The organism is Streptomyces sp. NPDC024687 (genome assembly GCF_055559055.1).
On the sequence record NZ_JBVHLJ010000005.1, the window covers coordinates 581196 to 637975 of the forward strand.

48 protein-coding genes, 1 tRNA gene and 1 pseudogene (2 of these 50 cut by a window edge) are annotated in these 56780 nt (G+C 71.0%); 34 read left to right on the forward strand and 16 right to left on the reverse strand.

The genetic code is table 11. The features are described from left to right. Together ACZ39I_RS22835 and ACZ39I_RS22840 are read right to left on the reverse strand one after the other, a co-directional pair. Nucleotides 1–73: the 5' portion of a Pr6Pr family membrane protein gene (locus tag ACZ39I_RS22835; RefSeq protein WP_467246157.1), read on the reverse strand. Its footprint begins 713 nt before the window's first position; only the first 73 of its 786 coding nucleotides appear in the window; its start codon is at nt 71–73; its stop codon lies off the left edge, out of view. A gap of 89 nt (nt 74–162) precedes the next feature. Beyond that, nucleotides 163–1089, reverse strand: a complete 927-nt coding sequence (locus tag ACZ39I_RS22840; protein ID WP_467246158.1) for a metallophosphoesterase — start codon at nt 1087–1089, stop codon at nt 163–165. A gap of 367 nt (nt 1090–1456) precedes the next feature. Between ACZ39I_RS22840 and ACZ39I_RS22845 the strand changes: the two genes are divergently transcribed. Beyond that, the gene (locus ACZ39I_RS22845; RefSeq protein WP_352387780.1) at nt 1457–1921 is read left to right on the forward strand and encodes a GatB/YqeY domain-containing protein; all 465 of its coding nucleotides are present in this window, start codon (nt 1457–1459) and stop codon (nt 1919–1921) included. 96 nt (nt 1922–2017) lie between these two features. Here the strand turns inward: ACZ39I_RS22845 and ACZ39I_RS22850 are convergent, their stop codons facing one another. After that, nucleotides 2018–4303, reverse strand: a complete 2286-nt coding sequence (locus tag ACZ39I_RS22850; RefSeq protein ID WP_467246159.1) for a transglycosylase domain-containing protein — start codon at nt 4301–4303, stop codon at nt 2018–2020. 519 nt (nt 4304–4822) lie between these two features. Here ACZ39I_RS22850 and wblA point away from each other — a divergent pair. Next, entirely contained in the window at nt 4823–5161 is a 339-nt protein-coding gene (gene wblA, locus ACZ39I_RS22855; RefSeq protein ID WP_451473088.1) for a transcriptional regulator WblA, read from the forward strand. Between the two features lie 62 nt (nt 5162–5223). On the opposite strand, the gene bagB is transcribed toward wblA, so the two are convergent. Together bagB and bagA are read right to left on the reverse strand one after the other, a co-directional pair. Continuing rightward, nucleotides 5224–6645 (reverse strand): ATPase BagB, encoded by a 1422-nt coding sequence (bagB, locus tag ACZ39I_RS22860; protein ID WP_467246160.1) that lies wholly within the window; start codon nt 6643–6645, stop codon nt 5224–5226. Next, nucleotides 6642–7619, reverse strand: a complete 978-nt coding sequence (bagA, locus tag ACZ39I_RS22865) for an ATPase BagA (RefSeq protein ID WP_352387787.1) — start codon at nt 7617–7619, stop codon at nt 6642–6644. Before bagA ends, bagB begins: the two co-directional genes overlap by 4 nt. A 118-nt stretch (nt 7620–7737) precedes the next feature. Here bagA and ACZ39I_RS22870 point away from each other — a divergent pair, with 118 nt between their 5' ends. The 4 genes from ACZ39I_RS22870 to ACZ39I_RS22885 all read left to right on the forward strand — a co-directional run bounded on the left by ACZ39I_RS22870 (nt 7738) and on the right by ACZ39I_RS22885 (nt 10647). Beyond that, nucleotides 7738–7902 carry a DUF4177 domain-containing protein gene (locus tag ACZ39I_RS22870; RefSeq protein ID WP_086724107.1) on the forward strand — a complete coding sequence of 55 codons (165 nt, stop codon included), beginning with the start codon at nt 7738–7740 and terminating at the stop codon, nt 7900–7902. 2 nt (nt 7903–7904) lie between these two features. Then, nucleotides 7905–8381 (forward strand): RidA family protein, encoded by a 477-nt coding sequence (locus ACZ39I_RS22875; protein ID WP_352388064.1) that lies wholly within the window; start codon nt 7905–7907, stop codon nt 8379–8381. 569 nt (nt 8382–8950) lie between these two features. Beyond that, nucleotides 8951–9820 carry an NUDIX hydrolase gene (locus ACZ39I_RS22880; protein WP_467246161.1) on the forward strand — a complete coding sequence of 290 codons (870 nt, stop codon included), beginning with the start codon at nt 8951–8953 and terminating at the stop codon, nt 9818–9820. Continuing rightward, nucleotides 9817–10647, forward strand: a complete 831-nt coding sequence (locus tag ACZ39I_RS22885) for an MBL fold metallo-hydrolase (RefSeq protein ID WP_467246162.1) — start codon at nt 9817–9819, stop codon at nt 10645–10647. Before ACZ39I_RS22880 ends, ACZ39I_RS22885 begins: the two co-directional genes overlap by 4 nt. Here the strand turns inward: ACZ39I_RS22885 and ACZ39I_RS22890 are convergent. Together ACZ39I_RS22890 and ACZ39I_RS22895 are read right to left on the reverse strand one after the other, a co-directional pair. Next, a complete protein-coding gene (locus ACZ39I_RS22890) occupies nt 10640–11464 on the reverse strand; it encodes a nucleotidyltransferase domain-containing protein (protein WP_467246163.1) in 825 nt (274 codons plus the stop codon). The genes ACZ39I_RS22885 and ACZ39I_RS22890 overlap by 8 nt on opposite strands. A gap of 211 nt (nt 11465–11675) precedes the next feature. Beyond that, nucleotides 11676–12350 (reverse strand): Crp/Fnr family transcriptional regulator, encoded by a 675-nt coding sequence (locus ACZ39I_RS22895; protein WP_007383667.1) that lies wholly within the window; start codon nt 12348–12350, stop codon nt 11676–11678. A gap of 336 nt (nt 12351–12686) precedes the next feature. Between ACZ39I_RS22895 and nth the strand changes: the two genes are divergently transcribed. From nth to ACZ39I_RS22910, 3 genes are all read left to right on the forward strand, one after another. Continuing rightward, nucleotides 12687–13661 carry an endonuclease III gene (nth, locus tag ACZ39I_RS22900; protein ID WP_467246164.1) on the forward strand — a complete coding sequence of 325 codons (975 nt, stop codon included), beginning with the start codon at nt 12687–12689 and terminating at the stop codon, nt 13659–13661. Between the two features lie 172 nt (nt 13662–13833). Further along, nucleotides 13834–14523, forward strand: a complete 690-nt coding sequence (locus ACZ39I_RS22905) for an NUDIX hydrolase (RefSeq protein ID WP_467246267.1) — start codon at nt 13834–13836, stop codon at nt 14521–14523. Nucleotides 14524–14614: 91 nt separating this feature from the next. Beyond that, the gene (locus tag ACZ39I_RS22910) at nt 14615–15814 is read left to right on the forward strand and encodes a MarP family serine protease (RefSeq protein ID WP_467246165.1); all 1200 of its coding nucleotides are present in this window, start codon (nt 14615–14617) and stop codon (nt 15812–15814) included. Between the two features lie 21 nt (nt 15815–15835). Here the strand turns inward: ACZ39I_RS22910 and ACZ39I_RS22915 are convergent, their stop codons facing one another. The 5 genes from ACZ39I_RS22915 to acs all read right to left on the reverse strand — a co-directional run bounded on the left by ACZ39I_RS22915 (nt 15836) and on the right by acs (nt 21215). After that, on the reverse strand, nt 15836–16021 hold the full coding sequence (locus tag ACZ39I_RS22915) for a hypothetical protein (protein WP_078936341.1): 186 nt from the start codon (nt 16019–16021) through the stop codon (nt 15836–15838). A 127-nt stretch (nt 16022–16148) separates the two neighbouring features. Next, entirely contained in the window at nt 16149–17090 is a 942-nt protein-coding gene (locus tag ACZ39I_RS22920; protein ID WP_352387799.1) for an alpha/beta fold hydrolase, read from the reverse strand. Further along, nucleotides 17087–17593, reverse strand: a complete 507-nt coding sequence (locus ACZ39I_RS22925) for a phage holin family protein (protein WP_007383673.1) — start codon at nt 17591–17593, stop codon at nt 17087–17089. Before ACZ39I_RS22925 ends, ACZ39I_RS22920 begins: the two co-directional genes overlap by 4 nt. Nucleotides 17594–17686: 93 nt before the next feature. Further along, the gene (nhaA, locus tag ACZ39I_RS22930) at nt 17687–19105 is read right to left on the reverse strand and encodes a Na+/H+ antiporter NhaA (protein WP_467246268.1); all 1419 of its coding nucleotides are present in this window, start codon (nt 19103–19105) and stop codon (nt 17687–17689) included. 151 nt (nt 19106–19256) lie between these two features. Further along, the gene (gene acs, locus ACZ39I_RS22935) at nt 19257–21215 is read right to left on the reverse strand and encodes an acetate--CoA ligase (protein ID WP_467246166.1); all 1959 of its coding nucleotides are present in this window, start codon (nt 21213–21215) and stop codon (nt 19257–19259) included. Nucleotides 21216–21428: 213 nt separating this feature from the next. On the opposite strand from acs, the gene ACZ39I_RS22940 reads away from it, so the two are divergent. Then, nucleotides 21429–22073: an RNA polymerase sigma factor gene (locus ACZ39I_RS22940; RefSeq protein WP_467246167.1), complete on the forward strand. Its 645-nt coding sequence runs from the start codon at nt 21429–21431 to the stop codon at nt 22071–22073. Next, a complete protein-coding gene (locus tag ACZ39I_RS22945; RefSeq protein ID WP_467246168.1) occupies nt 22070–22633 on the forward strand; it encodes a hypothetical protein in 564 nt (187 codons plus the stop codon). Before ACZ39I_RS22940 ends, ACZ39I_RS22945 begins: the two co-directional genes overlap by 4 nt. Nucleotides 22634–22680: 47 nt before the next feature. Here the strand turns inward: ACZ39I_RS22945 and ACZ39I_RS22950 are convergent, their stop codons facing one another. Continuing rightward, nucleotides 22681–25092 carry a SulP family inorganic anion transporter gene (locus tag ACZ39I_RS22950; protein ID WP_467246169.1) on the reverse strand — a complete coding sequence of 804 codons (2412 nt, stop codon included), beginning with the start codon at nt 25090–25092 and terminating at the stop codon, nt 22681–22683. 297 nt (nt 25093–25389) lie between these two features. Between ACZ39I_RS22950 and ACZ39I_RS22955 the strand changes: the two genes are divergently transcribed. Next, nucleotides 25390–26667 carry a hypothetical protein gene (locus tag ACZ39I_RS22955; RefSeq protein ID WP_467246170.1) on the forward strand — a complete coding sequence of 426 codons (1278 nt, stop codon included), beginning with the start codon at nt 25390–25392 and terminating at the stop codon, nt 26665–26667. Between the two features lie 41 nt (nt 26668–26708). Here the strand turns inward: ACZ39I_RS22955 and ACZ39I_RS22960 are convergent, their stop codons facing one another. After that, complete coding sequence (locus ACZ39I_RS22960) at nt 26709–27695, reverse strand: ATP-binding protein (RefSeq protein ID WP_467246171.1); 987 nt, start codon at nt 27693–27695, stop codon at nt 26709–26711. A gap of 101 nt (nt 27696–27796) precedes the next feature. Here ACZ39I_RS22960 and ACZ39I_RS22965 point away from each other — a divergent pair, with 101 nt between their 5' ends. Next, nucleotides 27797–28621, forward strand: coding sequence for a Fic family protein (locus ACZ39I_RS22965; protein WP_451472938.1), 825 nt, complete (start codon nt 27797–27799; stop codon nt 28619–28621). Between the two features lie 348 nt (nt 28622–28969). Here the strand turns inward: ACZ39I_RS22965 and ACZ39I_RS22970 are convergent, their stop codons facing one another. Beyond that, complete coding sequence (locus ACZ39I_RS22970) at nt 28970–29803, reverse strand: HAD family hydrolase (protein ID WP_352387815.1); 834 nt, start codon at nt 29801–29803, stop codon at nt 28970–28972. Nucleotides 29804–30414: 611 nt separating this feature from the next. Here ACZ39I_RS22970 and ssd point away from each other — a divergent pair. From ssd to ACZ39I_RS23005, 7 genes and pseudogenes are all read left to right on the forward strand, one after another. Continuing rightward, nucleotides 30415–31545 carry a septum site-determining protein Ssd gene (gene ssd / locus ACZ39I_RS22975; protein WP_467246172.1) on the forward strand — a complete coding sequence of 377 codons (1131 nt, stop codon included), beginning with the start codon at nt 30415–30417 and terminating at the stop codon, nt 31543–31545. Between the two features lie 197 nt (nt 31546–31742). Beyond that, nucleotides 31743–32939 carry a TadA family conjugal transfer-associated ATPase gene (locus ACZ39I_RS22980; RefSeq protein WP_467246173.1) on the forward strand — a complete coding sequence of 399 codons (1197 nt, stop codon included), beginning with the start codon at nt 31743–31745 and terminating at the stop codon, nt 32937–32939. A 95-nt stretch (nt 32940–33034) separates the two neighbouring features. Next, nucleotides 33035–34048: a type II secretion system F family protein gene (locus tag ACZ39I_RS22985; protein WP_467246174.1), complete on the forward strand. Its 1014-nt coding sequence runs from the start codon at nt 33035–33037 to the stop codon at nt 34046–34048. Continuing rightward, nucleotides 34045–34833, forward strand: a complete 789-nt coding sequence (locus tag ACZ39I_RS22990) for a type II secretion system F family protein (RefSeq protein WP_467246175.1) — start codon at nt 34045–34047, stop codon at nt 34831–34833. Before ACZ39I_RS22985 ends, ACZ39I_RS22990 begins: the two co-directional genes overlap by 4 nt. An 86-nt stretch (nt 34834–34919) precedes the next feature. Continuing rightward, complete coding sequence (locus ACZ39I_RS22995) at nt 34920–35141, forward strand: DUF4244 domain-containing protein (RefSeq protein WP_451472925.1); 222 nt, start codon at nt 34920–34922, stop codon at nt 35139–35141. Next, nucleotides 35128–35493, forward strand: coding sequence for a TadE family type IV pilus minor pilin (locus ACZ39I_RS23000; RefSeq protein ID WP_467246176.1), 366 nt, complete (start codon nt 35128–35130; stop codon nt 35491–35493). Before ACZ39I_RS22995 ends, ACZ39I_RS23000 begins: the two co-directional genes overlap by 14 nt. Before the next feature lie 581 nt (nt 35494–36074). Beyond that, nucleotides 36075–36443, forward strand: a pseudogene (locus ACZ39I_RS23005) (Rv3654c family TadE-like protein); the annotation flags it as partial. Here the strand turns inward: ACZ39I_RS23005 and ACZ39I_RS23010 are convergent. Next, nucleotides 36385–38979, reverse strand: a complete 2595-nt coding sequence (locus tag ACZ39I_RS23010; RefSeq protein WP_467246177.1) for a DEAD/DEAH box helicase — start codon at nt 38977–38979, stop codon at nt 36385–36387. The pseudogene ACZ39I_RS23005 and the gene ACZ39I_RS23010 sit on opposite strands and share 59 nt — an antisense overlap. Before the next feature lie 80 nt (nt 38980–39059). Between ACZ39I_RS23010 and bldG the strand changes: the two genes are divergently transcribed. From bldG to ACZ39I_RS23080, 14 genes are all read left to right on the forward strand, one after another. Then, nucleotides 39060–39401 (forward strand): anti-sigma factor antagonist BldG, encoded by a 342-nt coding sequence (bldG, locus tag ACZ39I_RS23015; RefSeq protein ID WP_024885807.1) that lies wholly within the window; start codon nt 39060–39062, stop codon nt 39399–39401. Between the two features lie 119 nt (nt 39402–39520). After that, nucleotides 39521–39958: an ATP-binding protein gene (locus ACZ39I_RS23020; RefSeq protein WP_467246178.1), complete on the forward strand. Its 438-nt coding sequence runs from the start codon at nt 39521–39523 to the stop codon at nt 39956–39958. 288 nt (nt 39959–40246) lie between these two features. Next, a complete protein-coding gene (locus ACZ39I_RS23025; protein WP_467246179.1) occupies nt 40247–42652 on the forward strand; it encodes a sodium-translocating pyrophosphatase in 2406 nt (801 codons plus the stop codon). Nucleotides 42653–42867: 215 nt separating this feature from the next. Beyond that, nucleotides 42868–43470 carry a small secreted protein gene (locus ACZ39I_RS23030; protein ID WP_467246180.1) on the forward strand — a complete coding sequence of 201 codons (603 nt, stop codon included), beginning with the start codon at nt 42868–42870 and terminating at the stop codon, nt 43468–43470. Nucleotides 43471–43573: 103 nt separating this feature from the next. Beyond that, nucleotides 43574–45115 (forward strand): DUF7059 domain-containing protein, encoded by a 1542-nt coding sequence (locus ACZ39I_RS23035; RefSeq protein WP_467246181.1) that lies wholly within the window; start codon nt 43574–43576, stop codon nt 45113–45115. 252 nt (nt 45116–45367) lie between these two features. Next, nucleotides 45368–45565 carry a hypothetical protein gene (locus ACZ39I_RS23040; RefSeq protein WP_467246182.1) on the forward strand — a complete coding sequence of 66 codons (198 nt, stop codon included), beginning with the start codon at nt 45368–45370 and terminating at the stop codon, nt 45563–45565. Nucleotides 45566–45824: 259 nt separating this feature from the next. Next, nucleotides 45825–48662 (forward strand): type I DNA topoisomerase, encoded by a 2838-nt coding sequence (gene topA / locus ACZ39I_RS23045; protein WP_467246183.1) that lies wholly within the window; start codon nt 45825–45827, stop codon nt 48660–48662. A 124-nt stretch (nt 48663–48786) separates the two neighbouring features. Continuing rightward, the gene (tmk, locus tag ACZ39I_RS23050; protein WP_467246184.1) at nt 48787–51969 is read left to right on the forward strand and encodes a dTMP kinase; all 3183 of its coding nucleotides are present in this window, start codon (nt 48787–48789) and stop codon (nt 51967–51969) included. A 93-nt stretch (nt 51970–52062) separates the two neighbouring features. Beyond that, nucleotides 52063–53268, forward strand: a complete 1206-nt coding sequence (locus ACZ39I_RS23055) for a DNA polymerase III subunit delta' (protein ID WP_467246185.1) — start codon at nt 52063–52065, stop codon at nt 53266–53268. A gap of 92 nt (nt 53269–53360) precedes the next feature. Next, nucleotides 53361–54944 (forward strand): alpha/beta hydrolase, encoded by a 1584-nt coding sequence (locus tag ACZ39I_RS23060; protein WP_467246186.1) that lies wholly within the window; start codon nt 53361–53363, stop codon nt 54942–54944. Nucleotides 54945–55062: 118 nt separating this feature from the next. Continuing rightward, nucleotides 55063–55136 (forward strand) — tRNA-Thr (locus tag ACZ39I_RS23065). A 118-nt stretch (nt 55137–55254) separates the two neighbouring features. Then, nucleotides 55255–55581 (forward strand): enoyl-CoA hydratase-related protein, encoded by a 327-nt coding sequence (locus ACZ39I_RS23070; RefSeq protein WP_467246187.1) that lies wholly within the window; start codon nt 55255–55257, stop codon nt 55579–55581. Nucleotides 55582–55734: 153 nt separating this feature from the next. Then, a complete protein-coding gene (locus tag ACZ39I_RS23075; RefSeq protein ID WP_467246188.1) occupies nt 55735–56157 on the forward strand; it encodes a DUF3052 domain-containing protein in 423 nt (140 codons plus the stop codon). A 26-nt stretch (nt 56158–56183) separates the two neighbouring features. Beyond that, nucleotides 56184–56780, forward strand: partial view of a glycosyltransferase family 2 protein gene (locus ACZ39I_RS23080; RefSeq protein WP_467246269.1) — the 5' portion only. 300 nt of this gene lie beyond the right edge of the window; 597 of the gene's 897 nt are visible here — the first part of the coding sequence; it begins with the start codon at nt 56184–56186; its stop codon lies off the right edge, out of view.

Genomic DNA, 56780 nt, shown 5'->3' on the forward strand with positions numbered 1-56780 from the left:
GCGAGGGCAGGAACGTGGGCATGCCCGGAAGGGCGGGGAGGTCCGGGATGTCCCGCGGTATGGGCGTGGTCATGCCCTCACGCTAGACAGACACGACAAAAGGGGCGATACGGGCGGGCCGTGCGGGTTAATGCCACACTCCCCGGACACCTTCCCGTACGACTACTCCCGGCCCACCAGCGTCAGCAACGTCACCTCCGGCGGGCACGCGAACCGCACCGGTGTGTAGCGGTTCGTGCCGCAGCCCGCCGACACGTGCAGGTACGACCTGTGGCCCTCCACCGCGTGCGTGGACAGACCCTTCACGCGGTCCGTGTCCAGATCGCAGTTGGTGACGAAGGCGCCGTAGAAGGGGAGGCAGAGCTGGCCGCCGTGGGTGTGGCCGGCGAGGATCAGCGGGTAGGCGTCGGCGGTGAAGGCGTCCAGGACGCGGAGGTATGGGGCGTGCACCACGCCCATCGAGAAGTCGGCCGCACCCGACGGGCCGCCGGCCACCTCGGCGTAACGGTCCCGCTTGATGTGTGGGTCGTCCAGGCCGGTCAGCTCCACCGACACGCCCTCGATTTTCAGCATGCCCCGCGTGTTCGTGAGGTTCTGCCAGCCCGCCGCGTCGAAGCCGTCCCGCAGGTTCTCCCACGGGTTGTGGACGACCCCTACGGCGGGCGCGTTGCCGTTCAGGCCGTGGCGGCCCTGGGCCTTTTCGTACAGGTAGCGGGCGGGGTTACGGAATTTGGGGCCGTAGTAGTCGTTGGAGCCGAAGACGTACGCGCCCGGGAACTCCATCAGCGGGCCCAGTGCGTCCAGAACCTCAGGCACGCCCTCCGGGTCCGACAGGTTGTCGCCCGTGTTGATCACGAAGTCGGGGTGCAGGCCCGCGAGCGAGCGCAGCCATCGCTGCTTCTTGCGCTGGCCGCCGACCATGTGGATGTCGGAGATCTGGAGCACCCGCAGTGGGCGCATGCCGGACGGCAGGACGGGGACCGTCACTCGCCGCAGCCGGAAGGAACGGGCTTCGAACCCCGCCGAATAGACGAGGCCGGCGGCGCCAACCGCCGCGATTCCCAAGGGGACTCCGTATCGCGCGCGCATGTCTCCATCGTGTCAGATCACGAGGACATCCTTGACCGGGCGTCCAGCGTCCCGTAATGCCGGAAGCCCACTGTCCCGTAATGCCGGCGTCCGCAGTCCCACAAGGCCGGCCCCCACCCTCCCGTAATCCCGGCGTCCGCAGTCCCACAAGGCCGGCCCCCCACCAGCCCACAACGCGAGGCACGCCCCACCCCCACCCCCACCCGGCAAGTCCGGCCACCCCCACCCCCACCCGGCAAGTCCGGCCACCCCCACCCCCACCCGGCAAGTCCGGCCACCCCCACCCCCACCCCGCAAGTCCGGCCACCCCCACCCCCGCCCAAAAAACCGACCGCCCCCTCCCCCCGCACCTGCGACAATCAAACCCATGACCACGCTCAAGTCGAAGCTGCAGGAAGACCTCAACGTCGCGATCAAGGGGCGTGACGAGCTGCGCTCCTCGACGCTCCGGATGACGCTCGCCGCGATCACCAACGAGGAGGTCGCGGGCAAGGAGAAGCGCGAGCTGTCCGACGCCGAGGTCCTGAAGGTGATCGCCAAGGAGGCGAAGAAGCGCCGTGAGGCCGCGGACGCCTTCGCCCAGGGTGGTCGCGCCGAGTCCGCAGAGCGGGAGAAGGCGGAGGGCGGCGTCCTCGCCGAGTACCTGCCCAAGCAGCTCAGCGACGAGGAGCTGAACGACATCGTCGCCCAGGCCGTCGAGGAGGCGAAGGCGGCCGGGGCCGAGGGGCCGCGGGCCATGGGTGCCGTCATGAAGATCGTGAACCCGAAGGTCGCGGGCCTCGCCGAGGGCGGCCGGGTCGCCGCCGCGGTGAAGAAGCTCCTGGCCGGCTGAGCGCCCCTCCGCCCCGCCAGGCGTACCCACAGACGAGAGCCCGGTCCCGCATGATCAGCGGGACCGGGCTCTCATCTGTGGGTACGCCTGCGGGCGTCAGCCGCGCCCGCCCCCGTTCCCGTTCCCGTTGCTGTTTCCGTTGGTCGTGCCCTGGATGAAGTTCTCCGGGATCGAGAAGGTCGGCGTCGGGAAGGTGGTGTTGCCGTCGTCTCCGCCGTCGTTCCCACCGTTGTCGTTGCCGCCGTTGTCGTTCCCGCGGTTGTCACCGTTGTCCCCGTCGTCGCCCTTGCCGGGGTCTTCCTTCTTCGGCATGTCCGGGATGTAGACGGTATTGAACTGCGGGGCGTCCTTGCCCTCCAGCGCGCCGGTCATCATGTCGCGCCAGATCGGGCCGGGGACCTTGCCACCGAAGACCTTTCCGTACCCGATGCCGCCGATGGTGATGTTCTGCATCTTGCGCTTGTGCGCCGGGTCACCGACCCAGACCGCGCCGGCCATGTTCGGCGTGTAGCCCACGAACCAGGCCGCGTAGCGCTCGTCGGTCGTACCCGTCTTGCCCGCGCTGTCACGGCTGGGGCCGAGGCCCGCCTCGGAGCCCGTGCCGTCCTCGACGACGCCCTTGAGGAGCGTGTTGATGGTGTCCGCGGTGTTCTCCGACATCGCCCGCGAGCAGGTCGACTTCGGGACCCGGAGGGACTTCGACTTCTCGCCGGCCCGCTGGGTGATCGACTCGATGGCGACCGGGGTGCAGTACATCCCGCGCGCGGCGAAGGTCGCGTACGCGTTCGCCATCGTCAGCGGCGACACCTCCTGGGTGCCCAGGGCGATCGACGGGGCCTGCTGGATCTTGCCGCCGTCCGCCCGCCCGACGCCCATCTTGGCGGCCATCTCCGTCACCGGGCAGATGCCGATGTCGCTGATCAACGACACGTAGTAGGTGTTGACCGACTTCGCGGTCGCGGTCTTCATGTCGTACGGCCCGACCTCGGACTCGTTCTCGTTGGAGACCGAGACACCCTTCTCGTTCCAGACCTTGCCGTTGCACGCCTGGACCGGGGCCGGGTAGTCCATCTTGTACGGCGAGGGATAGATCTGCGTCGCCGGCTTGCCGCCCTCTATGGCAGCCGCGGCCACGATCGGCTTGAACGTCGAACCGGGCTGGTAGCCCGCTCCGCCGCCCATGTCCTGGTCGACCGAGAGGTCGAGCGTGGTCTCGTTCTTCTTGTTGTTGATGCCGTACGGCCGCGACTGGCCCATCGCCAGGATCTTGCCGGTGCCCGGCTGGACGATGGTCGCGGCGGTGGCCACCTGGTCGTCCTGGTAGACGTGGTCCTTGATGGAGTTCTGCACCGACTTCTGGGACTGCGGGTCCATGGTGGTACGGATCGTCAGACCGCCCTGGTTCCAGACCTTGGCCCGGGCCTCCTGGGTCTTGCCGAAGACCGGGTCGGTCAGGAAGACCTGGCGGACGTAGTCACAGAAGAAGCCGGCGCCCTTGACCGCCGTGATGCAGCCGTTCTTCGGCTTGCTGACCTTGAGGCCCAGCGGCTGCTCCTTGGCCTTGTCGGCCTCCGCCTGGGAGACGTCGCCGACCTCGGCCATGCGCTGGAGCACGGTGTTGCGCCGCTTGGTCGCCTCGGCCTCGTCGTTGACCGGGTCGTAGCGGCTCGGGGACTGGACGATGCCGGCGAGCAGCGCCGACTGCTCCAGGTTGAGGTCCTTGGCGTGCCGGGAGAAGTAGCGCTGGGCGGCCGCCTCGACGCCGTACGCCTGCTGGCCGAAGAAGGTGATGTTCAGGTAGTTCTCGAGGATCTTGTGCTTGCCGAGTTCCTCTTCGAGCTGGATCGCGTACTTCAGCTCGCGGATCTTGCGCCCGATGGTCTGCTGGGTGGCCTCGGCGACCTTCGTCGGGTCGTCACCGGCCTCCTCCACCGCGACGTTCTTCACGAGCTGCTGCGTCAGCGTGGAGGCGCCCTGGGCGACCCCGCCGCTCTGGGCGTTCTTGTTGAGCGCGCGCAGGACGCCCTTCAGGTCGACCGCACCGTGCTGGTAGAAGCGCGAGTCCTCGATCGCGACGATCGCCTTCTGCATGTACGGCGAGATGTTCTTGAGGTCGACCACCGTGCGGTCGCGCGAGTACACCGTGGCGATGGTGCCGCCCTCGCTGTCGAGGATCGTGGTGCGCTGGCTCAGCGGCGGGGTCTTCAGGTTCGTCGGGAGTTCGTCGAAACTCTCCACCGACCCCTTGGCCGCGAGCCCCAGCGCGCCGGCCGCGGGCAGCGCGATGCCGGCCATCACCGCTCCCGCGAGAACACTGACACCGAGGAACTTGGCGGCCTGCTGCGTGGGCGACAGACCGCCGCCCGAGCGCTTCTTCGACATAGGGGGCAGCCTAATCCGTACTCATGAGCGTTAAGAGGGAGCCCGTGTCACGGCATGGCGACGGAAGCGCGACGGAAGCGGCTACGACCGCGCCGGAGCGGGCATGGCGACAGGAGCGCCCTACCTTCTCATTCGCCGGACACGCGCACAGGCGTTGGCCTAAGCTGCTCTCAACTGTCACAGCAGTAGGGCCACGTATCAATACGTCCGGCGACCCCGAATCGTTCCGGATGTTCCCCGACTTTTTTGGTGGGGACGTGTCCGAATCCGCCTCGTGTGTCATCAGGTGCCCGTTGTGACGCAAGACAAGTGTCCTGGTTTGCCGGGATAGTCATGTATGTCGCGGGCTCACTCCCCCGGGTGATCTGCCGCTTACGCATAGTCCGTTCGGGCCATTCAAGATTGGGCCCGAAGGGGGTGTTGCGCTGTGCCTGCCTTCCGTAACGTCCTCAACTGGCGGCGGTGAATATGCCGCTGCCGCCGTGGGGGAGCCTCGATTCGGGAGAGGACGGCGCCGGTATGGGCTGGGTAGTCGACTGGAGTGCGCAGGCGGCCTGCCGCACTACCGATCCGGATGAACTGTTCGTTCAAGGAGCAGCGCAGAACCGGGCGAAGGCGGTGTGCACCGGATGTCCGGTGCGTACGGAGTGCCTCGCCGACGCGCTGGACAACCGCGTCGAGTTCGGCGTGTGGGGAGGCATGACGGAGCGCGAGCGCCGCGCATTGCTGCGCCGGCGGCCGACCGTCACTTCGTGGCGCAGGCTGCTGGAGACCGCGCGCACGGAGTACGAGAGGGGCGTCGGCATCCTGCCCCTCGAGGACGACGAGCTCTACGAGAGCTACGCGGCGGTGAGCTGAGGAGGACACCCCCGGCGCCGAGGAGGACATGCATCGGGGCGCCGAGGGGAGCACCCCTCGGGTCAGTCCACGGCAGCCTCGGGCAGCTCCGGCCGCCCGGCCGCGAGCCGGTTTCCGATGTCCCGCAGCCCCGCGAGGTCGTGCACATCGCCGGGCAGCGCGGCCACTTCGGCCACCGCCACCTCGGGGTGGAGCGCGGTGAAGCGGTCACGCGTGCGCTGCTCGCGGGAGAGCAGCTGCATACGGTCGGCGTGCAGCCTCAGCAGGCCTGCGGTGAGCCTCTCCGTACGCTCCGGGCTCGGGTTCTTCGGGTCGGCGGGGGAGCCTGCGTCAGGAGCCGGTGCCTCGGAAGCGGGAGATTCTGAACTGCCGTACGTGTCGGGAGAGTTACGAAGTCCAGCTTTCCCGCCCTCCTGATCGACAATGCGGGGCTCTTCAAGATTTTCCACGGCCTCGGGATGTGCCACCGATTCGGGACTCTCGGCGGCTTCGAGGTTTTCCGCGGCGGCGAGCGCCCGCTCGGCCGAGAGCCGGTCGGCGCCGCTGCCGTGGACCCGGTTGAGCACCAGACCGGCGAGCGGCATGCGCTCCGCGGCCAGCCGCTCCACGAAGTACGCCGCCTCGCGCAGCGCGTCCCGCTCCGGGGCCGCGACCACCAGGAACGCCGTCCCGGGCGCCTGGAGCAGCTTGTACGTGGCGTCCGCGCGCGTGCGGAACCCGCCGAAGGTGGTGTCCATCGCGGCCACGAACGTCTGGACGTCCTTGAGCAGTTGACCGCCCAGCAGTTTGCCGAGGGTGCCGGTCATCATCGACATCCCGACGTTCAGGAATTTCATCCCCGCCCGTCCGCCGAGCTTGGCCGGGGCGGTGAGCAGCCGGATGAGCCGTCCGTCGAGGAAGGAGCCGAGCCGCTTCGGCGCGTCCAGGAAGTCCAGGGCGGAACGGGAGGGGGGTGTGTCGACGACGATCAGGTCCCACTCGTCCCGGGCCCGCAGCTGCCCGAGCTTCTCCATCGCCATGTACTCCTGCGTGCCCGCGAAGCCCGCCGAGAGCGACTGGTAGAAGGGGTTGCTCAGGATGGTGGCCGCCCGCTCGGCGTCCGCGTGCGCCTCGACGATCTCGTCGAAGGTGCGCTTCATGTCGAGCATCATCGCGTGCAGTTCGCCGCTCGCGGAGTCGTCGAGGCCCTTCACCCGGCGTGGCACGTTGTCCAGCGAGTCGATGCCCATCGACTGGGCGAGCCGGCGTGCCGGGTCGATGGTGAGCACGACGACCTTGCGGCCCCGCTCGGCGGCGCGCAGGCCGAGGGCCGCCGCGGTCGTGGTCTTGCCGACGCCGCCCGAGCCGCAGCACACCACGATCCGGGTCTTCGGATCGTCGATCAGGGGGTCGAGGCCGAGCACGGGCGCGGGGGAGAGACGGTGGTGGCGGTCCGGGGGCGGATTCTGGGACGTTCGGTCGTACCGGTCGGCGTCCGGGCTCATGACATCCCCTGCTTCCGCAGCTCGGTGGCCAGTTCGTACAGACCCGCCAGGTCCATGCCCTCGGTCAGCAAGGGCAGTTCGTGCAGCGGCAGCCCCAGTTCGCCGAGAACCGAGCGCTGTTCGTGCTCCAGGTCGTACCGCTCGGCGTACTCCTCGGCCTGCTGGATCAGCGGGTCGACCAGTTTCTCGGCGTTGCCCCCGCGGCGGGCGCCGCCGAGTCCGGCCGAGGACAGCGCCTTCGCCACGGCCGAACGCCGTACCGTCCGTACGAGTTCCAGGTCGTCCCCGTCCAACACCTCCGGGCGCACCATGTTCACGATGATCCGGCCCACGGGGAGACGGGCGGCCCGTAGTTCGGCGATGCCGTCCGCGGTCTCCTGGACGGGCATCTCCTCCAGGAGGGTCACCAGGTGGACGGCCGTCTCCTTGGACTTCAGCACCCGCATCACGGCCTGCGCCTGATTGTGTATCGGGCCGATCTTGGCGAGTCCCGCGACCTCGTCGTTGACGTTCAGGAAGCGGGTGATACGGCCCGTGGGGGGCGCGTCCATCACGACGTAGTCGTAGGCGAAGCGGCCGGACTTGTCCTTACGGCGGACCGCCTCGCACGCCTTGCCCGTCAGCAGGACGTCTCTGAGGCCGGGCGCGATGGTGGTCGCGAAGTCGATCGCGCCGAGTTTCTTCAGGGCGCGTCCGGCTCCGCCGAGTTTGTAGAACATCTGGAGGTAGTCCAGAAGGGCCAGTTCGGGGTCGATGGCCAGTGCGTACACCTCCCCGCCCCCTGGAGCGACGGCGATCTTCCGCTCCTCATAGGGCAGCGCCTCCGTTTCGAAGAGCTGCGCGATTCCCTGGCGACCCTCCACCTCGACGAGAAGCGTCCGCTTCCCCTCGGTGGCGAGGGCCAGCGCGAGGGCTGCGGCGACCGTGGTCTTGCCGGTCCCGCCCTTGCCGCTGACGACCTGGAGCCTGCTCACGTATTCGAGCGTAACCAGTCGGCGGCGAACCTAAGCAGGTGGCTGTGGATAACGCGGGTGCCGACTGTGGGGAACAGCGGCTGAAACCCGGGGGTGAGCAGCGGCTAAAGTCGGCCGCATGACCAAGAAGTGGGAATACGCGACCGTGCCGCTGCTCGTCCACGCCACGAAGCAGATTCTGGACACCTGGGGCGAGGACGGGTGGGAGCTCGTGCAGGTCGTGCCCGGGCCGAACAACCCCGAGCAGCTGGTGGCGTACCTGAAGCGGGAGAAGACGGCGTGAGCGTGCGTGAGGGCGGGGCGGTCGAGGCGCGGCTCGCCGAGCTGGGGCTGACGCTGCCGGCGGTGGTGCCGCCGCTGGCCGCGTACCAGCCGGCCGTGCAGTCCGGGGTGTACGTGTACACCTCGGGTCAGCTGCCCATGGTCGACGGCAAGCTTCCGGTCACCGGGAAGGTGGGCGCGGAGGTCACGGCCGAGGAGGCGAAGGCGCTGGCCCGTACGTGTGCGCTGAACGCGCTGGCGGCGGTGAAGTCCGTGGCCGGTGATCTGGACCGGATCGCGCGTGTGGTGAAGGTCGTGGGGTTCGTGGCGTCCGCGGCGGACTTCACGGGGCAGCCGGGTGTGATCAACGGCGCGAGCGAGTTGCTGGGCGAGGTGCTCGGCGAGGCGGGTGTGCACGCGCGGAGTGCGGTGGGGGTGGCTGTGCTGCCGCTGGATGCGCCGGTCGAGGTCGAGGTGCAGGTGGAGCTGGCCGGGGGTTGACCGGGTGCGGGTTCGGTTTTGGGTGCGGGTTCGGTGGGGGCGGGCGCCTTTGCGCAGTTCCCCGCGCCCCTGAGTGCCTGCGGCGGCCTGTTGCGGTCCGGTGGGGGCTTGGGTAGCGCGTGCGGTTCGGTGGGTGGGTCGGTCCCTTTGAGAAGGGCTCGGTGCCGGACGCCGGCCGCTGCGGGCGGACACCCCCCACCCCGTCCCCTTCCCGCCGTACGCGGCCAACGGCCGGATCGTGGCGCGCGGTCCGGCGAACGGCCAGTTGAGGTGCGCAAGGTGATCGACGGTCCGTCCTGGCGCAGGTGACCGCAACCCCCTAGGGGCGCGGGGAACTGCGCGAACAGCCCCCACCGGCCCGCAGCCGCCCGGCAACCTGACCCGGCATCCGACTAGGCGCCCGGTTCAGGCCCAGCGCAGCGGCACCGCGGGGAACTGCGCGACAAGCCACAACTGATCCGCAGCCGCCCCACGACCTGACCCGGCACCCCCTGAGGCGCCCCGTCCCAGCCCAGCCGCTGGTCGGGGTTGCTCTCGAACATCCGGCCGTCAGGAGTTAGCCTCCGGCCATGGCAAACGGGCAGTGGTACCCAGCGGAATGGCCGGACCGTATCCGCGCGCTCGCGGACGGGTCGCTTCGGCCGGCCGTGCCCAGGCGGGCCGCCACCGTGATGCTGCTGAAGGACACGGCGGCCGGAACCGTCGTGCACATGTTGCGCAGACGGGCCTCGATGGCTTTCGCGGGCGGCGCCTACGCCTATCCCGGCGGTGGCGTCGACCCCCGTGACGACGAGCACCAGATCCACTGGGCGGGCCCCACGCGCGCGTGGTGGGCGGCTCGGCTCGGGGTGGACGAGACGGCTGCTCAGGCGATCGTCTGCGCGGCCGTGCGGGAGACGTACGAAGAGGCGGGCGTCCTGCTCGCCGGGCCGACGGCCGAGTCGGTGGTCGGTGACACCACGGGCGCGGAGTGGGAGGCGGACCGGGCCGCTCTCGTGGCGCGGGATCTGTCCTTCGCGGAGTTCCTGGAGCGTCGGGGGCTCGTGCTGCGGTCGGATCTGCTCGGGGCCTGGACGCGCTGGATCACGCCCGAGTTCGAACCCCGTCGCTATGACACGTGGTTCTTCGTCGCCGCCCTCCCACAGGGCCAGCGCACCCGCAACGCCTCCACCGAGGCCGACCGTACGGTGTGGATCCGGCCGCAGGACGCGGCGGACGGCTACGACAAGGGCGAGCTGCTGATGATGCCGCCCACCATCGCCACGCTGCGGCAGCTCACCGCGTACGGCAGCGCGGCCGACGCACTGGCCGCCGCGCCCGGCCGTGATCTGACCCCTGTGCTCGCGCAGGCCCGGCTGGTGGACGGCGAGATCGTGCTCTCCTGGCCGGGGCACGACGAGTTCACCAAACACATCCCGACCGGTGGAGCCTCCGCATGACCGACGCCGCAGCCCTCCCCGGCCAGCCACGGGGCGGGGTCCTCTCGGGCCCCGCCACCCCACGGGCCGTCAACGTCCTCGCCCCCAACGCCTCCGCGATGACCCTGGACGGGACCAACACCTGGATCCTCTCGGAGCCGGACTCCGAGCTCGCGGTCGTGGTCGACCCCGGGCCGCTCGACGAGGGACATCTGCGTGCCGTCGTCGACACCGCCGAGGCCGCCGGCAAGCGCGTCGCGCTCACGCTGCTCACCCACGGCCACCCCGACCACGCCGAAGGCGCCGTCCGTTTCGCCGCGCTGACCGGCACCAAGGTGCGGGCCCTCGACCCCGCGCTGCGGCTGGGGGAGGAAGGGCTCGGCGCGGGGGAGGTGGTGCGTGTCGGCGGGCTGGAGCTCGTGGTCGTGCCCACTCCCGGGCACACCGCGGACTCGCTGTGCTTCCATCTCCCGGCCGATCAGGCCGTCGTGACCGGTGACACCGTCCTCGGGCGCGGTACGACCGTCGTGGCCCATCCCGACGGCCGCCTGGGCGACTATCTCGACACCCTGCGGCGGCTGAGGTCCCTGACGGTCGACGACGGCGTCCACACCGTCCTGCCGGGCCACGGGCCCGTCCTGGAGGACGCCCAGGGTGCCGTGGAGTTCTATCTCGCCCACCGGGCCCACCGGCTCGCCCAGGTCGAGACGGCCGTGGAGGACGGATACCGCACGCCCGGTGCCGTCGTAGAACACGTGTACGCGGATGTCGACCGGTCGCTCTGGCCGGCCGCCGAGCTGTCGGTGCGGGCCCAGCTGGAGTATCTGGAGGAGCACGGGCTCATCTAGGGGCCTTCGTGCCGTGCACGCGCGTGTACTCGGCTGCCAGCCAGGGGCCGAGGTCGTCGACGTACGCGCGCAGTACGGCCGTGTCGGCGGTCGGGGCGTGGCCCAGGGCGGCCGCCGTTCTCAGCCGGTCGGCGCGGTCCGGGTAGTACGCGGCGAAGACCTCCGCCATCTCTCGCAGGTCGCTCGTCCAGCCGTTCCAGCGGGGCATGACCAGGGTGAACGCGGTGCGGACCAGGTGGCGCGACATGAAGCGGACGAGACGGGTCCGGGTCTCGTCCGCATCCGCCGCCTCGATCCGTTCGCGCCAGCGGGGGAGCAGGAGGGCGAGGTCGCCGTTGGTCTCGCGGGCCAGGAGGGAGTCGGGGCGGTAGCGGGGCAGGTACTCCGCCAGGTCGTCGCCGAGCAGCGGGGTGCACAGACAGGCCACGAACCAGCCCAGGTCGTGTCGTTCCACGTCGCTCAGGAGGAGATCCCGGCTGTAGAGCAACGTTCCGACGCCGTCGATCTGCGGGAACTCCTTGTCGAGCGCCTCCCCGAGTTCTCGTACGCCCTCCCGGTCCGCGTCGGTCGGCTCGTCCCGGAGGGCGAGCAGGAGGTCGAGGTCGCTGCGGCCCACGCGCGCGGTGCCGCGCGGGACCGAGCCGTAGAGGTACGCGCTGTGCAGCCTCGGTCCGAACAGGTCCAGCACCCGGTCGCGCGCGGCGGCGACGACCGGGCGGAAGGGCGGCGGGATCCGTCCGAGGGAGCCCTCGCGCTCGATGTAGCCCTGGGCGTCGAGTCCCTTGGGGGCGATGGAGGGAAGTGTTTCGGCGGCCATGCGATCACTGTGCCGGGGGGCGGGCCCGCGGGCAGCTCATTTACGGCCCTGAGCGGCCCGTGTGGGGCCGAACGGGACCGAGCCCGGCCAGGGTCGGTGGGGTCTCGTCCACGGCGGTGTCGTCCGTCGCCTGCGGGCCGGCGGCTTGTCGGGGAACGAGAAGGGCCCTGCCGTGTGGCAGGGCCCTTCGTCGTCGTACGACGATCCGTGCTCAGCGCGAGCGCTTGGCGAGCCTCTCGACGTCCAGGAGGATCACCGCGCGGGCCTCCAGGCGCAGCCAGCCGCGCTGGGCGAAGTCCGCGAGGGCCTTGTTGACCGTCTCGCGGGAGGCGCCGACCAGCTGGGCCAGCTCCTCCTGCGTGAGGTCGTGGACGACGTGGATGCCCTCTTCGGACTGCACGCCGAAGCGGCGGGAGAGGTCGAGCAGCGCGCGGGCCACACGGCCCGGCACGTCCGAGAAGACCAGGTCCGACATCTGGTCGTTGGTCCTGCGCAGACGCCGCGCGATGGCGCGCAGGAGCGCGGAGGCCACCTCGGGACGCGCGCTCAGCCAGGGCTGGAGGTCACCGTGGCCGAGGCCGAGCAGCTTGACCTCGGTCAGCGCGGTGGCGGTCGCCGTGCGGGGGCCCGGGTCGAAGAGCGACAGCTCGCCGATGAGTTCGCCGGGGCCGAGAACGGCCAGCATGTTCTCGCGGCCGTCGGGGGAGGTGCGGTGGAGCTTCACCTTGCCCTCGGTGACCGCGTAGAGCCGGTCGCCCGGGTCGCCCTCGTGGAACAGGGAGTCACCACGCGCGAGCGTCACCTCACTCATGGAGGCGCGCAGTTCCGCGGACTGCTCGTCGTCGAGTGCCGCGAAGAGCGGGTTGCGCCGCAGAACGTCGTCCACGAGTTCTCTCCTTGTCGACCTGCTCAGGGGATCTTGTTCCCCCTTGGTACCAGGGGAACCCGGTGCCCATTTTGCCGGACGGTCCAAACAGTGTGATCTGTCACAAGGATGCCGCACACATGTCCCGGGGTAAGCGGCAGGGGTCCAATTGGGGGCCGGTCTTCGAGGTCCGGCGCGTATGTCAGTGCCGGGCTCTAGGCTGGCCGGGTGTCCAAAAAGCCGGTGAGAGCACAGGCCGAGGGGGCTGGACGGGTGGTTGCACGTCGAGATTCCGCTGTGGGCGAACAGGGCGCCGGGGGTGGAAAGAAAACGGCAAAAGCGGCAGGGAAGGCTCCGGTGGAGAAGAGGGCTTCGGCGAAGGAAAGCGCGAACACGGCGGCGAAGAAGGCGGCTCCCGTGCGGAAGGCCGCCGCCGTGAAGAAGGCGACCGTCGCTCCCAAGAAGGCGGCGGTCACGGTGAAGAAGGCCTCGGCCACGAAGACGGTCGGTACGAAGGCGGTTGCCGCGAAGACGGTTGCCGCGAAGCCGCCGAGGAACGAGTCGCACACCGCCCTCGTGCGCCGCGCCCGGCGCATCAACCGCGAGCTCGCGGAGGTGTTCCCGTACGCGCACCCCGAGTTGGACTTCGAGAACCCCTTCCAGCTGATCGTGGCGACGGTCCTGTCCGCGCAGACCACCGACCTGAGGGTCAATCAGACGACCCCCGCACTGTTCGCCAAGTACCCGACCCCCGAGGACCTGGCCGCGGCCAACCCCGAGGATGTCGAGGAGATTTTGCGGCCGACCGGGTTCTTCCGGGCCAAGACCAAGTCGGTGATAGGGCTGTCCAAGGCCCTGGTGGAGAACTTCGGCGGTGAGGTCCCGGGGCGGCTCGAGGACCTAGTCACGCTGCCCGGTGTGGGCCGCAAGACCGCCTTCGTCGTCCTCGGCAACGCCTTCGGACGGCCCGGCATCACCGTCGACACGCACTTCATGCGGCTGGTCAGGCGCTGGCAGTGGACCGGCGAGACCGACCCCGACAAGATCGAGGCCGCCGTGTCCGCGCTCTTCCCGAAGAGCGACTGGACGGACCTGTCGCATCACGTCATCTGGCACGGCCGCCGCATCTGCCACGCCCGCAAGCCCGCGTGCGGCGTCTGCCCCATCGCCCCGCTCTGCCCGGCCTACGGCGAGGGCGAGACGGACCCGGAGAAGGCGCAGAAGCTCCTGAAGTACGAGAAGGGCGGCTTCCCGGGGCAGCGGCTGAATCCCCCGCAGGCCTACCTGGACGCGGGCGGAAAGGCCGCACCGCCGCTGGGGGCCACCGGGTGAGGATGCGGACGGCATGCCCGGGAGCGATCCGAACCAGAGCCCTGATCCGAACCGGAGCCCTGAGCGGGGGCCGTTCCCTGTTGGGGGCCCCGTGGGCGGGCAGGTGTGAGGTCCGGGTGGAACGATCTAGGGGCCCTCGGGCGTTGGGCAGTGCAGGAAGACGGGGGTGGCGATGACACGGGCGAGCGGTACGACGGGCGTGACGCTCAGCAAGGACGGCCTGCCGAGCTGGCTGGACCCGGTGGTGCGCGCCGTGGAGACGGTCGAGCCGCTCCAGTTGAGCCGCTTCCTGCCGCCGGCGGACGGCGCGGGGCGGCAGTCGGCCGTGCTGGTCCTGTTCGGCGAGGGCGAGCGCGGGCCCGAGCTGCTGCTCATGGAGCGGGCGAGTTCCCTCAGGTCGCACGCAGGGCAGCCGTCGTTCCCCGGTGGGGCGCTCGACCCGGAGGACGGTGATCCCCAGGGCGACGGGCCGCTCAGGGCCGCCCTGCGCGAGGCCGAGGAGGAGACCGGCCTGGACCCGTCCGGCGTCCAGCTCTTCGGCGTGCTGCCCAAGCTGTACATCCCGGTCAGCGGCTTCGTGGTGACCCCGGTGCTGGGCTGGTGGCGCGAGCCGACCCCGGTCGGGGTCGTCGATCCGAATGAAACCGCCCGCGTCTTCACGGTTCCCGTGGCGGATCTCACGGATCCCGGCAACCGTGCGACGACCGTCCACCCCAGCGGACACCGAGGTCCGGCATTCCTGGTCGAATCGGCCCTCGTCTGGGGCTTCACCGCCGGAATCATCGACCGGATTCTGCACTTCGCGGGCTGGGAGCGCCCCTGGGACCGCGAGAAGCAGGTCCCGCTCGACTGGCGCGCATGACAGGGTGGCGTGCGTGCTGTGTCTTCCCGGGGACAGCCCCCGACCGGCCGACCTGTGGTGAACGCGAAGTGATGAGGCGAGGCTAGAACCGGTGAACGTGCTGGACATCCTGTTGCTGGTCGCCGCCGTGTGGTTCGCGATCGTCGGCTACCGCCAGGGCTTCGTCGTAGGCATCCTGTCGGTGATCGGATTCCTGGGCGGCGGTCTCGTCGCCGTCTACACCCTCCCCGTCGTCTGGGACGCGCTGACCGACCACGCGGAGGTCGGCACGGTCGCCGCCGTCGTCGGCGTCGTCATCGTGATCGTCTGCGCCTCCGTCGGGCAGGCCCTGACCACCCATCTCGGCAACAAGCTGCGCCGGTACATCACCTGGTCGCCTGCGCGTGCCGTGGACGCCACCGGCGGCGCCCTCGTGAACGTCGTGGCGATGCTCCTGGTGGCCTGGCTGATCGGTGCCATGCTCGCGCAGACCACGATGTCCACGGTCGGCAAGGAGGTGCGCGGCTCCAAGGTGCTCCTCGGCGTCCAGGAGGTGCTGCCCTCCGACGCGGACACCTGGTTCAAGGACTTCACCTCGGTCCTCGCGGACAACGGCTTCCCACAGGTCTTCAGCCCATTCTCCAACGAGCCGATCAAGGCGGTCCAGCCGCCCGACCCCAAGCTCGCGCACAGCGCCGTCGCCACCCGCGCCCAGCGCTCCATCGTCAAGGTCATGGGCACCGCGCAGAGTTGCGGCAAGGTCCTGGAGGGCACCGGCTTCGTCTTCGGCGACCGCCGCGTCATGACCAACGCCCATGTCGTCGGCGGCGTCGACGAGCCCACCGTCCAGATAGGCGGCGAGGGCAGGAAGTACGACGCCACGGTCGTCCTCTACGACTGGCAGCGCGACATCGCCGTCCTGGACGTGCCCGATCTGGACGCGCCCGCGCTGCGGTTCACGTCCGAGGACGCCGCCAGCGGGGACAGCGCGATCGTCGCGGGCTTCCCGGAGAACGGCGCGTACGACGTCCGCTCCGCGCGCGTGCGCGGGCGTATCGACGCCCACGGACCGGACATCTACCACCGCGGCACCGTCGACCGCGACGTCTACTCCCTCTACGCGACCGTCCGCCAGGGCAACTCCGGCGGTCCGCTGCTCACCCCGCAGGGCAGGGTGTACGGCGTGGTCTTCGCGAAGTCGCTCGACGACCCCGACACCGGGTACGCGCTCACCGCGGACGAGATCCAGGAGGACATCGACAAGGGGCGCACCGCGAACCAGCAGGTGGACAGCGACAGCTGCGCGTTGTGAGAGTGCCCCGCGGCGGGTGCGTCAGCCTCGGGGGTGACGCAGGCGCACCGAGACCCAGCGGGCCCGGCGGCGCAGGATGCGCGGGATACCCACCCTCAGATCCGTGCCGCCCGGAAGTTGCGGGGCACCGCCCTGATGGTGGGAGCTCAGAGCAGCGCCCGAGCGTCGATTGCGTGCCGCGTCACCGTAGTCGTGCGTCCAGCCCATACCCGGACGTGTGCCCCCGCCCCAAGGTCGATAACCGCCCCCACGCCCCCCAATTGGCCTATGCGCCGGGCAAGTAACCGTTCGTGTGACAGGCGTTCAGATCCGGACACCTGGCGCGGCGAAACGGTCACCGATCGGGTTCGGGATCCTTCAGCCAATTGATCAGTTCTGTCGAGAACGCGACCGGATCCTCCTCGTGCGGGAAGTGCCCCAGCCCGTCGAACAGCCGCCAGCGGTACGGCGCTTCGACGTACTCCCCGGACCCGGCCGCACTGCGCGTGCGCATCACCGGGTCGAGCGAGCCGTGCAGATGCAGGGTCGGCACGCGGACGGGCCGCTTCATGCGCCGGTTGAACTGGATCCCGTCGGGACGCGCCAGGGAGCGCACCATCCAGCGGTACGGCTCGACCGAGCAGTGCGCCGTCGAGGGGATGCACATCGCCCTGCGGTACGTCTCCACCACCTTGTCGTCCGGCAGCCGCGGGCCGGACCAGTCCCGGATCAGCTCGGCGACCAGCGCGCCGTCGTCCGCGGTCAGCCGCCGCTCGGGGACCCAGGGCCGCTGGAACCCCCAGATGTAGGAACCGGCACGGGTCTGCTTGACGTCCGAGAGCATCGCCGAGCGCCAGCGCCGGGGATGCGGCATCGAGGCGACCGCGAGCCGTCGTACCAGCTTGGGACGCATCGCGGCCGCCGTCCACGCCAGATAGCCGCCCAGGTCATGGCCGACCAGGGCGGCGTCCGGCTCGCCGAGCGAGCGGATCACGCCGGTGACGTCGAGGGCGAGGTTGGCGGGGTCGTAGCCGCGCGGGGTGCGGTCGCTGCCGCCGACGCCACGCAGGTCCATGGCCACGGCCCGGAAGCCGGCGTCGGCGAGCGCCTCCAGCTGGTGGCGCCAGGTCCACCAGAACTGGGGGAAGCCGTGCAGGAACATCACGAGCGGTCCGTCGCCCAGTTCGGCGATGTGGAAGCGCGCGCCGTTGGCCGCCACGTCCCGGTGCGTCCAGGGACCGTCGGGCCGTACGAGAGAGGCGGGCTGCTGCGCCGAAGAAGCGGCGGGATCGGTCATGACGACGAGCGTGCCACAGCCTCGATGGCCTTCGCGTTGCGGACCCGCTCCTCCAGGACCTTGGTGTCGCTGTCGGCCCGCGGGTGGGGCTTGGCGTTCTGGAGCACGCCCGCCGTCTCCTTCATCGACGCGGCGACCTTCTGCGGGCCCTTGCTCTTCTGCGCCTTCTTCGCGAAGACGACACCGATCAGCGCGAGGACCAGCGCGACGAGGACGTTGGCGGCGAAGGACAGCAGGAAGCAGACCGCGAGGTTCCAGTCGCTCCAGGTCCGGATGCCGTACGCCAGGGCGAAGTTGAGCATCGGCAGGGAGAACAGCAGGACCCCGCCGGCCACGCTGAACGCGCCGCCGCTCATCGCGCCCTTCTTGACGTCCTGCTTGAGCTGCGCCTTCGCCAGCGCGATCTCGTCGTGCACCAGTGCCGACATCTCGGTCGTCGCCGAGGCGAACAGCTGGCCGATGCTGCGTTCGGCGCCGACCGGGCTGCCGTCGGGTGCGCTCATCGCGGTCTCCCTCTTCACTGCCTCTGAATGGGCCGTGGCTATGTGTGGGTCGTGACTGTGTATGGGCCGTGTCTTTTGTACCGTCCCGTCAGATCATGCCCGACGGTGGTCCTCCTCGCCTGCCCCGCCCGTCACTTCGGCAAGCCGCTCGGCCGTCTTGCGCTCGGCGATCCGGCGGTGCTCGGCGGCCTTGCGGTCGTAGATCGCCGCCATGCGCAGGTGGTACGCCGGGTCGTCCTCCTCGTAGACGTCCGGAATGCCGTCGAGGTCCTCGTCGCGCTCCTCGGTCTCGTACAGCCTGCGGTACTTGGCGTTGCGCAGCTTCAGCAGCACGGTCGCGAGGGTGGCCGCGATGAGCGAACCGAGGAGTACGGCGGCCTTGACCTCGTCGGTCAGTGTCGCGTCGCCGTCGAAGGCGAGCTCCCCGACGAGCAGCGACACGGTGAAGCCGATGCCCGCGAGGGTCGCCACCGCGAACACGTCGGCCCACTCGAGGTCGTCGCTGAGCGAGGCCCGGGTGAAACGGGCCGTCAGCCAGGTCCCGCCGAAGATGCCGAGCGCCTTGCCGAGGACCAGCCCGAGCACCACGCCCAGCGTCTCCGGCCGGGTGAACACCTCGCCGAGCGCGCCGCCGGAGATCGAGACACCCGCGCTGAAGAGGGCGAACAGCGGGACGGCCAGGCCCGCCGAGAGCGGCCGTACGAGATGCTCGATGCGTTCGCCCGGGGAGACCTTCTCGTCCTCCTGCCTGGTGCAGCGCAGCATCAGGCCCATCGCGACGCCCGCGATGGTGGCGTGGACGCCGCTGTTGTACATCAGCGCCCAGATCACCAGCGCGAGCGGGACATAGACGTACCACCCGCGTACGCCCTTGCGCAGCAGCGCCCAGAAGACCGCGAGGCCGGCGGCCGCGCCACCGAGCGCGGCGAAGTCGATGTCGGCGGTGAAGAAGACCGCGATGATCAGGATCGCGAAGAGGTCGTCGACGACGGCGAGTGTCAGCAGGAAGGCGCGCAGCGCGCTCGGCAGCCAGGTGCCGATGACGGCGAGCACGGCGAGCGCGAAGGCGATGTCGGTGGCGGTGGGCACGGCCCAGCCGGCCAGGGAGCCGCCGCCGGTGAGGTTGGTGAGGGTGTAGACGAGCGCCGGTACGGCCATGCCGCACAGGGCCGCGACGACGGGCAGCGCGGCCGCCTTGGGGTCCTTCAGGTCACCGGCGACGAGCTCGCGTTTGAGTTCGATGCCGGCCACGAAGAAGAAGATCGCGAGGAGTCCGTCGGCGGCCCAGTGGGCGATGGACAGGTCGAGTCCGAGGGCGGCGGGGCCGAGGTGGTAGTGGCTGACGCTCTCGTAGCTGTCCTGCAGCGCGGGGACGTTGGCCCAGATCAGCGCGGCGACCGCGGCGACGAGCAGGAGCACCCCGCCGACCGTCTCGGTGCGCAGCGCGTCCGCGACGAAGGTGCGCTCGGGCAGGGAGAGACGTCCGAGGACCTTAGGTGTGGGCGCGGGCATCAGGGGGACCTCCGGTCGGTGGGCAGGGCTGAGCTGTTCGCCGACCAGACTTCCCGGCACACCATGAGGGTCACTTTGTTTTGTTTAGCTTAGCTAAAAGGGGTGCCGGGCGCGTTCCCACGCCCGGCACCCCCCTCGTTCAGGAAGCCGGTCAGTCCTCGCTGGGCGAGGCCGGCAGCTTGGCCTGGATGAGGTCCATGACCGTGGAGTCCGTCAGCGTGGTGACGTCACCGAGCTGGCGGTTCTCGGCGACATCCCGCAACAGCCGGCGCATGATCTTGCCGGAGCGGGTCTTCGGCAGCTCGGCCACCGGCAGGATCCGCTTCGGCTTGGCGATCGGCCCGAGGGTGGCGCCGACGTGGTTGCGCAGGTCGGCGACGAGGCCCTCGTCCTCGGCGTTCGCCGTGCCGCGCAGGATCACGAAGGCGACGATCGCCTGCCCGGTCGTCTCGTCCGCCGCGCCGACCACAGCCGCCTCGGCGACCGAGGGGTGGGAGACGAGCGCCGACTCGACCTCGGTGGTCGAGATGTTGTGGCCGGAGACCAGCATGACGTCGTCGACGCGGCCCAGCAGCCAGATGTCGCCGTCGTCGTCCTTCTTGGCGCCGTCACCGGCGAAGTACTTGCCCTCGAAACGCGACCAGTAGGTGTCGAGGAAGCGCTGGTCGTCGCCCCAGATGGTGCGCAGCATCGACGGCCACGGCTCGGTGAGGACCAGGTAGCCGCCCCCGCCGTCGGGGACTTCCCGGGCCTCGTCGTCCACCACGGTGGCCGAGATGCCGGGCAGCGGCGTCTGCGCGGAACCGGGCTTGGCCGCGGTGACCCCCGGCAGCGGGGAGATCATCATCGCGCCGGTCTCGGTCTGCCACCAGGTGTCCACGATCGGGGTGCGGTCGGCGCCGATGTGCTTGCGGTACCAGATCCACGCCTCGGGGTTGATCGGCTCACCGACCGAGCCGAGGACACGCAGGCTGGACAGGTCGAACTTCGCGGGGATGTCGTCGCCCCACTTCATGAACGTACGGATCGCCGTCGGCGCCGTGTACAGGATCGTCACCCCGTACTTCTGGATGATCTCCCAGAACCGGCCCTGGTGCGGGGTGTCCGGCGTGCCCTCGTACATGACCTGGGTGGCGCCGTTGGCGAGCGGGCCGTAGACGATGTACGAGTGCCCGGTCACCCAGCCGACGTCGGCCGTGCACCAGTAGACGTCGGTCTCCGGCTTGAGGTCGAAGACGGCGTGGTGGGTGTACGCGGTCTGGGTGAGGTAGCCGCCGGAGGTGTGCAGGATGCCCTTCGGCTTACCCGTCGTACCGGACGTGTAGAGGATGAACAGCGGCTGCTCGGCGTCGAAGGCCTCGGGGGTGTGCTCGGCGGGCTGCCGGTCGACGATCTCGTGCCACCACACGTCCCGGCTGTCGTTCCAGGCGACCTCCTGGCCGGTACGGCGGACGACCAACACGTGCTCGACGTTGCCGGCCTTGTCGGCGGCCTCGTCGACGGCGGGCTTGAGCGCGGACGGCTTACCGCGCCGGTAGCCGCCGTCCGAGGTGATGACGACCTTGGCGTCAGCGTCCTGGATACGGGTGGCGAGCGCGTCCGCCGAGAACCCGCCGAAGACCACGGAGTGCGCGGCGCCGATCCGGGCGCACGCGAGCATCGCGACGGCGGTCTCGGGGATCATCGGCATGTAGACGGCGACCCGGTCGCCCTTCTGGACCCCCAGTTCCAGCAGGGCGTTCGCGGCCTTGGAGACCTCGTCCTTGAGCTCGGCATAGGTGATCGCGCGGCTGTCGCCCGGCTCGCCCTCGAAGTGGATGGCGACCCGGTCGCCGTTCCCCGCTTCGACATGCCGGTCGACGCAGTTGTACGCCACATTGAGCTCGCCGTCCTTGAACCACTTGGCGAACGGCGGGTTCGACCAGTCCAGGGTCTCGGTCGGCTCCTTGGCCCAGCTCAGTCGACGGGCCTGCGCGGCCCAGAAACCGAGTCGGTCAGCCTTGGCCTGCTCATACGCCTCCGCCGTGACGTTGGCGTTCGCGGCCAGGTCGGCGGGGGGTGCGAACCTGCGCTCTTCCTTGAGCAGGTTGGCCAGGCTTTCGTTGCTCACGGCATCTGCCTTTCCCAGGGTGTCCGTTGTGTCCCAGGCCACAGCTCATCAGACCGGGGGTGCGATGACAAGGGTCGACCGGAAATTGGTTTAGACCTGTGGGGGTCGAGTCCGTCGGCCATGGTCATCCGTACCCACGTACGCCGACCAGGCGGAGTTCAGTGCCTGTAACGCCTTTCACACTCCCGCCCAAGTACGGGTGAAGCGTCGCCGATGTCCGGCGCACCGACGCTCGACGAGAAGGGAGCCCGAGTGGAGGGGATACGGGGCGGTCCGCGGGCCGCGGCTCGCGACCCACAGCTCTTCGAAGAGTTCTACCGGCGCCATGTGGACGCGATGACGTCTTTCGTGGCCCGGCGTGTCGCGGACCCCCACACGGTCGCCGACCTGACGGCCGAGATCTTCCTGGCGGTCCTGGACTCCGCCCACACCTACCGCCCGTCCCGGGGCAGCGAGCGGGCGTGGCTGTACGGCATCGCGCGCAACGTGGTCGCCGGGGAGCGCCGTCGGGTCGCCCGCGAGACCGACCGCGACCGGCGCATCTCGGGCCGGCGGCTGCTGGCGGCCGACGACATCGCCCGCCTGGAGGACAAGCTCGACGCCCAGAGCCCGGGCCGCCGCGCCCTGGCCGCACTGGAACGGCTCCCCGCGGGGGAGAGAGCCGTCCTGGAACTGGTCGCGGTCGACGAACTCACGGTCGGCGAGGCCGCGACGGCGCTCGGGATCAGCCAGGTGGCGGCGCGTGTACGGCTGCACAGGGCGCGCAAGTCGCTGCGGGAGCAGGCGGAATCACAGGGTGGAGAGCTGTACGGCAGCTTTCTGTCGTACGTCACGGAAGGAACCGGGGGAGCGACATGACGACGAGGACGACATTCGAGGACCGGCTGCTGGTGGAGTTGCAGGGGGAGATCGAGCGGCGGGAGTCCGAGCCGGTGCCCGCCGCGCGGCGCGCTCTGCTCACCGGTCGCCGGCTCGCCCTGGCCGCGGGGGTCTGTGCGGCGGCCGGGCTCGCGGTGGTGCTGTCGCCGGGGACGCCGGCCGGGTCTGCGGCGTATGCGCTGGAGCGCCATGAGGACGGAACCGTCACGCTCACCGCCCATGAGCAGTACATCGATGTCGAGGACCAGCGTGAACTCGCACGGGAGCTGCGCCCGAACGGCATCGAGGTGGAGGTGCAGATCCTGCGCCCCGGCTATGGCTGCAAGGGGGACACGGTGCTCTGGGCACACACCTCTGAGGGCGGGGTGGTCCCGCTCTTCACCCTCCAATGGGCCCGGAAGATAACCCTGCACCGCGGCAATGTGCTGGTCTTCGTGAACTTCAACGACGGGGCTGAGCCGCACAAAGTCGACGTCTATCCGACCGAGGCCGATGTCGAGCCCTGCGTTCCGATGAAGCCGACGCCGAGCGGGTCCTAGCGAGCGGGTGGGCGGCCCCTCTATGAGGGGCCGCCCACCCGCCGGACTCATGCCGGCAGGTCCGCCGCGGCCTCCACATGACCGAACAGCGCGTCCCCGTCCGTCTCGGTGAGCAGGTACGCCTGGGCCTCGCCCACGTGGAAGTACATCCCGTGCAACTCAAGCGTCCCCTCCCGCAGGGCCCGGGCGACCGAGTCATGGGCGCTCAGCTGCTCCAACTGCTGGACCACGTTGGTCAGACACAGCTGTTCGACCGCGTCGGCGGGGGCCCGCCCGGCGAGCCTGGCACTGGGCCCGCTGCCGTCGGCCATCCGCTCCAGGCTGGGCCGTCCGTGCCGCAGCCACCGCTGCAGCGGGGTCCGGGCGTCGCCCGGCTCCGAGGTGAGCAGCGCCTGCATGGCCCCGCAGCCGGAATGCCCGCACACGGTGATGGAGCGCACCTTCAGCACGTCCACCGCGTACTCGATCGCGGCCGCCACCGAGTCGTCCCCGCTCTCCTCACCGGGCAGGGGGACGAGGTTGCCCACGTTGCGCACCACGAACAGGTCGCCCGGACCACTGGAGGTGATCATCGAGGTGACCAGCCGCGAGTCCGCGCAGGTGAGGAAGAGCTGGTCCGGCTGCTGGCCCTCACGCGCCAGCCGGGCCAGCTCACCCCGCACGATCGGCGCGGTGTTGCGCTGGAACGCGCTGATGCCACGCGCCAGTTCAGACCCGCTCGACTCGCGGGATCCGCCCGGAGCCTGCGCGGCACCGGGTGCGCCGGACGCACCGGCCTGTCCGGCGGGCTGCGTGGTGTAGGGGCGCTCGCACTGGTGGTTGCGCCAGGCCGTCCAGGGGCGGCAGCGGCAGTGGTCGGAATCGGACAGCTCGGCGATGCGCGTGCCCGGTCTGCGCCCGGTCAGCTCGACGGAACCGCCCTGCGCGGTGTGCGTCTTCTGCCAGTCCTGCAGCGATTCGTACGCCGCGTGGTCCATGAACGACCCGTCCAGCTCCACGACGGCGTCCGCTCCCTGGGGGACGAGATGCAGGGCCCGGCTGAGCCGGGGCACCGCGAGGAACGTCAACTGCCCTCGGACGTGTACGTGATGGACTCCTTCTCTCTCGCAGTGGGTGATCCGGGTGCGGGTGAGACGGTGCAGGGCGACTCCGACGGCGACGGCGATGCCCAGCGACACGCCCTCCAGGACGCCGAACACGACCACGCCGAGGGTGGTGACGGCGTACACCAGGACCTCTCGGTGGCGGGTCACCGTGCGGATGTGGTGCAGGGACACCATCTGGATGCCGACGGCCATCACCAGGGCGGCGAGCGAGGCGAGCGGGATGAACTCGAGGACCGGGACCATCAGAAGCGCGGCGATCACCACGAGAACGCCGTGCAGCATCGTGGAGTTCCGGCTGACGGCACCCGCCTGGACGTTCGCCGAACTCCGCACCGCCACACCGGCGACGGGCAGTCCGCCGAGGGAGCCGGAGACGATGTTGGCGGCGCCCTGTCCGAGCAGTTCGCGGTCCAGCTCCGAGCGGCCGACGCGCGGTCTGCCACCTGGACCGGTGCTCGCGGCGAGCAGGTCGGGTCGGCCGGCCGCCAGCTTGTCGACGGCCACCGCACCCAGCAGCGACTGCACGCTGCACACCAGCGTGGTGGTGAGCACGGCGGCGACGAGCCCCAGCACGGGCCCCTCGGGCAGTCCGGCCAGGGCATGGCTGCTCCAGGACGGCAGATCGACCTTCGGCACGGCGAGCCCGGCGAGGGAGGCGGCGGTGGTGGCTCCGGCCACGGCCACGAGCGCCGCCGGGATCCTGCGCAGGAGCCGGCCTGCCCGGCCCGGGATGCGCGGCCAGAGCAGGAGCAGCGTCAGAGTCAGCGCGCTCACCGAGACGGCGGCGGGCTGCAGGTGCGCCAACTGCGCGGGCAGGGCGCGGAGGTTGTCCAGGACGGAGCTCTGCGGGGTGCCGCCGAGGACGATGTGCAACTGGGCGACGGCGATGGTGACGCCGATGCCGGCGAGCATGCCGTGCACGATCGCGGGGCTCACGGCGAGCGCGGTGCGGGCCACCCGCAGGCAGCCGAGGCCGAGTTGGGCCACTCCGGCGAGGACGGTGATGGCGCAGGTGGTCCGCCAGCCGTAGCGGTGGATCAGGTCGGCGGTGACCACGGTGAGCCCGGCGGCCGGGCCGCTGACCTGGAGCGGGCAGCCCCCCAGCCGGCCGGCGACGATCCCTCCGACGGCGGCGGCCACGAGGCCGGCCTGGAGGGGAGCGCCGGTGGCGAGGGCGATGCCCAGGGACAGGGGCAGGGCGATCAGGAAGACCGCGATCGAGGCCGACACGTCGGCGCCCGCGATCCGGAAGCGGCGGGGCGGGGTCGGCGGGGGGCTGTGGGCAGGGTGGATGCGCCTCGTGTGGTGCGAGTCGCTCGGGTCGGTTGCTCGGGTGGGAACACAGGCTGACATTTTTCCCGTCTCCTCCGGGGCAGCGCGGTCGCGGAACAGGTGGTCCCCCGTCGATGGCGGGGGTCGGGTCGCGGCCGTGGGTCACGGCGTGCAGCGGCGGGATGAATCAACGCTCGGTAAATGGATCGTAATGCAGAGTAAAGGGCTGGCATAGACTTTCCGGGCAAATGGGTTAAGCGCCCACCTGAATGGGTGAAGTGGCAATTTCATCGGCTTGTCGTACTAATTCCTCCTCGGTCCCATGCGAACTTGGCGGCGCTGTCGTTGCCCCGAGAGAAGGAAGAAGGTGGGCGGAACATGGCCGCCACCCACAGGATTGCCGCGGGAGCCGTGGTCGCCGCGGTCTGCGCCGCCTCGCTCGCCGGTTGCGCGACCGGCGCCGACGTCTCCGACGGAGGAGCCGCCGGCCCGCAGAAGGTGAAGCCCGCCCAGGTCCCGCCCAAGCGGGTGTTCCGTCTGATCGGTGACGGCTCCACCGCGTACACCGGAGCGCAGCCGCACCTGCCCAGAGCCCAACGCCTCAAGCCCGGTCAGAAGCCTCCGCAGTTCGTGGTGTTCTCCTGGGACGGCGCCGGCGAGGACAGCCAGAAGCTGTTCTCCCGTTTCCGTGCGGTCGCCAGGGCGAACCACGCCACGATGACGTACTTCCTGAGCGGCGTGTACATGCTGCCGGAGGACAAGCGCGACGAGTACAAGCCGCCGCAGCACTCCCCGGGCCGCTCCGACATCGGCTTCAACGACGAGCAGGGCATCGCCGACACCGCCAGGCAGCTGCGCCTCGCGTGGCTGGAGGGCAACGAGATCGGCACCCACTTCAACGGCCACTTCTGCGGCAGCGGCGGCGGGGTCGGCCAGTGGTCGGTCGAGGAGTGGAAGGACGAGATCGCCCAGGCGAAGAGGTTCGTGAAGTCCTGGAAGACCAACACCGGGATGACGAAGGCCTCCCCGCTGCCCTTCGACTACGACAAGGAGCTCATCGGCGCCCGCACCCCCTGCCTGGAGGGCCAGAAGAACTTCATGAAGGCCGCCCGCGAGCTGGGCTTCCGCTACGACACCAGCGGGGTCAACGAGCAGCTGTGGCCGGCGAAGAAGCAGGGCCTGTGGGACCTGTCGATGCAGCTCGTGCCCTTCCCCGGGCACTCCTACGAGCAGCTCACCATGGACTACAACTTCATGGTCAACCAGTCCGGCACCCGGACCCAGGGCGACCCCGCCAAGTACGAGTTCTGGGGCGACCAGATGCGCGACGGCCTCCTCAAGGGCTTCCACCGGGCCTACGACGGCAACCGTGCGCCTCTCATCATCGGCAACCACTTCGAGTCCTGGAACGGCGGCACCTACATGCGCGCCGTCAAGGAGACCATCGAGCACGTGTGCAACAAGCCCGACGTGCGCTGCGTCTCCTTCCGGCAGCTCGCCGACTGGCTGGACGCCCAGGACCCGAGGACCCTGGAGAAGCTGCGCGCTCTGAGGGTCGGCGAGGCGCCGCAGCAGGGCTGGCCCGCCTTCCTGTCCGGCCGACCCGCCCCGGCACCGAAGGGCGTACCGGGGGCACCGGCGGCCAAGCGCCCGTAGTCGGCGGGCGGTTGCCCGCCGCATCGGACAGCGCGGCTGCTTCAGACGCTCGCGGCACTCACCGCGCTCTCGCCGAGGACGAACGAGGGGTCGATCTGCGCCGCCAGATCGGCCCCCGTGCGCTCGTTGCCCCAGGACCGGGCGTTCTTCAGGTGGAAGTGCACCATCTGCTGGGTGTAACGCTGCCCGTCACGCAGGTCGTACGTCGCGTCGGCGGCCGTCCGCAGCTGGTGCAGGGCACGCCGGTTGACATCCTCCAGGAGCGCGAACCGGGGCGGCCGGCCCTTCTCCAGAGCGCGCACCCAGTCGGAGTGCCCGACCGTCACCAACAGGTCGTCCCCGACCTCGGCGCGGAGGAAGTCGAGGTCGTCCCGGCCCTGCACCTTGTTGCCGACGACCTTCAGGACGACGCCGAAGTCGCGGGCGTACTCCTTGTACTGGCGATAGACGGAGACCCCCTTCCGGGTCGGCTCGGCGACGAGGAAGGTGATGTCGAAGCGGGTGAACATGCCGGAGGCGAAGGAGTCCGAGCCCGCCGTCATGTCCACCACGACGTACTCGTCCCGCCCGTCCACCAGGTGGTTCAGGCAGAGCTCCACCGCCCCCGTCTTGGAGTGGTAGCAGGCGACCCCCAGGTCGGCGTCCGTGAAAGGGCCGGTGACCATCAAACGGACGATGTCGCCGTCGAGTTCCACCGGCGTGGCGCAGGCGTCGTAGACCGGGTTGTCCTCGCGCACCCGCAGCAGCCGCGAGCCCTCGCCGGGCGGGGTGGTCTTGATCATCTCCGCGGCCGAGGCGATCCGCGGATTGGTGCCGCGCAGGTACTCCTTGATCAGCGGCAGCCGCTCGCCCAGGGCGGGCAGCGCGGCCGCCTCCGCCTCGTCCAGGCCGAGCGCCGGCCCCAGGTGCTGGTTGATGTCGGCGTCGACGGCGATCACCGGTGCTCCGGTGGCCGCGAGATGGCGGATGAACAGGGAGGACAGGGTCGTCTTGCCGCTGCCGCCCTTCCCGACGAAAGCAATTTTCATGTTCACCAAGAGTAGTTGGCCAGTAGCTGTATGTGGCAGTCGGGCGTGAAGAAGACCACTCCATCGAGGGGTGTGCCGCTGGGTTGCGTAATGTCGTACTCATGAGTACGACAGGCGCGAACGCCGATCCGCTCGCGGCCCTGGGCTCGCTGCCCGGCGTGGCCGAGTCCGTGGAGTCCGTGCGCAAGTCCGTGGACCGGGTCTACGGACACCGTGTCATGCGGCGCCGCAGCAACGAGATCACCTCCGAGGCCGCCCTGCGCGGCGCCCGCGGCTCGGCCGCACTGTCCGGCGCGGACTGGGCTCTCGAAGAGGTGCGCCGACGCTCGGACTTCGGCGTCGACGACGAGTCGCGGGTCATGGGCGCGGCCCTCAGGCTGACCGCCGAGGCCGGCCAACTGCTGTCCATCTGGCGGCAGTCGCCTCTGCGGGTGCTGGCCCGGCTGCACCTGGTCGCCGCGGCATCCGACCGCGACGAGATCGGGCGTCCCCGCCAGGCCGGCGAGAGCGTCGACGAACCGCTCATCGAGCTGCCCCTGCCGGGCGCGGCCGAGGTCTCGGGCCGACTGGAAGGTCTGTCCGAGCTGATCATCGCGGGCGGTTCGGCCCCGGCGCTGGTCACGGCCGCCGTCGTGCAGGGAGAGCTCCTCGCCCTGAGGCCCTTCGTCTCCCACAACGGCCTGGTCGCGCGTGCGGCCGCGCGGATCGTCCTGGTCGGCAGCGGCCTCGACCCGAAGTCGGTCTGCCCCGCGGAGGTCGGTCACGCGGAACTGGGCCGCGCGGCCTATCTGGCGGCGCTCGACGGCTATGTCTCCGGCACTCCCGAGGGCATGGCCGCCTGGATCACCCACTGCGGCAGCGCGATCGAACTGGGTGCGCGCGAGTCCACGGCGGTGTGTGAGGCGCTCCAGCGGGGAGCGGCGTAGAAGGGCGGCGCAGAACCCCTGGAACAGGGTTGCGGCGGTACGAGGACTCGTACCGCCGCTGGCATGTTCACCGTGTTACCAAGCGTCCTCGAGATATTGCCCATCAGGTCGGGAACTTTGCCCGTCCCTGGTGCGGCTGGCCCGTAATCGACGGGTCGACGTCGCGTGGGTGCCCGGTGTTCATGCTCGGTCCGTGGGGCCACATGCGTTTTTAAGGTGATCCTCTCGGATGTCCTTGGTCTCGCGGGCCGTTAACCCCTTTGTACTCCTGGACCCGGGCAAGCGGAACCCCTGGCATCCGTTCTTTACTTTTGGTCTCAAATGGGCGTCAAGTGGCCCGCAATCGCCTCAGGCGACCGTCGACCGCCGCCGATTCGCGTACCAGACGAGGCCCGCCGTCGCCGCCGCCGCTCCTATCGCGGCGACCGCGACGAGCGCCGGGCGGGGCGGTACGGCGAATCCCGGCAGCCGCTGCTTGAGCCGCACCGGCCGGTGGAAATCGAGAATCGGCCACCCGCGCGCGAGGGCCTCGCGACGCAGTGCGCGGTCCGGGTTGACCGCGTGCGGATGACCCACGGCCTGGAGCATCGGCAGGTCGGTCGCCGAGTCGCTGTAGGCGTAGCAGCGCTCCAGGTCGTAGCCCTCGGACTCCGCCAGCTCCTTGACGGCCTCGGCCTTCGTCGGGCCGTACGCGTAGTACTCCACCTCGCCGGTGAAGCAGCCGTCCTCGCCGACGACCATGCGGGTCGCCACCACCCGGTCGGCGCCCAGGAGTTCGCCGATCGGCTCGACCACCTCGGCGCCGGACGTGGAGACGATGACGACGTCCCGGCCGGCGGTGTGGTGCTCCTCGATCAGGGAGGCGGCCTCGTCGTAGATGATCGGGTCGATCAGGTCGTGGAGGGTCTCGGCGACGATCTCCTTGACGTGCTGGACGTTCCAGCCGCGCACGAGCGCGGAGAGGTACTCGCGGGTGCGCTCCATCTGGTCGTGGTCCATACCGCCGACGAGGAAGACGAACTGGGCATATGCGGTCCGCAAGGCGGCCCTGCGGTTGATCAGCCCGCCTTGGTAGAACGACTTGCTGAACGTGAGCGTGCTCGACTTCGCAATGACCGTCTTGTCCAGGTCAAAGAAGGCGGCTGTGCGGGGCAAGGAGTGGTTTTCCACGACCCCGAGCATAGGCGCAGCCCATTCGGCGTAAGGTGAGGCGCGTGGGTTTGCCTGAGAGGGCTCTCGGGTACACCATGGAAGTCACGGATCGTTCGCGACCGTGCTAACGCGGTCCGGCTCCTCCCCCCCCCCGAGTCGGCCGTGAAGGCGACCCCCACTCTCCCCCCCGGTGGGGGTCGTCGCATGTCCGGGTGCGTTTTTCCTCTTCCCTGCGCGGTTGTGCGACCGCACCGAGACGGCTGCGGCCGTTCCTTCGGCATGCTCATGATCCGTCACTGCGTGTAGTCACCGCACTGCTCTGTGGAAGGCGTATGCAGGCGCCACGACCTCACCGGTATGGGTGACGGCGATATTCACAGGCGCGGAGTTGTCCACAGTTATTGACCAAGATCCACACGATTTCCCGGATCGCTGCACCGTGATTCCCACACGTCCCGCTCCTGCCGACTTCATGGCCGGTTCTGGTTTGTCGGGTGTGTTTGGCCGGTTCGTATCGGCCGTTCATATGGAGGCCGGTTGCCGGTTCTTCACATGTATGGGATCCGCGGGGCCGAAGGGGCCCCGCGGAAGAGGCGCCGTGCGGGCCCTTGGAGGGGCCTCGCATGGCGCGGTGAAGAGGGATGGAGACCATGACCGCAGCCATCACACACGAGGGACAGCCCGCCGCCGGAGGGCGGCCGGGCCGGCCGTTGATCGTCACGGAGGACGAGGATCTGCTCGACGACCTGCTGCGGCTGTGCGCGGCGGCCGGGGCGACGGCGGAGGTCCATCACGGGGTGCCGCAGCCAAGAGGCAGCTGGGAGGCCGCCCCGCTCATCCTGGTCGGCGACGACGCCGCACGGCGGGTGCGCGGGGCCGCCCGCAGGCGCGGAGTGGTGCTGGTGGGCCGCGACCAGGACGACTCCGGGGTGTGGAAGCGGGCCGTCGAGATCGGCGCCGATCACGTCCTGATGCTGCCCGACGGCGAGCAGTGGCTGGTCGACCGGATCGCCGACGTCACCGAGGGCGTCGGCCGCCCCGCCCTCACCGTCGGCGTCATCGGAGGCCGGGGCGGGGCCGGAGCGTCCACGCTCGCGTGTGCCCTCGCCGTCACCTCCGCGCGTGAGGGGCTGCGCACGCTCCTGGTGGACGCCGATCCACTGGGTGGCGGACTCGACGTACTCCTCGGCGGCGAGAGCACCGAGGGGCTGCGCTGGCCCGCGTTCGCCGCCTCGAGAGGGCGGGTCGGCGGCGGCGCCCTTGAGGAGTCGCTGCCACGGCTGCACTCGCTGCGAGTCCTGAGCTGGGACCGCGGCGACCGGATCGCCGTCCCGCCCCAGGCAGTCCGGGCGGTGCTCGCGGCGGCCCGGCGCAGGGGCGGCACCGTCGTCGTCGACCTGCCCCGCCGCCTCGACGACGGCGTCGCCGAGGCCCTCGCCCAACTGGACCTCGGAATCCTCGTGGTCCCCGCCGAACTGCGCGCCGTCGCCGCGGCCGGCCGCGTGGCCGCAGCGGTCGGGATGGTCCTGCGCGACCTGCGGGTGGCGGTACGCGGCCCGTACGCACCCGGCCTCGACGACCGCGAAGTGGCCCGACTGCTCGGCCTGCCCCTGGTGGGTGAGGTCCCGGTCGAGTCGGCACTCCAGCGTCCACAGGGGAGCGGATCACCACCGGGGGCGGCCGTACGGGGGCCACTGGCGCGGTTCTGCAAGGAGTTCTGGGAGCGGGCGTTGACCGAGGCGGGGACGGGGTCGGGGGCGGGGTCGGCATGAGCGGGATCTCCAGGTTCTCCGGGTTCTCGGGGTCCTCCGGGTCCGCCGGGTTCCAGCGGGTGGACGGCGCCGGGGTCGGCTCTGTCGGGGTGCGGCGGACGGGTGATTTGGCAGCGGGTCCCGTTGAGCGACGACTGCCGGGTGAGGCGCCGGTCGCCACGGTCGGGCGGCCGCGGACAGCCCCGGTGGGTGTTCCCATGGCGTCCTCGGCGGCCGGCGCGGACACGGCCTCCGGGCTGCTGGACGGCGTACGGCAGTGGCTGGCCGAGAGCGGAGCCGAACCGACGCCCGCGCGTGTGGCACAGGCGCTGCGGGAGCAGGGACGGGTCCTCGGGGACGCCGAAGTGCTGGGCGCGGCCGAGCGGTTGCGGTCCGAACTGGTCGGCAGCGGACCCCTGGAGCCGTTGCTCGCCGACCCGTCGGTGACGGACGTGCTCGTGTCGGCGCCGGACCGGGTCTGGGTGGACCGGGGCGGCGGACTCGAACTGACCGCCGTCTCCTTCGCCGACGCGGCCGCCGTACGACGACTCGCGCAGCGGCTCGCCGCGGTGGCGGGGCGGCGTCTCGACGACGCACGGCCCTGGGTGGACGCCCGGCTGCCGGACGGAACGCGGCTGCACGCGGTGCTGCCTCCGGTCGCCGTCGGCTGCACCTGTCTGTCACTGCGAGTCGTACGACCGCGCGCGTTCACGCTGGACGAACTAGTCGCGGCCGGCACCGTGCCGCCGGGCGGGGACCGGGTGCTGCGGGCGTTGCTGGACGCGCGGCTGTCCTTCCTCATCAGCGGCGGGACAGGCACCGGGAAAACCACCCTGCTGAGCGCGCTGCTGGGGCTCGTCGGGCCGGGTGAGCGGATCGTGCTCGCGGAGGACTCGGCGGAGCTCAGGCCGGACCATCCGCACCTCGTCCGGTTGGAGACGAGACCCGCCAACCAGGAGGGCGCCGGGCACGTCACGCTCGAGGACCTGGTGCGACAGGCACTGCGGATGCGGCCCGACCGGCTGGTCGTGGGGGAGGTGCGCGGGCCCGAGGTCGTGCATTTGCTGGCGGCCCTGAACACGGGCCACGAGGGCGGCTGCGGGACCGTGCACGCCAACGCGGCGGCCGACGTACCGGCCCGTCTGGAGGCGCTGGGTACGGCCGCGGGGCTCGACCGGGCCGCGCTGCACAGCCAGTTGGCGGCCGCGCTGTCCGTCGTACTGCATCTCGTGCGGGACCGGGCCGGGCGGCGGCGGATCGCCGAGGTGCGGGTGCTGGAGCGGGATTCCACAGGGCTGGTGCGGACGGTGCCGGCGCTGCGGTGGGGAGCGGAGGCGTTCGCGTACGAGCGGGGGTGGGAGCGGCTGCGGGGGCTGCTCGGGGAGGCGATGCGGGGGCGGGGGGAGGGCGGATGACCTGGGCGGATGACCGCGACGGGCGCGGTGACGAGAGGGCTCGGACGGTTCGGATGCTCCGACGATTCGGACGGTGAAAGGACGTGGTGATCGGGATGGGGGAGATGTCGGTGGGGTCGGCGGGAGTGGCAGTGGGATGCCTCGGGATGGCCGTGTGGCTGTGGGGCGGTCGGCGTTCCGGGGTGCGGCGGGCGCAGGTGCTGCTGGCCGGAGGCGGGGCGGGGGGAGTCGGGCCTCCGCCGTGGCGGCGGCTGGAGGGGGAACTGCGGCGGATTCGTGGGCGGCTGGGGTTCGAGTGGTGGGCGGCGGCCGCCGGGCTGGTGCTGGCCGTGCTGGGGGCCTCGGTGCTGCCGGTCCTCGCGGGGGCGGCCGGGGTGCCCTTGCTGCGGCGGCTGCGGCTGGGCCGGGAGGAGCGCCGGGTGCGTGAGCGGCGGGCGGCCGCGGTGATCGCGCTGTGCGCGGTGGTCGCCGGGGAGGTGCGGGCCGGGCGCCAGCCGGGGGAGGCGCTGGTGCGAGGTGTGAAGGACTTCGAGGAGGCGCGAACCGGTGGAGTCGGCTCGGGTGGGTCCGGGTCGGGGGCGGCGGAGGTTCTTGGGGTCGGGGTCGGGGTCGGGTCGGGGGAGGCAGGAGCTCGCGGGATCGGCTCCGGGTCCGGGTCTGAGGTGCCGGCGATCGGTGGGCTCGGGGAGACGCAGGCCGCTTTGTTGGCGGCGGCCCGGTTCGGCGGGGATGTGCCGGGGGCGCTCGCGGCGGCGGCCAGGCGGCCTGGCGCCGAGGGACTGCTGGGGCTTGCCGCGTGCTGGCGGGTGGCTGTGGACCAGGGCGCGGGGCTCGCGGCCGGGCTCGATCGGCTCGAAGGGGCGTTGCGGGCCGAGCGTGACCAACGGGCCGATCTGCGAGCCCAGTTGGCGGGAGCGCGGTCCACGGCGTGGATGCTCGCCGGGTTGCCGGTGCTGGGGCTGAGCCTCGGTGCCGCCCTCGGCGCCGATCCCCTGCACGTCCTTCTGCACACCGGTACCGGGCTGGGCTGTCTGCTGGTCGGCGGTCTGCTGGAGGGCGTCGGGATGTGGTGGGCGACGCGGATCGTGCGGGGAGCGGAGGCGGTATGAGCGCGGAAGTTTTCCACAGGCTGGGGGCGGTTCTGGGGACAGTACTGGTGGTCGCCTGGCTCGCCCGGTGGGCCGCGGCGGTGCGGCGTGAGCGGAGACTGCGGCGGCGGCTCGGGGAACTGCTGGCCGCCGCGGAGACCACGGCCGAGGGCTCGCGGTTCGAGGGGCGTGAGTTCACGCGGCGGTGGCTGCCCGTGCTCGGCGTCGGCTGTGCCGGGTGGGTGCTGGTCGGCGGTGTCGCCGGTGCCGTGGTCGGGCTGGTCGTCGCGGCGGGGGCGTGGCGGTGGCGTCTGAGGCAGCCGGCCGGCGTGGGTACCGGGGAGGCCGACGCGCGCGAGGCGGCCCGGCAACTACCGCTAGCCGCCGATCTGCTGGCGGCCTGCATCGCGGCGGGCGCCGGTCCCGTGATCGCGGCCCAGGCCGTGGGCGAGGCGCTGGGCGGGCCCGTGGGGGAGGGACTCGCGCGCGGGGCAGCGGAGGTACGGCTCGGCGGCGAACCGGGCGAGGCATGGCGAAGGCTCGCCTCGACACCGGGCGCGGGGGCGCTGGCCCGGCTGCTGGAACGCGCCGATGTGACCGGGCTGCCCGCGGCCGGGCCGGTCGCCGGGCTCGCGGCGGACGCCCGCGCCGACTGGGGGCGCGCCGCGACGGCACGGGCGCGGAAGGCCGCCGTACTGGTCACCGCGCCGGTGGGGCTGTGTTTCCTGCCCGCGTTCATCGCCGTGGGCGTGCTGCCGATCGTGATCGGGCTCGCGGGAGGAGTGCTGGGAGGGGGTGGGCGATGACGGCCGAGGGTCGCTGAGCAGACGTACGAACAGTCGGGCGAGCAGTCAGACGGTAATCAACAGGACTGATCCTTAAGGGGGTTGAGATGTACAAGACGGTACGGGCGCGGATGGGTGCCCTGGTGTGCAGGACGATGTGCCGGATGCGGTCGATGCGCGGGGACGAGGGAATGGTCACCTCCGAGTACGCGATGGGGATCGTCGCGGCGGTGGCGTTCGCGGTGGTGCTCTACAAGGTGGTCACGAGCGGGGCCGTCAGCGCGGAACTCCAGGCCATCGTGAAACGGGCGCTCGATGCGAAGGCGTGAACGGGCGGCGGACGAGGGGTTCGTGACGGCGGAGTCGGCGATGGTGCTGCCTGTGCTGGTGATGTTCGCGATGGCGCTGGTGTGGGGGCTGCTCGTGGTGGCTGCCCAGATCCAGTGTGTGGACGCGGCCAGGACGGGCGCCCGCGCGGCGGCCCGCGAGGATCTCGACGAGGCGGTCGTCCGGGTGGCTCGGGACACGGCACCGCGCGACGCGGAGGTGACGGTGGCCCGGGAGGGTGACCGGGTCCGTGTCGTGGTCGTGGCGAAGCCACCCGCACTGCACGGCCTGCCCTTCGAGGTGCGGGAGGAAGCTGTGGCCCTGGTGGAGTCAACGGTGGGGGAAGGGGGATGAGCGGCGGACTCTCGGAGCGCGAGGCTGCCGACGGGGGCTCCGCGGGCGCCCGGTGCGGCGGCGGGGGGTTCGACAACGCGGGGTCGGACGCCGTGCGGTTCGGGAAGGCCGGGTCGGACGCTGCGCGGTGTGCGAACGCTGGCTTGGGCGCTGTGAGGTGGGCGAACCTTGGGTTCGCCGCCGTGCGGTTGGCGAACGCCCGGTTCGCAAGGGTGGGCGTAGCCGACTCTCGGGTCGCTTGGGCAGGCGCCCCCGGCACCTGGTTCGCGAAGGCGAGGGCCGCCCACCCCAGGCTCTGCATCCTGCGGTCCGCGAAAGCCCGGTTCTCTGGGGCGGGCGTAGCCGACGTGCGGTGCGCTTGGGCGGGCATCGTCGGCACGGGGTCCGCGAAAGTGAGGCCTGCCCAAGTTCGGCTCGCCACCACGCGGTTCGGGAAAGCCTTGTTCGCAAAGGCGGGCGTAGCCGGCTCTCCGTTCGTCCGAGTCGGCGGCCTTGTCCGCGCTCGATTCTCCACGGTCGGCTTCGTCAACGCCCTGTTGGCCCGCGGCCGTCGTTGGGCCGTCCGGTTCGCCGGTGTTCAGGTGGGTGCCGCCCGTTCGGACCGGGGTTCCGCCACGGTCTGGAGTGTCGGTGCCATCGCGGTGCTGTGTGTGGTGTTCGGGGCCGTGCTGGCCCTCGGGCAGGCGGTCGCCGTACGGCATCGGGCGGCCGGTGGGGCGGATCTCGCGGCGCTCGCGGCGGCGGACCATTGGGCCGACGGACCGGCGGTGGCCTGCGCTCGGGCGGAGGACGTGGCGCGGGAGCAGGGGACGCGGCTCGTGCGGTGCGTGATGGTCGGCGAGGTCTCCGACGTGACGGCGGCCTCGGGGCGGGGGCCGTTCACGGCGGAGGTCAGGGCGCGGGCGGGGCCTGCGGGGCCGGTTCCGTCGGAGGCTCTGCCATTGCCGAGCCTCGGTCCGGCCCTCGGCCCGGCCCTCCGTCCTGAAGCCCTGGTGCCAGGACTTCAGGGTGTCCCTCCTGCTCCACGGAGGCACTCTCCTCCGGTGCCCCCCGCAACAGCACCGTGAGGAGCCGCACCGCCCCCCGCTTGTGCAGCGGATCGTTGCCGTTGCCGCACTTGGGGGACTGGATGCAGGACGGGCAGCCGGCGTCGCACTCGCAGGAGGCGATGGCCTGGCGGGTGGCGGTGAGCCAGGCGCGGGCGGTGTGGAAGGCGCGCTCCGCGAAGCCCGCGCCGCCCGGGTGGCCGTCGTAGACGAAGACCGTGGGGAGCAGCGTGTCGGGGTGCAGCGGGATCGACACGCCGCCGATGTCCCAGCGGTCGCAGGTCGCGAAGAGGGGCAGCAGGCCGATGGAGGCGTGTTCGGCGGCGTGCAGGGCGCCGCCGAGGATCTCCGGGTTGATCCGGGCCTCGTCGAGCTGGTCCTCGGTGACCGTCCACCACACCGCGCGTGTACGGAGCGTGCGAGGAGGGAGGTCGAGTTTCGTCTCGCCGAGCACTTCGCCGGTGATCAGACGTCTGCGGAGGAAGGAGACCACCTGGTTGGTGACCTCGACGGAGCCGTAGCACAACCTGCCCTCGCCCCAGGGGACTTCGACATCCGTCTCCAGGACGGAGATGGCCGTCGTGTCGCGGGCCACCGTCGAGTAGGACGGATTGGCCTCCTCGACCAGGGCGACCGAGTCCTCCAGGTCCAGGGAGCGGACGAGATAGGTGCGGCCCTGGTGGAGGTGGACCGCGCCCTCGTGGACGGCCGTATGGGCGGAGCCGGCGTCGACCGTTCCGAGGAGGCGGCCCGTGCCCGACTCGACGATCTGGATGGGTCGGCCGCCCTCCCCGCGGATGTCGGTGAGGTCCGCGGCCCGTTCCCGGCGGGTCCAGTGCCAGGCCTTGGTGCGGCGGCGCAGCAGTTTCGCGGACTCCAACTGCCCCAGCAAGCTCTCGGTCTCCGGCCCGAACAACTCCATGTCCTCGTCCGTCAACGGCAGTTCCGCCGCGGCCGCGCACAAGTGCGGGGCGAGGACGTACGGGTTGTCGGGGTCCAGGACCGTGGACTCCACCGGCTGGTCGAACAGGGCCTCCGGGTGATGGACGAGGTAGGTGTCCAGGGGGTCGTCGCGGGCGACCAGGACGGCCAGGGCGCCCTGGCCCGCCCGTCCGGCCCGGCCCGCCTGCTGCCACAGGGAGGCGCGCGTGCCGGGGTAGCCGGAGATCAGCACGGCGTCCAACCCCGAGACGTCGATGCCGAGTTCCAGGGCGGTGGTGGCGGCCAGGCCCAGCAACTCTCCCGAGTGGAGGGCCTGTTCCAGGGCGCGGCGCTCCTCGGGGAGATAGCCGCCGCGGTACGCCGCCACGCGGCGGGCCAGGGAGCGGTCGACCTCGGCCAGCCGTTCCTGGGCGATCACGGCGATCAGCTCGGCGCCGCGCCGGGAGCGCACGAAGGCGACCGAGCGCACGCCCTGCACGGCGAGGTCGGTGAGGAGGTCCGCCGTCTCCGCCGTGGCCGTACGGCGGACGGGGGCGCCCTTCTCGCCCTGCATCTCGGTGAGCGGGGGCTCCCAGAGGGCAAACACCAGTTCGCCGCGCGGTGAGGCGTCGTCGGCGACCTCGACCACCGGGAGACCGGTGAGGCGGCGGGCGGCGACCGACGGCTCGGCGGCCGTCGCGGAGGCCAGCAGGAAGACGGGGGAGGAGCCGTAGCGGGCGCAGAGGCGGCGCAGGCGGCGCAGCACCTGGGCGACGTGGGAGCCGAACACGCCCCGGTAGGTGTGGCACTCGTCGATGACGACGTACTTGAGCGCCTTCAGGAAGGAGGACCAACGGGAGTGGGACGGGAGTATCCCGCGGTGCAGCATGTCGGGGTTGGTCAGCACGTAGTTGGCGTACTGGCGGATCCACTCGCGTTCCTCGAACGGCGTGTCGCCGTCGTAGACCGCGGGGCGTACGGAATTGGCCAGCGGTTGTGAAAGTTCCTTCACCGAACGGCACTGGTCCGCGGCCAGGGCCTTCGTGGGGGACAGGTAGAGCGTGGTGGCGCCGCGGCCGTTCGGCGCCTCGGAACCGTCCAGGAGCGTGGAGAGGACCGGCACGAGGTACGCCAGGGACTTGCCGGAGGCGGTGCCGGTGGCGACGACGACCGACTCGCCGTCCAGGGCGTGTTCGGCCGCGCGTGCCTGGTGGGCCCACGGGTGCTCGATGCCGCAGGCATGGACGGCCGCGATGACCTCCGAGCGGATCCGATCGGGCCAGACGGCATGGCGACCCGCACGTGGGGGCAAGTGCTCCGTATGAGTGATGCGCGCAGCCCGGCTCGGCCCGGCGGCGAGCCGGTCCAGGACCGTGCTCGGCGTGGGGCGGGGACCGGCATCCGTCGAGGGTCGATCGGATCGGAGATTCTTGGCCATCGGCACCGAGTGTGTCACTGGCGTGACGGACAATGGGACCAAGGCGTCGTGCACGCCTGCCGGTAAGTGATTGAATGCCATCGCGGCTGGCGAACCGTCCCGGGGGCTCTGCCGAGGTGTCCCGAGGGGCGACCGCTCGATAGCAAGGTGCTGGAGGATCCGTGGACCTGTCCCTGTCGACCGAGACCATCGGCGATCGCACGATCGTCAGGGTCGGTGGCGAAATCGACGTATATACCGCGCCCAAGCTGCGCGAGCAGCTGGTCGAGCTGGTGAATGACGGCAGTTTCCACCTTGTCGTCGACATGGAGGGCGTGGACTTCCTCGACTCCACCGGGCTCGGCGTACTGGTCGGCGGACTGAAGCGGGTGCGTGCCCATGAGGGCTCGCTGCGCCTGGTCTGCAACCAGGAGCGCATTCTCAAGATCTTCCGTATCACCGGCCTCACCAAGGTGTTCCCGATCCACACCTCGGTCGAGGAAGCGGTGGCGGCGACCGACTGACCCGTTCCCGGGCCCGTGCCCGGATCGGCAGGAGGACGTCGACAGAAGCAGAAGGAGGGGGTCCGGGCTTTCGGCGGCCCGGTCCCCCGACAGCACGCCCGTAGTTCCGAGGGGGACGCATGGCCACCGTTGAACTCCGTTTCAGCGCGCTGCCCGAGCACGTCAGGACCGCCCGACTGGTGGCGGCAGCGGTGGCGCGCAGGGCCGGAGTGGACGAGGCCGTCCTCGACGAGGTCAGGCTCGCAGTCGGCGAGGCCTGCACCCGTGCCGTCGGACTGCACCAGAACGGCGGCATCACCGCGCCGGTCCAGGTGCTGCTGATCGACGAGGAGAAGCAGTTCTCCATCGAGGTCGGCGACGAGGCACCGCATTCGGCCCCGGGCGACCGGGCGTCGGGTGCGCCGGGCGAGGAGCCCGACGCGGAGACCGAGGAGGACGAGATGGGCCTCGCGGTCATCAGCGGCCTCGTCGACGACGTCGAGGTCACCGCAGGGGAGCACGGCGGACAGATCCGTATGACCTGGCCGACCATGCCGCCGGCCGTAGCGCTTCCCTGACTTTCTCCCCGTTCGAATCAGATTTCTGTTCGACATGCGGAAGGGCCCCACCACACCGGTGGGGCCCTTCCGCATGTCGGCTCGGGCTTTCTGTGCCTACAGTGGTCTGGTGCGATGCCTTTCGTGAATTGATTCACGATCAAGATATCGGCCATGAATGCCTTCGGGGCATTACTGCTTTCAGGTTCTGTAAAGGCGAATTCCGTTTACCGCGCCCTGTTTTGATCAGGACGGGGTACCTACAATCCGTCCACATCTTGAGCTCAGCCCAAGCGTCAAGGAGGACGAATGGCGGGGCTTTCTACCCCTGATCAGTTGGACCAGCCCACAACCTTCGCGGCTGCGGTGCTCACCGACGACAACCGGGTGCTGGTCGCGGTCATCGCGGTCGTCGCCCTGGCGGCGCTCGCGGTGGCAGGCGTCCTGGTACGCCAGGTGCTCGCGGCCGGCGAGGGCACCGACAGCATGAAAAAGATCGCGAAGGCGATCCAGGAAGGCGCGAACGCCTATCTGGCACGCCAGCTGCGCACGCTCGGCGTATTCGCCGTCGTCGTGTTCTTCCTGCTCATGCTGCTGCCCGCGGACGACTGGAATCAGCGCGCAGGCCGATCCCTGTTCTTCTTGATCGGCGCCGGCTTCTCGGCGGCCACCGGCTATATCGGCATGTGGCTCGCGGTGCGCAGCAATGTGCGGGTGGCCGCGGCGGCGCGTGAAGCCACTCCGGCGGCGGGCGAGCCGGAAAAGGATCTCACCGCCGTCTCGCACAAAGCCATGAAGATCGCTTTCCGTACGGGCGGCGTGGTCGGCATGTTCACGGTGGGGCTCGGTCTGCTGGGCGCCTCCTGTGTGGTGCTGGTGTACGCGGCCGACGCGCCGAAGGTCCTGGAGGGATTCGGTCTCGGTGCGGCGCTCATCGCGATGTTCATGAGGGTCGGCGGCGGCATCTTCACCAAGGCCGCCGATGTCGGCGCCGACCTGGTCGGCAAGGTCGAGCAGGGCATCCCGGAGGACGACCCGCGCAACGCCGCGACCATCGCCGACAACGTGGGCGACAACGTCGGCGACTGCGCGGGCATGGCGGCCGACCTCTTCGAGTCGTACGCCGTGACCCTGGTCGCCGCGCTGATCCTGGGCAAGGCGGCCTTCGGCGACTTCGGACTCGCCTTCCCGCTGCTCGTCCCGGCGATCGGCGTGATCACCGCGATGATCGGCATCTTCGCGGTCGCCCCACGCCGTTCCGACCGCAGCGGCATGTCCGCGATCAACCGCGGGTTCTTCATCTCCGCGGTGATCTCGCTCGTGCTGGTGGCGGTGGCCGTCTTCGTCTACCTCCCGGGGAAGTACGCCGACCTCGACGGCGTCACCGACACGGCGATCAGCGGAAGGGACGGCGACCCGCGGATCCTCGCGCTCGTCGCCGTGGCGATCGGCATCCTGCTCGCCGCCGTCATTCAGCAGCTGACCGGTTACTTCACCGAGACCAACCGCCGCCCGGTCCAGGACATCGGCAAGAGCTCTCTCACGGGGCCTGCCACCGTCGTCCTCGCCGGTATCTCGATCGGTCTCGAGTCGGCCGTCTACACCGCCCTGCTGATCGGCCTCGGCGTCTACGGGGCGTTCCTGCTCGGCGGCACCTCGATCATGCTGGCGCTGTTCGCGGTGGCGCTGGCCGGCACCGGCCTGCTCACCACGGTCGGTGTGATCGTCGCCATGGACACCTTCGGGCCGGTCTCCGACAACGCGCAGGGCATCGCCGAGATGTCCGGCGACGTCGAGGGCGCGGGCGCGCAGGTGCTCACCAACCTGGACGCCGTCGGCAACACCACCAAGGCCATCACCAAGGGCATCGCCATCGCCACCGCGGTCCTGGCGGCGTCGGCGCTCTTCGGGTCGTACCGTGACGCGATCACGACCGGCGCGCAGGACGTCGGCGAGAAGCTCAGCGGGGACGGCGCGCCGATGAGCCTGATGATGGACATCTCGCAGCCCAACAACCTCGTCGGCCTGATCGCCGGCGCGGCGGTCGTCTTCCTCTTCTCGGGGCTGGCGATCAACGCGGTGTCGCGGTCGGCGGGTTCCGTGGTGTACGAGGTGCGGCGGCAGTTCCGCGACCATCCCGGGATCATGGACTACAGCGAGGAGCCGGAATACGGCAAGGTCGTCGACATCTGCACCAAGGACGCCCTGCGCGAACTCACCACGCCCGGTCTGCTCGCCGTGCTGGCGCCGATCTTCATCGGGTTCACCCTCGGGGTCGGCGCGCTCGGCGCGTTCCTTGCGGGCGCGATCGGCGCGGGCACCCTGATGGCGGTCTTCCTGGCCAACTCCGGCGGTGCCTGGGACAACGCCAAGAAGCTCGTCGAGGACGGTCACCACGGCGGCAAGGGCAGCGAGGCCCATGCCGCGACCGTGATCGGCGACACCGTCGGCGACCCCTTCAAGGACACCGCGGGCCCCGCGATCAACCCGCTGCTGAAGGTGATGAACCTGGTGGCGCTGCTGATCGCTCCGGCGGTGATCAAGTTCAGCTACGGCGAGGACAAGAGCATCGGCGTACGGATCTTCATCGCCGTCCTCGCGTTCCTCGTGATCGCCGGCGCGGTCTACGTCTCCAAGCGGCGCGGGATCGCCGTGGGTGACGAAGACAACGAGAAGAAGCCGGCCAAGTCGGCGGATCCCGCGGTGGTTTCGTAGGCCCACCGACGAGCCCCAGGTCAAGGGGCGGGCGGGCGGCGCGCGTTCATGCGCCGCACGCCCGCCCTGTGCGTGCGCGCCGCTCGGCCGTGAGGCTTCTCTCTCCGGGGGCGAATGCTGATAAAAGGTGCCTATTGGTGACATTCAGGACGTGGATGTCATGCGTGTGCTGTGTAAGGTCCGGGGGCTGAGAGGCCACGGAAGGGACCGATCCGGTGAAAAAGAAGCTCGCGGCCGCACTGTCCGGCAGTGCGGTACTGGTACTGGCGCTGACGGGATGCGGTGGCGGCAGCGAGGACAACAAGGAACTCGACGCCTGGGCCAAGAAGGTCTGTGACCTGGTGCCGGCCCAGAACAAGAAGATCACGGCGGCCTACGACGCGATCACCAAGGCGGCCGAGGACACCGAGAGCACCCCGGCGGAGCTCCAGAAGGCCGACTCCCAGGCCTTCCAGGACCTGTCCGACGGCTACAAGGCGCGCGCGACGGTCATCAGCAACGCCGGGGCGCCTCCGGGTGCCGAGGACGGCGCGAAGAAGCTCCAGAAGGCCGTCAAGCAGCTCACGGCGCTCTCGGCGTCCTACGCCGACATGAAGACGCAGGTGGACGGGCTCAACACCAAGGACCAGGCGAAGTTCGCGACCGGTCTCAAGGACGTCTCCGCCGAGATGCAGAAGGTCGAGACACAGCGTCAGACCGCGCTCGCCGCGCTGAAGGACCTGGAGTCGGGCGACACCAAGCAGGCCCTGGCCGATCAGCCGGGCTGCAAGCAGGCGTCCACGTCAGCGACGGGGTCCGCTTCGGCGACGGACAGCTGAGCGGCCGGGGCCGGCGGCTGAGCGGGGTCGCCTCGCGGCGAGCCGATCGTCGAGGCGTGGCGGGCGGGAGGTGCGGACGGCGGCTGCGGGCCACAATGGGGGCGTGAGTACCTCCAGTCTGCCCACGCTGCCCGCCGCCCCCGCCCCCGCTCCCGGCCGTCCCGATGTCACCGCCCGGCTGAGGGACGCCCTCCTCGGGGCCTCCTTCACCGCCGACGGGCTGCTGGAACTGCTCGGCGCCCCCGCCTATGCGGCCCTCGCGCGCAGCGAGACCGTGCCCGCGCTCCGGGCGACCCGCGGGGACACCCCGCTGGAGGTGCTCGTACGCCTGTTCCTCCTCCAGCAGCCGGTGCCCCACGCGCGCGTGGCGGACGTCCTGCCCGTCGAGGCGTGTCTGGAGAGCGGCTGGCTGGTCAGCGCCGGCGCGGACGAGGTCGCCGCGACCGTGGACGTGCGGCCGTACGGGGGCCCCGGCGGCGAGGACTGGTTCATCGTGTCGGACCTGGGCTGTGCCGTCGGCGGTGCCGGTGGCATCGGCAGCCGGGAGGAGGGCGTCGTCCTCGGCGTCGGCGGTGCCTCTACGACCCTGGCCGGCATCACGGTCCGTACGCCCGTCTCGTCCGCCCTCGACCTCGGCACCGGCTCCGGGATCCAGGCCCTGCACGCCGCACAGCACGCCACGCGCGTGACGGCGACCGATCTCAACCCGCGCGCGCTGCACATCACCGCGCTCACGCTGGCCCTGTCCGGTGCCCCGGCGGCCGATCTGCGGGAGGGCTCCCTGTTCGAGCCCGTCAAGCAGGGGGAGACGTACGACCTCATCGTGTCGAACCCGCCCTTCGTGATCTCGCCCGGCGCGCGGCTGACGTACCGCGACGGCGGGATGGGCGGGGACGATCTGTGCCGCTCGGTCGTTCAGGGGGCGGGGGAGTTGCTGAACGAGGGCGGGTTCGCGCAGTTCCTCGCCAACTGGCAGCACGTCGCGGGGGAGGACTGGCAGGACAGGCTCAGGTCGTGGGTGCCGCGCGGGTGCGACGCGTGGGTCGTGCAGCGCGAGGTGCAGGACGTCACGCAGTACGCCGAGCTGTGGCTCAGGGACGCCGGTGACCACCGCGGCGACCCGGCCGAGTACCAGGCGCTGTACGACGCGTGGCTGGACGAGTTCGAGGCGCGCAAGGTGAGGGCCGTCGGCTTCGGCTGGATCACCCTGCGCAGGACGGGCTCCGCCGAGCCCTCGATCACCGTGGAGGAGTGGCCGCACCCGGTCGAGCAGCCGCTCGGGGACACCGTCCGGGCCCACTTCGAGCGCCTCGACTACCTGCGCGCCAACGACGACGCGGCCCTGCTGGAGGCCCACTTCACACTTGTGCCCGAGATCGTCCAGGAGCAGGTCGGACTGCCCGGCGCGGAGGACCCGGAGCACGTCGTGCTGCGCCAGCACCGCGGAATGCGCCGGGCCACCAAGGTGGACACCGTCGGGGCGGGCTTCGTCGGCGTGTGCGACGGCTCGCTCAGCGCGGGTCGCATCCTCGACGCGATCGCCCAGCTCATGGACGAGGACCCGGTCATGCTGCGGGACCGTACGCCCGCACAGATCCGGCTGCTGGTGGAGCAGGGGTTCCTGGAGCCGTCCCGGTCGGCCTGACCGACAACAGTCGGCCTGACCGACAACAAGAAAGTCGAGCGGGAAGACGCCCCCGCCCGGCGCGGTCTGAATCCGGTCGGTTTCTGTGAGCGTCCGGCACAGCCAGGGGTGGCGGTCGGGCGGGGCCGGCCAGGGGGTCCGTGGTCGTGTCGGCACGGCGTTCACCCGGGGTTCGTCCGCCCGCCGTCCGCGCGTGCCAGTCTCCATCGGAACCGCACGCGCGGACGGGCGAAACAGGGGGCACGGGCAATCATGGAGAGCGGACCGGCGATCTTCACGGGAATGGTGTTCGCCCTGTTCGGAGGAGGGCTGCTGGTGTGGACCGCGGCCCGGGTACGGCATCGCGAGCCCGTCGCCCATGGTGTGAGTCCCGTCGCATCCGCGACCGTGGCGACCCTCGCCGCGCTCATCGCGCTGGCCCTCGGGGCGTGGTGCCTGACCGGCCTCTAGGACGGCTCCCGGGAGGTCTTCTCGAGCAGGCCGACCGGTAAGAGGGAGATCGCCCTCCGGACGAGACCGAAAAGGCCGGTGGGTACTCCGGGCGGCAGGAATGGCGGTAGTCGGGTTACCGTTCGAGTGGCCGTTGCGGGCTTTTCCCGTTTGACACGGGGGCGGGATGTACCGTCACACTCCGCAGCGTCAGCATGACCCGACCCCGGGAACCAAGGCCTGGGGATACCCCCAGCGTCGACCGGAGAGAAGAGCGAAGTTGTCCCCGACCAGCGACCCCGCACAGGGCGGCCGCCGACTCGTCATCGTCGAGTCGCCTGCCAAGGCGAAGACGATCAAGGGCTATCTCGGCCCCGGATACGTCGTCGAGGCGAGCGTCGGGCACATCCGCGACCTCCCCAGCGGCGCCGCAGAAGTGCCCGAGAAGTACACCGGTGAGGTCCGCCGCCTCGGCGTGGACGTCGAGCACGACTTCGAGCCCATCTATGTCGTCAACGCCGACAAGAGGGCCCAGGTCAAGAAGCTCAAGGACCTGCTGAAGGACTCCGACGAGCTCTTCCTCGCCACCGATGAGGACCGCGAGGGCGAGGCCATCGCCTGGCACCTCCAGGAGGTGCTCAAGCCCAAGGTCCCGGTCAAGCGGATGGTCTTCCACGAGATCACCAAGGCCGCGATCCAGGCCGCCGTCGCCAACCCGCGCGAGCTGAACCAGAAGCTGGTCGACGCCCAGGAGACCCGCCGCATCCTCGACCGCCTCTACGGCTACGAGGTCTCGCCGGTCCTGTGGAAGAAGGTCATGCCGCGCCTGTCGGCCGGCCGTGTCCAGTCGGTCGCCACCCGGCTCGTCGTCGAGCGGGAACGCGAGCGCATCGCGTTTCGTTCTGCCGAGTACTGGGACCTGACGGGCACCTTCGCGACCGGCCGCGCGGGGGACTCCTCGGACCCGTCGTCGCTGGTCGCCCGCCTCCAGACCGTCGACGGCAGGCGGGTCGCGCAGGGCCGCGACTTCGACTCCCTGGGACAACTGAAGAGCGCGAACACCCTCCATCTCGACGAGGCGAACGCCCGCGCGCTCGCCGCCGCCCTGGAGCAGACCCGGTTCGCGGTCCGCTCGGTCGAGTCCAAGCCGTACCGCCGCTCGCCCTACGCCCCGTTCCGTACGACGACCCTCCAGCAGGAGGCGTCGCGCAAGCTCGGTTTCGGCGCGAAGGCGACCATGCAGGTGGCCCAGAAGCTGTACGAGAACGGCTTCATCACCTACATGCGTACGGACTCCACGACCCTCAGCGACACCGCCATCACCGCGGCCCGCGCCCAGGTCACCCAGTTGTACGGCGCTGACTACCTGCCCTCGTCGCCGCGCACCTACGCCGGGAAGGTCAAGAACGCCCAGGAGGCGCACGAGGCGATCCGGCCCTCGGGTGACCGTTTCCGCACCCCCGCCGAGACCGGCCTGACCGGCGACCAGTTCAGGCTCTACGAGCTGATCTGGAAGCGCACCGTCGCCTCGCAGATGAAGGACGCGACCGGCAACAGCGTGACCGTGAAGATCGGTGGCACCGCCGCCGACGGCCGGGACGTCGAGTTCAGCGCCTCCGGCAAGACGATCACCTTCCACGGCTTCCTCAAGGCCTACGTCGAGGGCGCCGACGACCCGAACGCCGAGCTGGACGACCGCGAGCGCCGGCTGCCCCAGGTCGCCGAGGGCGACGCCCTGAGCGCCGAGGAGATCACGGTCGACGGGCACGCCACCAAGCCCCCGGCCCGCTACACCGAGGCCAGCCTGGTCAAGGAGCTCGAAGAGCGCGAGATCGGCCGCCCCTCGACGTACGCGTCGATCATCGGCACGATCCTCGACCGCGGCTATGTCTTCAAGAAGGGCACCGCACTGGTGCCGTCCTTCCTGTCCTTCGCCGTGGTCAACCTCCTGGAGAAGCACTTCGGCCGGCTCGTCGACTACGACTTCACCGCCCGGATGGAGGACGACCTCGACCGCATCGCGGCCGGTCAGGCGCAGTCCGTGCCGTGGCTGAGGCGCTTCTACTTCGGTGAGACATCGCCGGACAGCGGCTCCACCACCGGCGGTGCGGCCGACGCCGGCAACGGCGACGGGGACCACCTCGGCGGCCTCAAGGAACTGGTGACCGACCTGGGCGCGATCGACGCGCGCGAGGTCTCCTCGTTCCCGGTGGGCAACGACATCGTGCTCAGGGTCGGCCGCTACGGCCCGTACATCGAGCGCGGCGAGAAGGACTCCGAGAACCACCAGCGGGCGGACGTGCCCGAGGACCTGGCGCCGGACGAGCTGTCCGTCGAGCTCGCGGAGGAACTGCTCGCCAAGCCGAGCGGTGACTTCGAGCTGGGCGCCGACCCGGTGACGAGCCACCAGATCATCGCCCGCGACGGCCGTTACGGCCCGTACGTCACCGAGGTGCTCCCCGAGGGCACCCCGAAGACCGGCAAGAACGCCGTGAAGCCGCGTACGGCCTCGCTGTTCAAGTCGATGTCGCTGGACACGGTGACCCTCGAGGACGCCCTGAAGCTGATGTCGCTGCCGCGTGTCGTCGGCAAGGACGCCGAGGGCCAGGAGATCACCGCGCAGAACGGCCGCTACGGCCCGTACCTGAAGAAGGGCACGGACTCGCGGTCGCTGCAGACCGAGGACCAGCTCTTCACGATCACGCTGGAAGAGGCGCTGGCGATCTACGCCCAGCCCAAGCAGCGTGGCCGCGCGGCCGCCAAGCCGCCGCTGAAGGAACTGGGCACCGACCCGGTCAGCGAGAAGCCGGTCGTGGTCAAGGACGGCCGCTTCGGACCGTATGTGACCGACGGAGAGACCAACGCGACCCTGCGCTCCGGCGACAGCGTCGAGGAGATCACCCCCGAGCGCGGTTTCGAACTCCTCGCCGAGAAGCGGGCGAAGAGTCCCGCCAAGAAGACGGCGAAGAAGGCGCCCGCGAAGAAGGCCCCGGCCAAGAAGGCGACGGCCGCCAAGACCGCGGCGAAGAAGACCACGACGGCCGCGAAGAAGACGACGGCGAAGAAGACGACCACCGCGAAGAAGGCGACGGCGTCGAAGGCGGCGTCCGAGGACTGAGTACACCGCTGTTCCTCCACTGAAGCTTCGCAATGCGAACGTCCCGGCATCACTTTGGTGTCGGGACGTGCACACGTCAGGACGCGCTCCCCGGGCTGTCGGTGGCTCCCGATAGGCTGAATGCATGACCCGTGCGGAGCAGCCAACGGCCCCTGACCCGGCTCCCGACGACGCCCTGGTCGCGGACTCCCGCGAGCGCGCCGTCCGCGCCCTGCTGCGCAGGCCCCAGCTCAAACGCCTGTGGAGCGCCCAGCTCGTCGGCGGGATCGGCGACACCCTCGCACTCCTGGTGCTGGTGCTGCTGGCCCTTCAGGCGGCGATCGCCGAAGGCTCCTTCGGCGGCGGCTACCGGGGCGTGGCGTTCGCAGTGGCGACCGTCTTCGGTACGCGCATCCTGGCGACGCTGCTCTTCGGCGCCGTCCTGCTCGGCCCGTTGACCTCGCTCACGTCGCAGGAGGGGCCGCTCGACCGCCGCTGGACCATGGTCGGCGCGGACGGAGTCAGGCTCGCACTGCTCATCGTCGCGCCCCTGTGGGTCGACTGGATGCCGGACGACGCCCTCGCGATGCTCCTGGTGACCGTCTTCGTGGCCGGGGTCGCCGAGCGCTTCTGGACCGTGTGCCGCGAGAGCGCGGCGCCCGCCCTGCTGCCGGCTCCTCCGCCGGAGGGGGCGACGGTACGACCCCTGCCGGACCACCTGGACGCGCTGCGCCGCCTGTCGCTGCGGACGACCTTCGTGGCGATCCCGCTGGCCGGTGCCGCCCTTGTCGCCGCGGGCCTGCTCAACAACCTGCTGGGCTCCGGCATCGACTGGTTCGGCCAGCACCAGGCGGCCCTCGCGTCGTATGTCGCGGCCGGGCTGTTCGCCGCCTCCCTGTCCCTGCTGACCTTCCTGGAACTGCCCGCCACCCGCACTCCGCGCGCGCGTTCGCCGCTGGAGGGGCTGCGCCGCCCCAAGACGGGCACCGGCGTCGACAAGGGCCGTACCGGCGCGATCCCGCTGCTGGTGCCGGCCTGCGCGGCCGTCGCCGGGGTGATCGCGGCCGCCGTGGCCGTCGCCGTGCTGCACGCCAAGGACCTGGGCGGCGGCCCGGTGATGTACGGGCTGATGGTGCTCGCGCTGACCGGCGGCGTCGTGATCGGCATCCGTACGGCGCCCAAGGTGCTGGTCTCGCTGTCGCGGCGCCGGCTGCTCGCGCTGGCGATCGCCTTCACCGGCATCGCCCTGCTGGCCGCCGGGCTCGTCCCGGACGTCACCACCGTGCTGCTGATCGACGCGCTGGCCGGTGTCGGCGCGGGTGTGGCCGCCAACACCGGGCACACCCTGCTCGACCAGGAGACCGAGGAATACCGGCGGGCGCGGACCACCGAGCATCTGCACGCGGTCGTGCGGGTCGCCGTGGCGTTCGGCGCGCTGGTCGCCCCCGTGGTGGCCGCGGCGATCGGACCGCACCGGCTGGAGAACGGCAAGTTCGTGTTCGCGCACGGCGGCGCCGCGTTCACCCTGATGCTGGTCGGCGCCCTCCTGCTGCCGGTGGCCGCGCTGGTCCTCGCCAAGGTCGACGACCGGTCCGGCGTACCCCTCCGGCACGACCTGCGGGACGCGCTGCTCGGCGGCGACGACCCGGAAGCGGTGCCCGCCGCCTCCGGCTTCTTCATCGCCCTGGAAGGCGGCGACGGGGCCGGGAAATCCACCCAGGCCGAGGCGCTCGCCGAATGGATAAGGGCCAAGGGCCACGAGGTCGTGCTGACGCGTGAACCGGGGGCCACCCCGGTGGGCAAGCGGCTGCGGTCGATCCTGCTGGACGTGTCGAGCACCGGGCTCTCGCACCGCGCGGAGGCGCTGCTGTACGCGGCGGACCGCGCGGAGCACGTGGACACCGTGGTCAGGCCCGCGCTGGAGCGCGGCGCGGTCGTGATCTCCGACCGGTACATCGACTCCTCGGTGGCGTACCAGGGTGCCGGGCGGGACCTGTCCCCGACGGAGATCGCCCGCATCAACCGCTGGGCGACCGACGGCCTGGTGCCGCATCTGACCGTCCTGCTGGACGTGTCCCCGGAGATCGCCCGCGAGCGGTTCACCGAGGCGCCGGACCGGCTGGAGTCGGAGCCGGCGGAGTTCCACGCGCGCGTGCGCTCCGGATTCCTCACGCTGGCCGCCGCCGACCCCGGCCGCTACCTGGTCGTGGACGCCGGGCAGGAGCCCGAGGCCGTCACGACCGTCGTACGGCATCGCCTCGACCAGACGCTTCCGCTGTCCGAGCAGGAGATCCGGGAGCAGGAGGAGGCCCGCCGCAAGGCCGAGGAGGAGGCGCGGCGCAGGGCCGAGGAAGAGGCCGCGCGCAAGGCCGAGGAGGAGCGCCTGGAGCGTGAGCGCCAGGAGCAGCTCGCCCGGTTGAAGGCCGAGGAGGAGGAGCGCAAGCGGCGCGAGCTGGAGGAGGCCCAGCGCCGCGAGGCGGAACGCCAGGCGGAGGAGGCCCGGCTGCGGGCCGAGGAAGCGCGCAGGCGGGCCGAGGAGGAGCGGGCACGGCTCCTCGCCGAGGAGAAGGCACGCGCGGAGGAAGAGGCGCGGCGCAAGGCCCAGGAGGAGGCCGCCCGCAAGCGGGCCGAGGAGGAGGCGCGACTGCGTGCCGAGGCCGAGGAGCGGCGGCTGGAGAAGCAGCGCAAGGCCGAGGCGGCTCTGCTGAGGGCCGAGGAGGCCCGGCGGCTCGCCGAGGCCGCGGCCCTGGCGGCGGAGGCGGGGCCCAAGCAGGCGGCCACTCCTGCTGTGGGGTTGGACGCGGCGACCGTACCCACGCCTGTGGTGACGCCGACGAACGCCTCCGGCGGACCGGTGGACGAGACGGCCGTGCTGCCTCGGGTGCCCATGGAGAAGGACGACGAGGATGCGTCCGCAGGTGGGACCTCCGGTGGGTCCACCTCCGATGCCGAGGTGACGGCCGAGCTGCCTCAGCCTCCGGTGCCGCCGGGTGCGGCGGACGAGACCGCGGTGCTGCCTCCCGTGCCGCCGGGTGCGGCGGACGAGACCGCGGTGCTGCCTCCCGTGCCGCCGGGTGCGGCCGATGAGACGGCCGTGCTGCCTCCTGTGCCGGCGGATGGGCCTTCGGATCGGGTGCCGCGGGGGTATTTCCGGGACGAGGAGCGGACGCGGGAGCTGCCGCAGGTCGACGCGGAGGGAACGCCGCGGCGCAGGGCCCGGTCGGACTGGGCCGAGGAGACTCCGTTGGACGATCTGCCCACGCTGGCCGACGAGTTGCTCGGGCCGCATGACGACGAGCCCAGGGACGATCGCCGTCGCAGGCGCTGAGAGACCACGCCGGTTGTCAGTGCTCGCCCCCACAATGGACCCCTGGGGCAATGGACAGCCGGCGCGAAAGATGACGAAAGGGCGGCGTGACCCATGACCGTATGGGACGACCTGGTCGGCCAGGAGAGGGTGAGCGAGCAGCTCGCGGCCGCCGCTCGGGACGCCGACGCCCTGGTCACCGCCGTCGCCACCGGCGCCCCGCCGCCCGAGGCGTCGAAGATGACGCATGCCTGGCTGTTCACGGGCCCCCCGGGGGCGGGCCGGAACCAGGCGGCGAGGGCCTTCGCCGCCGCGCTGCAGTGCGTCAGTCCGGACCGGGCCCTCGGGGGAGTCCCCGGCTGCGGGTTCTGCGACGGGTGTCATACGGCCCTCATCGGCACCCACGCCGACGTCTCCTCCGTGGCCGCCGTCGGCACCCAGATCCTCGCCGACGACATGCGGGACACCGTCAGGAAGTCCTTCACCTCACCGGCGACCGGCCGCTGGCAGATCATCCTCGTCGAGGACGCCGAGCGGTTGAACGAGAAGTCGGCCAACGCGGTCCTCAAGGCCGTGGAGGAGCCCGCCCCGCGCACGGTCTGGCTGCTGTGCGCGCCGTCCATCGAGGACGTCCTGCCGACGATCCGCTCCCGCTGCCGCCACCTGAACCTGAGCACCCCCTCCGTGGAGGCCGTCGCCGACATGCTCGTGCGCCGCGAGGGCGTCGAGCCGGCCGCCGCGATGGCCGCCGCCCGTGCCACCCAGGGTCATGTCGACCGGGCCCGCCGCCTCGCCACCGACCCGGCCGCGCGCGAGCGCCGTGCCGCCGTGCTGAAGCTGCCCCTGCGCGTCGAGGACATCGGCGGCTGTCTCAGGGCGGCGCAGGAACTCGTCGACGCGGCGGCCGACGACGCCAAGCAGCTCGCCGAGGAGGTGGACGGCAAGGAGACCGAGGACATGAAGGCGGCGATGGGCGCCTCCCAGGGCGGCCGCATGCCTCGCGGCACGGCGGGCGTGATGAAGGACCTGGAGGACCGGCAGAAGCGCCGCCGCACCCGTACCCAGCGCGACAGCCTCGACCTGGCCCTGACCGACCTCACCGCGTTCTACCGTGACGTCCTCGCCCTCCAGTTCGGCTCCCGGGTCGCGATCGCCAACGCGGACGCCGAGGACGCCCTGGAGCGGCTCGCCCGCGGCAGCACTCCGGAGGCCACGCTCCGCCGCATCGAGGCGATCGGCGCCTGCCGCGACGCCCTCGACCGCAATGTGGCCCCGCTGCTCGCGGTGGAGGCCATGACGATGGCACTCAGAGCCGGTTGAAGCGGAGTTGACCGGAGTTGACCCCGTCACTCGTACGAGGCTTTGTTTACACGGATAGCAATCAGTAAACTGCACAGAGTTACGCTCGCCTGATGCACACCAGGCGCAGCTCCCGCTCCTTCCGGACCGTCGGCACCCTTCTGGCCGCCGCGCTCCTCGTCTCCGCCTGCTCCGCGGGCGCCTCGACGAGTTCGGCCACCTCCGCCACCTCGGCCGCCGACGTGGCCCTGGGCGCGCTGCCGCAGTCGACACCGGCCGCGCTGTCGTCGTACTACCGGCAGAAGGCGCGCTGGCACGGCTGCGGGGCCCCCGGTTTCGAGTGCGCCACGCTGAGGGCGCCGCTCGACTACGACAGGCCGGCGGGCGGGGACGTCCGGCTCGCCGTCGCCCGCAAGAAGGCCACCGGGCCGGGCGAGCGCCTCGGGTCGCTGTTCGTGAACCCGGGCGGACCGGGCGGCTCGGCGGTCGGCTACGTCCAGGCGTACGCCGGGATCGGCTACCCGGCCGAGGTGCGGGCCCGCTACGACATGGTCGCGGTGGACCCGCGCGGAGTCGGCCGCAGTGAGCCGGTCGCATGCCTCGACGGGCGGGACATGGACACGTACACCCAGACGGACGTCACCCCCGACAACGCGCGCGAGACCACCGAACTCGTCGGCGCCTACAAGAAGTTCGCGGAGGCGTGCGGCGCGCACTCGGCGAAGTTGCTGCGGCATGTGTCGACGGTCGAGACGGCCCGGGACATGGACATCGTGCGGGCGGCACTGGGGGACGCGAAGCTGAACTACGTGGGGGCGTCGTACGGGACGTTCCTCGGGGCGACGTACGCGGGCCTGTTCCCCGGCCGTTCGGGGCGGCTCGTGCTGGACGGCGCGCTGGACCCCTCGCTGCCCGCGCGCCGGGTGAACCTCGACCAGACGGCGGGCTTCGAGACGGCGTTCCAGTCGTTCGCGAAGGACTGTGTGCAGCAGCCGGACTGCCCGCTCGGAGCGAAGGGCACCCCGAGCGCGGAGGTCGGCCGCAGGCTCAGGGCGTTCTTCAGGAATCTCGACGCGCACCCGATCCCCACCGGCGACGCGGACCGCCGCACCCTCGGCGAGGCCCTCGCCACGACCGGTGTGATCGCGGCGATGTACGACGAGAGTTCCTGGGCGCAGCTGCGGGAGGCGCTGAGCTCGGCCATGAAGGAGAACGACGGCGCGGGGCTGCTGGTCCTCTCCGACAGCTACTACGAGCGGGACACCGACGGCCGCTACAGCAACCTGATGTCCGCCAACGCGGCGGTGAACTGCCTCGACCTCCCGCCCGCCTACGCCGGCCCGGAGGAAGTCGAGAAGGCCGTCCCGACCTTCGAGAAGGCGTCCCCCGTCTTCGGGGCGGGCCTCGCCTGGGCCTCCCTCAGTTGCGCGTACTGGCCGGTGCGGCCCACGGGTGAGCCCCACCGCATCGAGGCGCGGGGCGCCCGCCCGATCGTCGTGGTCGGCACCACCCGCGACCCGGCCACCCCCTACCGCTGGGCCCGCGCCCTGGCCGCCCAGCTCACCTCGGCCCGCCTGCTCACCTACGAGGGCGACGGCCACACCGCGTACGGCCGGGGCAGCGCCTGCATCGACTCGGCGATCAACGCGTACCTGCTCCGCGGGACTCCGCCGGTGGACGGGAAACGGTGCTCGTAACCCCCTCCCCGGACCGACGAACGGCTCCTGACACCGCACGCCGGGGCTGGTTCGGAGCACCCTCCGAAACTGTGTAGACTTGCCGACGTTGCTGACCGCACCATGGTGCGGACGGCGCGCCGCCTTAGCTCAGATGGCCAGAGCAACGCACTCGTAATGCGTAGGTCTCGGGTTCGAATCCCGAAGGCGGCTCTGAGAAACCTCAGGACTCACTCGCCGTGACCTGGGGTTTTTCTTTTTCCTTTGCTGCTCCGGCTCCAGCTCCGGCTGCGGATCAATCCTGGCTGGTCGCACCTATGTCCTCGGCGGTTTGCATGGCCGGGTCCAGTTCCGTGCGGTCCGTCCGGGTAGCCGACCAGGTCTGCCGCACGGACGGCCGCCGCCGCGCTGGTTCTTCGGCGAGTCGCTCTCCGCGCGCGGGGCCGAAGGCCTGGGTCTCGTCAACCGGGTCGTGGCGGACGAGGAGCTGGCCAAGACGGCCCGCGCCTGGGCCGAGCGCCTGGCCACCGGTCCGACCCGGGCCCTGGCCCTGATGAAACAGCGTGGCCGGACCAGACGGTTCGGGCGCCGGGCTGAGCAAGCCCGGCCCGGCTCCAGTTCCTCGCCGCCCTCGCCACGCTGCTCGCGAGGGTGGTGAGGTAGCGCGGTTCGGGCCGGCTCCCCCGCGACGCCGTGTCCGGGCGGACATCTTCCGTGCGGCGCGTCACCATGGGTCCGTCAGGATGGGCTCGTCACCGTGGGGCCGTCACGACGGGGGGGGCCGGGCTGGACCAGCGCGCGGAGGTGCCGTATGTCAGGAACCGGGTCGGCGGGCGGCTACTCCGCCACGCCCCTCGCCAAGAAGCTCGGCATCAAGGCGGGGCACCGGGTCCGGCTCGACGGTGCGCCCGAGGGATGGGACATCCCCGGTCTGCCCGACGACTGCGATGTCGCCGTCGGCGGTTCGCGCGGCGCGGATGTCGTCCTCGCCTTCCACCGCGAGTACGCGCGGCTCGCCGCCGAGGCGGGTGAACTGGTCGCCGGCCTCGCGGACGACGCCGCCCTGTGGATCGCCTGGCCGCGCAGGGCCGCCGGGCATGTCAGTGACATCACCGAGAACGCCCTGCGGGAGGTCTTCCTCCCGCTCGGCGTCGTCGACGTGAAGGTCGCGGCGCTGGGGGAGGACTGGTCGGGACTGAAGTTCCTGCGACGGAGGGAGAACCGGCGCAGGTGACACACGGACCCCACACTTCCCCGTATCTGAAATCCTCACCGAGGATCGCCGTAGCCGTCGTGACGATGGGGAACCGTCCCGACGAGGTCGACGCCCTGCTGCGGTCCGTGGCCAAGCAGGACATCGTCCCGGCCCGGATCGTGATCGTGGGCAACGGCTGCCGGCTGCCCGAGTTCGCCGAGCGGCTCTGCCTGCCCGGCGAGGTCACCACCGTCGACGTGGAGGAGAACCTCGGCTGCCCCGGCGGACGGAACGTGGCGCTCGCCCGGCTGCGGGACTTCGGCGACGTGGATGTCGTAGTGGAACTCGACGACGACGGCCTGCTCGTGGACGCCGATGTGCTGCGTCGCGTACAGGAGTTGTTCGCGGCCGACGAGCGGCTCGGCATCGTCGGCTTCCGTATCGCCGACGAGAGCGGCGAGACCCAGCAACGGCACGTGCCCCGCGTCGGCACCTCCGATCCGATGCGCGGCGGCCATGTCACCGGCTTCCTGGGCGGCGGGCACGCCTTCCGCATGGCCATGCTCGCCGAGACCGGGGACTGGCCCGCCGAGTTCTTCTTCGCCCATGAGGAGACCGACCTCGCCTGGCGGGCCGCCGACCGCGGCTGGCGCATCCTGTAC

What these genes read in the sequence shown, in the direction of transcription:
- ACZ39I_RS22840 (WP_467246158.1), bottom strand. Translation starts at nt 1,089, where the DNA reads ATGCGCGCGCGATACGGAGTCCCCTTGGGAATCGCGGCGGTTGGCGCC.
- ACZ39I_RS22845 (WP_352387780.1), top strand. Translation starts at nt 1,457, where the DNA reads ATGACCACGCTCAAGTCGAAGCTGCAGGAAGACCTCAACGTCGCGATC.
- ACZ39I_RS22850 (WP_467246159.1), bottom strand. Translation starts at nt 4,303, where the DNA reads ATGTCGAAGAAGCGCTCGGGCGGCGGTCTGTCGCCCACGCAGCAGGCC.
- wblA (WP_451473088.1), top strand. Translation starts at nt 4,823, where the DNA reads ATGGGCTGGGTAGTCGACTGGAGTGCGCAGGCGGCCTGCCGCACTACC.
- bagB (WP_467246160.1), bottom strand. Translation starts at nt 6,645, where the DNA reads ATGAGCCCGGACGCCGACCGGTACGACCGAACGTCCCAGAATCCGCCC.
- ACZ39I_RS22870 (WP_086724107.1), top strand. Translation starts at nt 7,738, where the DNA reads ATGACCAAGAAGTGGGAATACGCGACCGTGCCGCTGCTCGTCCACGCC.
- ACZ39I_RS22880 (WP_467246161.1), top strand. Translation starts at nt 8,951, where the DNA reads ATGGCAAACGGGCAGTGGTACCCAGCGGAATGGCCGGACCGTATCCGC.
- ACZ39I_RS22885 (WP_467246162.1), top strand. Translation starts at nt 9,817, where the DNA reads ATGACCGACGCCGCAGCCCTCCCCGGCCAGCCACGGGGCGGGGTCCTC.
- ACZ39I_RS22890 (WP_467246163.1), bottom strand. Translation starts at nt 11,464, where the DNA reads ATGGCCGCCGAAACACTTCCCTCCATCGCCCCCAAGGGACTCGACGCC.
- ACZ39I_RS22905 (WP_467246267.1), top strand. Translation starts at nt 13,834, where the DNA reads ATGACACGGGCGAGCGGTACGACGGGCGTGACGCTCAGCAAGGACGGC.
- ACZ39I_RS22915 (WP_078936341.1), bottom strand. Translation starts at nt 16,021, where the DNA reads ATGGGCTGGACGCACGACTACGGTGACGCGGCACGCAATCGACGCTCG.
- ACZ39I_RS22920 (WP_352387799.1), bottom strand. Translation starts at nt 17,090, where the DNA reads ATGACCGATCCCGCCGCTTCTTCGGCGCAGCAGCCCGCCTCTCTCGTA.
- ACZ39I_RS22925 (WP_007383673.1), bottom strand. Translation starts at nt 17,593, where the DNA reads ATGAGCGCACCCGACGGCAGCCCGGTCGGCGCCGAACGCAGCATCGGC.
- nhaA (WP_467246268.1), bottom strand. Translation starts at nt 19,105, where the DNA reads ATGCCCGCGCCCACACCTAAGGTCCTCGGACGTCTCTCCCTGCCCGAG.
- ACZ39I_RS22940 (WP_467246167.1), top strand. Translation starts at nt 21,429, where the DNA reads ATGTCCGGCGCACCGACGCTCGACGAGAAGGGAGCCCGAGTGGAGGGG.
- ACZ39I_RS22945 (WP_467246168.1), top strand. Translation starts at nt 22,070, where the DNA reads ATGACGACGAGGACGACATTCGAGGACCGGCTGCTGGTGGAGTTGCAG.
- ACZ39I_RS22950 (WP_467246169.1), bottom strand. Translation starts at nt 25,092, where the DNA reads ATGTCAGCCTGTGTTCCCACCCGAGCAACCGACCCGAGCGACTCGCAC.
- ACZ39I_RS22955 (WP_467246170.1), top strand. Translation starts at nt 25,390, where the DNA reads ATGGCCGCCACCCACAGGATTGCCGCGGGAGCCGTGGTCGCCGCGGTC.
- ACZ39I_RS22960 (WP_467246171.1), bottom strand. Translation starts at nt 27,695, where the DNA reads ATGAAAATTGCTTTCGTCGGGAAGGGCGGCAGCGGCAAGACGACCCTG.
- ACZ39I_RS22965 (WP_451472938.1), top strand. Translation starts at nt 27,797, where the DNA reads ATGAGTACGACAGGCGCGAACGCCGATCCGCTCGCGGCCCTGGGCTCG.
- ACZ39I_RS22970 (WP_352387815.1), bottom strand. Translation starts at nt 29,803, where the DNA reads ATGCTCGGGGTCGTGGAAAACCACTCCTTGCCCCGCACAGCCGCCTTC.
- ssd (WP_467246172.1), top strand. Translation starts at nt 30,415, where the DNA reads ATGGAGACCATGACCGCAGCCATCACACACGAGGGACAGCCCGCCGCC.
- ACZ39I_RS22980 (WP_467246173.1), top strand. Translation starts at nt 31,743, where the DNA reads ATGGCGTCCTCGGCGGCCGGCGCGGACACGGCCTCCGGGCTGCTGGAC.
- ACZ39I_RS22985 (WP_467246174.1), top strand. Translation starts at nt 33,035, where the DNA reads ATGGGGGAGATGTCGGTGGGGTCGGCGGGAGTGGCAGTGGGATGCCTC.
- ACZ39I_RS22990 (WP_467246175.1), top strand. Translation starts at nt 34,045, where the DNA reads ATGAGCGCGGAAGTTTTCCACAGGCTGGGGGCGGTTCTGGGGACAGTA.
- ACZ39I_RS22995 (WP_451472925.1), top strand. Translation starts at nt 34,920, where the DNA reads ATGTACAAGACGGTACGGGCGCGGATGGGTGCCCTGGTGTGCAGGACG.
- ACZ39I_RS23000 (WP_467246176.1), top strand. Translation starts at nt 35,128, where the DNA reads ATGCGAAGGCGTGAACGGGCGGCGGACGAGGGGTTCGTGACGGCGGAG.
- ACZ39I_RS23010 (WP_467246177.1), bottom strand. Translation starts at nt 38,979, where the DNA reads ATGGCATTCAATCACTTACCGGCAGGCGTGCACGACGCCTTGGTCCCA.
- ACZ39I_RS23020 (WP_467246178.1), top strand. Translation starts at nt 39,521, where the DNA reads ATGGCCACCGTTGAACTCCGTTTCAGCGCGCTGCCCGAGCACGTCAGG.
- ACZ39I_RS23025 (WP_467246179.1), top strand. Translation starts at nt 40,247, where the DNA reads ATGGCGGGGCTTTCTACCCCTGATCAGTTGGACCAGCCCACAACCTTC.
- ACZ39I_RS23040 (WP_467246182.1), top strand. Translation starts at nt 45,368, where the DNA reads ATGGAGAGCGGACCGGCGATCTTCACGGGAATGGTGTTCGCCCTGTTC.
- tmk (WP_467246184.1), top strand. Translation starts at nt 48,787, where the DNA reads ATGACCCGTGCGGAGCAGCCAACGGCCCCTGACCCGGCTCCCGACGAC.
- ACZ39I_RS23055 (WP_467246185.1), top strand. Translation starts at nt 52,063, where the DNA reads ATGACCGTATGGGACGACCTGGTCGGCCAGGAGAGGGTGAGCGAGCAG.
- ACZ39I_RS23060 (WP_467246186.1), top strand. Translation starts at nt 53,361, where the DNA reads ATGCACACCAGGCGCAGCTCCCGCTCCTTCCGGACCGTCGGCACCCTT.
- ACZ39I_RS23075 (WP_467246188.1), top strand. Translation starts at nt 55,735, where the DNA reads ATGTCAGGAACCGGGTCGGCGGGCGGCTACTCCGCCACGCCCCTCGCC.